This is a genomic window from Clostridium polyendosporum, assembly GCF_018332455.1.
GTDB classification, from domain to species: domain Bacteria; phylum Bacillota; class Clostridia; order Clostridiales; family Clostridiaceae; genus Clostridium_AY; species Clostridium_AY polyendosporum.
Map to the genome: position 1 here is coordinate 1 of NZ_BOPZ01000024.1, position 56232 is coordinate 56232.

Genomic DNA, 56232 nt, shown 5'->3' on the forward strand with positions numbered 1-56232 from the left:
AAGTTACCAGACGGAATGGAAATGGTTATGCCAGGAGACCACATTGATATGAATGTTGAATTAATCAATCCTGTAGCAATGGATGAAGGATTAAGATTCGCTATCAGAGAAGGTGGAAGAACTGTAGGTTCAGGAGTTGTTACTACAATAGTTGAATAATTCACTATTTAGGTAAAGCTTCAGTGCATAATTAAAACCTTAATAATAAAACGGGGAGGAGACGTCCTTACCCGTTTTTCTTTTTTGTTCAAAAAATAAAGTAATAGTTATAACAATAAAATATAATCTAATTTAATACTATATTAAGGTTACTTTTAGACTGTTTATTAAATGAATAAAAATAGAAAAAATATGCATTATATTTAGTAATGTGTAAAATATCAATATAATGTTAAAAATTATAAAGATAATATCATAACTAATGGAATATGATCGTTTAAGGATAGTTAAAAATGTAAAAAATGTAAAGATGAAAAAAGTATTGAAAGATTAAAAAAAAGTATTTATAATAATGAAGGAATGAAGCGAAGGCAAAAGGAAAAAACGGTGACGTAATAAAAAAACTCTTGAAAAAGCAATATATTCATAGTATAATGAAGAAGTTGTAAAGCAAACAGTGATGAATCAAGAGGTTGCCGGACTTCCGGGTAATTCTTGATGAGCATGTCTGGATCTTGAATCCGACGACGGGGATTTTGTAATGGTGTTTTTTTTAAACATGAAACACCCGGAGCAGTTTACAGAACGTCCGCTGTTGTGCGTAAGAAGTAATGCGTACATGAAAAGGAGGGAAACCAAATGTCAAAACAAAAAATAAGAATCAGATTAAAAGCTTTTGATCACACTATACTAGATCAATCAGCTGAGAAAATCGTTGAAACTGCAAAGTCTACAGGAGCTAAGGTTGCTGGTCCAGTACCACTACCAACTGAGAAGGATGTTATAACAGTCCTAAGAGCAGTTCATAAGTATAAGGATTCAAGAGAGCAGTTCGAAATCAGAACTCACAAGAGATTGATCGATATAGTTAACCCATCACCAAAAACTGTTGATGCGTTAATGAGATTAAATCTTCCAGCAGGTGTAGATATCGAAATAAAGCTTTAATTTAGATTAGTAGATTGTTAGATTAGTAGATTGTTAGATTGAACTGTTATGATTGCCGTGTGCAATCCGCTAATAAGTTTGGGAGGTGTAACCACATGAAAAAAGCTATAATCGGTAAGAAAATAGGTATGACTCAAATTTTCGATGAAAATGGTAAGGTTGTTCCTGTAACTGTAGTTGAAGCTGGTCCATGTGTTGTAGTTCAAAAGAAAAGTGTTGAAAAGGATGGCTACAATGCTATACAAGTAGGATTCGGTGATATAAGAGAAAAATTAGTTAATAAGCCAATGAAGGGTCACTTTGCAAAGGCTGGAGTAGCTATAAAGAGACATCTTAAGGAATTCAGACTAGAAGATGTAAGTGCTTATGAAGTAGGTCAAGAAATAAAAGCTGATCTATTCCAAGCTGGAGATAAAGTTGATGTATCAGGAGTTTCTAAAGGTAAGGGATTCCAAGGTACAATTAAGAGATGGAATGGTCACAGAGGACCAATGACACACGGTTCTAAGTTCCATAGATCAGTAGGTTCAATGGGAGCATCATCAGATCCATCAAGAACATTCAAAAATAAGAAGATGCCAGGACATATGGGAGCAGAAAATACAACTGTTCTTAACCTTCAAGTTGTTAAGATTATGCCAGAAAAGAATTTAATCTTAATAAAAGGTGGTATCCCAGGTCCAAATAAAGGAACTGTTGTTATAAGAAACGCAGTTAAGGCTTAATCTGATTAGAAAGGAGGAAGAAGGATGCCTGTAGTAGGATTATTTAATAAAGAAGGAAAAAAAGTTGGAGATATCCAATTAAACGACAATGTGTTCGGAGTAGAGGTTAACCAATATGCTATGCATCAAGTAGTTGTTGCATTATTAGCTAACAAAAGACAAGGAACGCAATCAGCTAAAACAAGAGCTGAGGTTTCAGGTGGTGGAATAAAGCCATGGAGACAAAAAGGAACTGGTAGAGCTAGACAGGGTTCAACTAGATCACCACAATGGATTCACGGTGGTATAGTATTTGCACCAAAGCCAAGAGAGTACAGAGTTTCTGTGCCAAAGACTATGAGAAGATTAGCTATGAAATCAGCTTTAACTACGAAGGTTGTAGATAACAGCATAGTAGTATTAGAAAGCTTAGATTTTGAAGCTCCAAAGACTAAAGAAATGGTTAGTGTGTTAAAGGCATTCGAAGCTAAGAAGACTTTAATAGTAACTGCTGAAGCTAACGAGAATGTATTCAAGTCAGCTAGAAACATTGAGGGAGTAACAGTACTTCCAGTAAACAATATAAATGTTTACGACTTATTAAAGTTTGAAAAGCTAATTATCACTAAGGATGCTGTAACAAAGATTGAGGAGGTGTACGCATAATGAACTTAACAAGCCATGATATAATAAGAAAACCTGTTATAACTGAAAAAAGTATGGCAGCAATGGCAGAAAAGACATACACCTTCATAGTTCATATGTCAGCAAACAAGGTTCAAATAAAGAAAGCTGTTGAAGAAGTATTCGGCGTAAAAGTTGAAGACGTAAAGACTATGAGAGTAATTGGAAAGACTAAGAGAGTTGGCGTTCACGTAGGAAAGAGAGCTGACTTTAAGAAAGCTGTAGTTAAATTAGCTGCTGATAGCAAGAACATAGAGTTCTTTGAAGGTATGCAATAATAATAGAGCCGGTATTGGTCGGTAAGACCAGATAAGCGTAAAGAAGGAGGGACTTTCGATGGCAGTTAAAAAGTTTAACCCAACTACCCCATCAAGAAGACACATGAGTGTATCAACATTTGAAGAAATAACTACAAATGTTCCAGAAAAATCACTTCTTGTAAGTTTAAAGAAAAGTGGCGGTAGAAATGCACAGGGTAAAATAACTGTAAGACACCACGGTGGTGGAGCAAAGCAAAAGTATAGATTAATTGATTTTAAGAGAAACAAGGATGGAATACCAGCAAAGGTTGCTACTATAGAGTACGATCCAAACAGATCAGCATATATAGCACTTGTTGTATATGTTGATGGAGAAAAGAGATACATAATAGCTCCAGTTGGATTAAAAGTTGGAGACGTTATTGTATCAGGACCTGAAGCTGATATTAAGCCAGGTAACGCACTTCAATTTAAGAATATACCAGTAGGTACATTTGTTCATAACATAGAACTACAAGCTGGTAAGGGTGGTCAGTTAGTTAGATCAGCTGGAACAGCTGCTCAGTTAATGGCTAAAGAAGGTGGCTATGCTACTTTAAGATTACCATCAGGCGAAATGAGATATGTTAGAATTGAGTGTAAAGCTACAATAGGAACTGTATCAAACTTAACTCATGAAATAGTTAAGATAGGTAAAGCTGGTAGAAAGAGACATATGGGTTGGAGACCAACTGTTAGAGGTTCTGTAATGAACCCTTGCGATCACCCTCACGGTGGTGGTGAAGGTAGATCACCTGTAGGTAGACCTAGTCCAGTGACTCCATGGGGTAAACCAGCTCTTGGATACAAGACTAGAAAGCATAAGAAGTATTCAGATAGATTCATAATTAAGAAAAGAAATGCTAAGTAATATGAAGAGAATTTAAAATTCTCTTCATAGCTTGATTGCATATAAGGAAATGAAGGGAGGCAATTCTAGTGAGTAGATCAACAAAAAAAGGACCTTTTGTTCATGCTGGTCTTATGAAAAAAGTAGAAGAAATGAATCAAAACGGTGAGAAGAAAGTTGTTAAGACTTGGTCAAGAAGCTCAACTATATTCCCAGAAATGATTGGTCATACAATCGCAGTACATGATGGAAGAAAGCATGTACCAGTATATGTAAGTGAGGATATGGTTGGACACAAACTTGGTGAGTTCGCTTTAACAAGAACTTTCAAAGGACACATTACCGAAAAGACTTCAAAGAGAAAGTAATAGCTCGGAAAGGAGGATCATAAATGGAAGCTAAAGCTATAGCTAAATATGTGAGAATGTCTCCTTCAAAAGTAGGAGTAGTTCTTGATTTAATAAGAGATAAAAACGTTAATGAGGCTTTCGCTGTATTACAATACACTCCAAAAGATGCAGCTGAGGTAATAAACAAGGTGTTAAAGTCAGCAGTTGCTAATGCTGAAAATAATATGAACCTTGATGTAAATAGATTATTCGTTGCAGAGGCTTATGTAGGTCAAGGACCAACATTGAAGAGATTCAGACCACATGCTCAAGGTAGAGCATTCAGAATCAACAAGAGAACAAGCCACATAACATTAGTTGTTAAAGAAAGAGCTTAATAGAAGGAGGGAAACAGAGTGGGTCAAAAAGTACATCCTCATGGATTAAGAGTTGGTGTTATAAAAGGTTGGGACGCAAAGTGGTACGCTGATAAGAAGAACTTTGCTGACAATCTAGTAGAAGACTATAAGATCAGAGAATTCGTAAAGAAAGATCTTTACTCAGCAGGAATTTCAAAGATTGAAATCGAAAGATCTGCTAAAAGAGTTAAGCTTAATATATTCACTGCTAAGCCAGGTGTAATCATAGGAAGAGGCGGATCTGGAATAGAAAGCTTAAAGAAGAAATTACAAGTTTTCATTAAAGAAAAGAATATATTAATAAATATCGTTGAAGTTAAGAATACAGAAGCAGATGCTCAATTAATGGCAGAAAATATAGCTTCTCAATTAGAAAAGAGAATATCATTCAGAAGAGCTATGAAGCAAACAATCCAAAGAGCTATGAAATCAGGTGTTAAAGGTGTTAAGACAGCTTGTTCAGGAAGACTTGGTGGAGCTGAAATAGCTAGAGCTGAATATTACCATGAAGGAACAATTCCACTACAAACATTAAGAGCTAATATAGATTACGGTTTTGCTGAAGCTGATACAACTTATGGTAAAATCGGAGTTAAGGTTTGGGTTTACAACGGAGAGGTTCTTCCAACTAAGAAGATAGAAAAAGTAGAGAAAGCAGAAGTTAACGCATAGGAAAGGAGGAATAGATCATGTTAATGCCTAAAAGAGTAAAACATCGTAAGGTACAACGTGGTAGAATGAAAGGTAAAGCAACAAGAGGAAATTTCCTAGCATACGGAGATTTCGGTATTCAAGCTACGACTTGTGGATGGATAACAAGTAATCAAATAGAATCTGCGAGAATTGCGATAAATAGACACATAAGAAGAGGCGGTAAGCTTTGGATAAAGATATTCCCTCATAAGCCAGTTACTGAGAAGCCTGCTGAAACAAGAATGGGTTCTGGTAAAGGTTCACCAGAGTACTGGGTAGCAGTAATTAAACCTGGTAGAGTGTTATTCGAATTATCAGGAGTTCAAGAAGAAGTAGCAAGAGAAGCCATGAGACTAGCTTCACACAAGCTTCCTGTAAAGACTAAGTTCGTTACAAGAAGAGATTTTGAGGAAATGGGTGGTGAAGAATAATGAAGGCTAGAGAGTTAAAGGAATTAAGATCAAATCCTCAAGATTTAAAAGTTAAGTTAAATGACCTAAAAGCTGAATTATTCAATTTAAGATTCCAATTAGCTACAGGCCAATTAGAGAATCCAATGAGAATAAGAGAAGTTAAGAAATCAATCGCTCAAATAAAAACAATAATTAGAGAAGAAGAATTAAAGGCATTCCAACAATAGTCTGAAAGGAGGTTGTCCTGTGGAAAGAGGATTAAGAAAGAAAAGAATAGGAAGAGTTGTTTCAGATAAGATGGATAAGACTGTAGTAGTTGCTGTAGAAACTAAGGTAAGACACCCATTATACGGTAAGACAGTAAATGTAACTACTAAGTTTAAGGCTCATGATGAAAATAATGAAGCAAAAGTTAATGATAGAGTATTAATAATGGAAACAAGACCGCTATCAAAAGATAAGAGATGGAGACTTGTTCAGATCATTGAAAAGGCTAAATAGTTAGCGTAACAACTGAAAGGAGGGTAATTCAATGATACAACAACAAACCTTACTAAAAGTTGCAGATAATTCTGGTGCTAAGGAAATAATGTGTATCAGAGTATTAGGCGGGTCAAAAAGAAAATACGGTAACATCGGAGATATAATCGTTGCTAGCGTTAAAAGTGCAACACCAGGCGGAGTTGTTAAAAAAGGTGATGTTGTAAAAGCTGTTATCGTAAGATCAGTCAGAGGATTAAGAAGAGCAGACGGATCATACATCAAGTTTGACGAAAATGCTGCAGTTATAATAAAAGAAGATAAGCAACCAAGAGGAACTCGTATCTTCGGACCAGTTGCTAGGGAGCTAAGAGATAAGGAATTCAACAAGATATTATCATTAGCACCTGAAGTTCTATAATAGATTAGGAGGTGGCTAAGGTGAAGGTACATGTTAAAAAGAACGACACTGTAGTTGTTATATCAGGAAAAGACCAAGGTAAAATCGGTGAAGTTTTAAGAGTAATACCTAAGGCAGGAAAAGTTCTTGTTAAAGGAGTTAACATAGTAAGCAAACACCAAAAACCAAGCAGACAAAACATGCAAGGCGGAATAGTGAAGGTTGAAGCTCCAATATTCAGCTCAAAGGTTATGTTATACTGTGATAAATGTAAAAGCGCAACAAGAATAAGCCATAAGGTTTTAGAAGACGGAACTAAAGTAAGAGTATGTAAAAAGTGTGGAGAAACATTCTAGAATCTGAAAGGAGGTACTTTAGATGGTAACAAGACTTCAAGAGAAGTATGAAAAAGAAGTAGTTCAAGCTATGATGGAGAAATTCGGATATAAGAACATAATGGAAGTTCCAAAGCTTGAAAAAATTGTTATAAACATGGGCGTAGGAGAGGCTAAAGACAACGCTAAGTTTTTAGAAACAGCAGTTAGTGATTTAACATTGATTTCAGGTCAAAAGCCAGTAATCACTAGAGCAAAGAAATCAGTTGCTAACTTTAAGATAAGAGAAAATATGCCATTAGGATGTAAAGTAACTTTAAGAAAAGCAAAGATGTATGAATTTGCTGATAAGTTAGTGTCAATAGCTCTACCAAGAGTTAGAGACTTCAGAGGGGTTTCAAGCAAATCTTTTGATGGAAGAGGAAACTACTCATTAGGAATTAAAGAACAATTAATATTCCCAGAAATAGAGTACGACAAGATTGACAAAGTAAGAGGAATGGATATCATCTTCGTTACAACTGCAAATACTGACGAAGAAGCTAGAGAATTATTAAGATTCTTAGGAATGCCATTCGCTCAATAATAAGGAGGGGATACAATGGCACGTAAGGCAATGATTGAAAAATGGAAAAAAGAACCTAAGTTTGAAACTAGAGCATATACAAGATGTAGATTATGTGGAAGACCACATTCTGTACTAAGAAAATTCGGGATATGCCGTATCTGTTTCAGAGAGCTTGCTTACAAAGGACAAATTCCTGGTTGTAAGAAAGCAAGCTGGTAATATATTTGATCAAATGAAAGGAGGCACAAAATAATGGTTATGACAGATCCTATCGCAGATTTGCTAACACGTATTAGAAACGCGAACGCTGTGAGACACGAAGTAGTAGAGATTCCTTCATCAAATATAAAGAAGGCTCTTGCAAATATATTATTACAAGAAGGTTACGTTAAGAACGTAGATGAGTACAATGATGGTGTTGTACCAATGTTAAGAGTATCTCTTAAGTACGGTGCTAACAAAGAAAGAGTTATCACTGGATTAAAGAGAATATCAAAGCCTGGTTTAAGAGTTTACTGCAAAAAGGATGAAGTTCCTAGAGTATTAAACGGACTTGGTGTTGCAGTAATATCAACATCAAAGGGAATAATAGTAGATAGAGAAGCTAGAAACTTAGGTCTTGGTGGAGAAGTTATCTGCTACGTTTGGTAATTTTAAGTTCTAAGATTGAAAGAAATAGCTAAGATTATAGATTAAATATATAAATAGATCGTTTATGCCAAAATACAGGAGGTGCAATTATGTCAAGAGTTGGTAGATTGCCAGTTGCTATCCCTGCTGGCGTAACTCTTACTGTAACACCAGACAACGTTGTTACAGTAAAGGGACCAAAGGGAGAGCTTGTAAAAGCTATGCACAAGGACATAAAAATCGCAGTTGAAAACAATGAAGTTGTTGTTACTAGACCAAGCGATGTTAAGGAACATAGAGCTCTACACGGATTAACAAGAGCTTTAATAAATAACATGGTTACAGGTGTTACACAAGGATACCAAAAGACACTAGAATTAGTTGGTGTTGGTTACAGAGCAGCATTACAAGGAAAGAAGCTTGTATTAAACCTTGGATACTCACATCCAGTTGAAGTTGAAGCTGTTGAAGGAGTAACTTTTACTTTAGAAGGAACAACAAAAGTTCTTGTTCAAGGTATCGATAAAGAAAAGGTTGGAGCAGTAGCTGCTGACATCAGATCATGGAGAGAACCAGAACCATACAAAGGTAAGGGAATCAAGTACGCTAATGAAATAATTAGACGTAAAGAAGGTAAGACTGGTAAGAAGTAATAGAAAGGAGTGAAACTTATGTTCAAGAAGGTAGACAGAAAAGAGTCAAGAGAAAGACGTCACCTTAGAGTACGTAAGAAAGTTTCCGGTACTCAAGCTAGACCAAGACTTTCAGTTTACAGAAGTGAAAAGAATATATATGCTCAAATTATTGACGACGTTAATGCTGTTACAATAGTAGCTGCTTCAAGCTTAGAAAAAGAATTCGAAGGAAAACTTGGAAGCAACAAAGAAGCTGCTAAATTTGTAGGAGAATTAGTTGCTAAGAGAGCTATAGATAAGGGTATCACTGAAGTTGTATTCGATAGAGGTGGATACATATATCACGGAAGAGTTCAAGAATTAGCTGAAGGTGCAAGAGAAGCAGGCTTAAAATTCTAATAAGGAGGGAAATAAATGAGAATCGATCCTAGCACACTAGACCTTAAAGAAAAGGTTGTTTTCATAAACAGAGTTACTAAGGTTGTTAAGGGTGGTAGAAACTTCAGATTCAGCGCTCTAGTTGTAGTTGGAGACGGAAATGGTCACGTTGGCGTTGGAATGGGTAAGTCAATAGAAATCCCTGAAGCAATCAGAAAAGGAATTGAAGATGCTAAGAAGAACTTAGTTGAAGTTTCAATAGTTGGAACAACAGTTCCACATGAAATCTATGGTAAGTTTGGTACTGGTAAAGTTCTTATAATGCCAGCTACAGAAGGTACAGGAGTTATCGCTGGAGGTCCTGCAAGATCAGTACTTGAATTAGCTGGATTAAAAGATGTTAGAGCTAAGTCATTAGGTTCTAACAACCCAAGAAACATGGTTAATGCTACAATAAACGGATTAGCTAACTTAAGAACGGCTGAAGATATAGCTAAATTAAGAGGCAAATCAGTTGAAGAGATTTTAGGTTAGGAGGGATTGCAATGGCTAAGGTGAAACTTACTCTATTAAAAAGCTTAATTGGAAGAAAGAAAGAACATATCGCTACTGCAAATGCCCTTGGACTTAAAAAGATTGGTAAAACAGTAGAACATGAGGATACTCCTCAAATCAGAGGTATGATAAACAAAGTAAATTATTTACTAAAGATTGAAGAAGTTTAAGAAAAATTTAAAAATGAGGAGGTGTCGTAGAGATGAAACTTCATGAATTAAAACCAGCTGTAGGAAGCAAAAAGGCTCCTAAGAGAATTGGTAGAGGTACAGGTTCAGGTTTAGGAAGAAATGCTGGTAAGGGTGAGAAGGGTCAAAACGCTAGATCAGGTGGCGGAGTTAGACCAGGATTTGAAGGGGGTCAGATGCCATTATACAGAAGACTTCCTAAGAGAGGATTCACTAACCCATTTGCTAAGCACTATGTTACTATAAATGTAGATAGATTAAACATATTTGAAGATGGAACAGAAATTACACCAGAATTATTACTTGAAACAAGAGTAGTAAGTAAACTAATGGATGGCGTTAAGATCTTAGGTAACGGAAACGTTGAAAAGAATTTAACAGTTAAAGGTTGCAAGTTCTCAAAGTCAGCAGCTGAAAAAATAGTTGCAGCTGGAGGAAAAGTTGAGGTGATCTAAAATGCTATCAACCCTACGTAATGCCTGGAAGGTTCCGGAGTTAAGAAATAGATTAATATGGACAGTTTTCTTAGTTGCAATTTTCAGGATAGGAAGTCACATTCCTGTTCCTGGAATTGACACTAGTGCATTAGAAAACCTTACTAAATCCGGGAGTTTAATTGCTTTTTATGATTTAATTTCTGGTGGTGCCTTTAAGAACTTTAGCATATTTGCACTTGGTGTGGTTCCTTATATAAATGCATCTATCATAATGTCACTACTTACTATCTCAATTCCTCAGCTTGAACAACTTTCAAAAGAGGGAGAAGATGGTAGGAAGAAGATACAAAAGATTACAAGGGTTGCTTCAGTATTTTTAGGTTTCATAACTGCTTATGGAACTTATGTCTTGATATATAATCAAGGAGCTTTAAAAAATACTTCAGGCTTGGTGACATTTATAATAATGGTTACACTTGTGGTTGGTTCAACTTTTAGTATGTGGTTAGGGGACCAAATAACTGCAAAAGGTATAGGTAATGGTGTTTCATTATTGATTTTTATAAATATTATATCGAGATTACCATTTACTTTGTACCAAATCATTGTGTTAAAGAATGCTGAACAAGTAAATATTGTTGAAATATTCTTGTTTCTAGTATTTGCATTAGCACTTTTAGCAGCTGTTATTTTCTTATCACTTGCTGAAAGAAGAATACATGTACAATATGCTGGAAAATCTGTTGCAGGAAAGGTGTATAAGGGTCAATCAACTCATATTCCTTTAAGCATCATTGGATCAACTGTTATAGCAATCATTTTTTCAATGTCAGTTATGCAGTTTCCAGATGTTTTAGCACAGTTCTTTCCAAATGCTCAATGGTCTAGATGGATAATATCAGGTACATGGAGCCCATTTAATAGAGGTACATGGTTATATATTGCGATTTATGCAATACTAACTATTTTCTTTACTTGGTTCTACACTCAAGTAACCTTTAAACCAGAGGAAATGGCTGAAAATATGCATAAGTCAGCAGGTTTTATTCCAGGAATAAGACCAGGGCAACCGACAGCAGATTATTTAACTAGAGTTTTAGATAGAATTTCAATTTTTGGAGGCGTTTTTGCAGCAGTAATTGCTGTTATACCACTAATAATTGAAAACTATAGTGGATTCAAAGGAATATCTTTTGGAGGAACAGCGCTTCTAATAATGGTAAGCGTAGCTTTAGAAGTGATGAGACAGTTACAATCACAGTTGGTTATGCGACATTATCAAGGATTCCTTAAATAAGAATTAGTAATGGAGATGATGCCCGTGAAAATAGTATTATTAGGACCTCCTGGTGCAGGTAAGGGAACACAGGCAAAATCAATTAGTAATAGATACTCCATTCCCCATATATCAACAGGTGATATCTTTAGAAAGAATATTTCTGAAAATACACCTCTAGGAATAGAAGCTAGAAAGTATATGGATAATGGTCAGTTGGTGCCAGATGAAGTTACTATCAACATGGTTAAAGATAGACTTCAGCAAGAAGATTGCAAGAACGGATATCTATTAGATGGTTTTCCTAGAACTGTTCACCAAGCAGAGGCATTACAGGCATTTTTAGAGTCAAGAGACGAACAGTTAGATACAGCTCTTTTAATAGAAGTGCCTATGAATTTTATATTAGAAAGAATGACGGGTAGAAGAGTTTGTCCTTCATGTGGAGCTAGCTATCATATTAAGTTCAACCCAACAAAAAATGATGGTAAGTGTGATGTTTGCGGTAGCGACATCATACAAAGAAAAGACGATACAGAGGAAACTGTAAAGGAAAGATTAGACGTCTACGAAAGACAAACACAACCACTGATTGATTTCTATAAAGAAAGAAATATGCTATCAGTTGTTGATGGTACAAAAGCAATCAATGAGGTCTTTGAAAGTATTTGTAAAATATTAGGGAGCGGTAGATAATGATAATTCTAAAGAATGATTTAGAAATCGACCTAATGAGGAAAGCAGGAAAACTTTGCGGAGAAACGCTGCTTTTACTAGAAGAAAAGATAAGACCAGGTATTACTACAGCAGAACTAGATAAGATTGCAGAAGAATTTATAACTAAGCATGGAGCTAAGCCATCCTTTAAAGGATTATATGGCTTTCCAGGTTCATTATGCATATCTGTTAATGAAGCAGTGGTACATGGAATTCCAGGAAAACATAAGTTAAAGGAAGGCGACATAGTCAGTGTTGATTGTGGAGTTTTTCTTGGTGGATTTCATGGTGATGCAGCTAGAACTTTTGCCGTAGGCAAGGTATCTGATAAAGCACAACAGCTGATTGATGTAACTAGGGACTGTTTTTTTAAAGGTCTTGAAAAAGCATATGTAGGTAACAAATTAACAGATATATCTCATGAGATTCAGCAATACGTTGAATCTGCAGGATTTTCAGTAGTTCGAGATTATGTAGGACACGGTATAGGACGAGACGTTCATGAAGATCCTGAAGTTCCTAATTTCGGTAGATCAGGTAGAGGTCCAAAACTTACAGCAGGAATGGTATTAGCTATTGAACCTATGGTTAACATAGGAACATATAATGTTAAAACACTTTCTGATGATTGGACTGTTGTTACAGCAGATGGAAGTTTATCAGCTCATTATGAAAATACTGTTGCAATTTTACCTAATGGTCCTGAAGTGTTAACACTTATAAAATAATATGTGTTGCTTAGTTATAAATTCACATCATGCCCTCATATTTGGCTATGTTGATTTATGGCTAAGGTAATCATCGAGGTGAAAACTTTGCATAATGACAAATTAATTGGCAGAATGGTGCTTTCAAAAGCTGGTAGAGATGAAGGTAACTTCTATATAGTGATTAGTCAAATTGATGAAAATTATGTATTACTTGCTAACGGAAGAACAAAGACTATGGAAATGCCAAAAAAGAAAAAACTAAAGCATTTAGTTTTAACTAATGTGATGAATGAAGAGTTAAGAAATTCTATTCTTTCACACGATAAAAATACCGATTTAAAAATAAAAAAAAATCTAAAACTTAATGGCATTATCGAGGAGGTTTGATTACCTTATGTCAAAGGATGATGTAATAGAAATGCAGGGAGTGGTACTAGAATCACTACCAAATGCAATGTTTCAAGTAGAACTTGAAAGTGGTCATAAAATATTAGCACATATCTCAGGAAAATTAAGAATGAACTTCATAAGAATTCTACCAGGAGATAAAGTTACAGTTGAGCTTTCTCCGTATGATTTAACTAGAGGTAGAATTACATGGAGAGCTAAATAAGGAACCTAATTATTACGTACTTTAACTAGTACAATAAGCACAATAATTATTAAATTTGAGTGCTTGCAAGGAATACAAGGAGGGTTAGCGATGAAAGTAAGACCATCAGTTAAGCCTATTTGCGAAAAGTGCAAAGTTATTAGAAGAAAAGGAAGAGTAATGGTAATCTGTGAAAATCCTAAGCACAAGCAAAAGCAAGGCTAATAGATTATTCAGATTAAAGATAAAAAATAGATGATTTGGATATAAGTATTTATTGACTTTTTTCCAAAACTCAAATAAGATTATATAGGTATTTTCATTAAAGTAAATAAATTTTAGGAGCGGCTGACTATAGAGGCGTCTCTATAGACCTAAAGTTTTATTATAAACCAAACTCTAAAAACAATTTACTTAGCAGAACACATTTCAATTACCAGGAGGTGTAACTTTTAATGGCAAGAATAGCAGGTGTTGACCTACCAAGAGAAAAAAGAGTAGAAATAGGTCTAACTTATATATATGGAATAGGACTACCTACTTCACACGAAATTCTTGAAGCAACAGGAATAAATGCTGATACAAGAGTTAAGGATCTTACAGAAGAAGAAGTTAACGCAATAAGAGATTACATCAACAAGAACAAAATTGTTGAAGGTGATTTAAGAAGAGAGATTGCATTAAATATAAAGAGATTAGTAGAAGTTGGATGCTACAGAGGTATTAGACATAGAAGAGGTCTTCCAGTAAGAGGACAAAAGACTAAGACTAATGCTAGAACAAGAAAAGGTCCTAAGAAGACTATAGCAAACAAGAAGAAGTAGTGAGGAGGTAAGACAATGGCAGCTCAAAAAGTTAAGAAGACAAGAAGAAGAAAAGAGAGAAAGAACGTTGAGCATGGTGCTGCACACATCAAGTCAACTTTCAATAACTCAATAGTAACTCTAACTGATGTTGTAGGTAATGCATTATCATGGGCAAGTGCTGGTGGCTTAGGTTTTAGAGGCTCAAGAAAGAGTACTCCATTCGCAGCTCAAATGGCTGCTGAAACTGCAGCAAAAGCAGCTATGGAACATGGTTTAAAGAGTGTAGAAGTTTACGTAAAAGGTCCAGGAGCTGGTAGAGAAGCTGCTATCAGATCATTACAAGCAGCTGGACTTGAAGTTACATTAATAAAAGACGTAACTCCAATACCACACAACGGATGTAGACCACCAAAAAGAAGAAGAGTATAGTTCGATCATCATAGGAGGTGTAATTAATGGCAAGATATACTGGAGCTTCATGTAGATTATGTAGAAGAGAAGGTATGAAACTATTCCTTAAAGGGGATAGATGCTATACAGATAAGTGCGCGTTTGTAAGAAGAAGCTATGCACCAGGACAACATGGAGCTAGCAAGAAGAAACTTTCAAACTATGGCGTTCAATTAAGAGAAAAGCAAAAGGCTAAGAGAATATACGGAGTTCTAGAAGGTCAATTCAGAACGTACTATGAAAAGGCTGAAAGAATGAGAGGCATAACAGGTGAAAACTTATTAAAGCTTCTTGAAATGAGATTAGATAACGTAATGTTCAGATTAGGATACGGTGCTTCAAGAACTGAAGCTAGACAATTAGTAACTCACGGACATTTCCTAGTAAATGGGAAAAAGGTTGATATCCCATCATATAAGGTATCAGTTAACGATGTATTAGCAGTATGCGAAAGCAGCAAAGCTACTGAGAAGTTTAAGACATTTGCTGAAAATCCAAAACCATTACCAAAATGGATAAGTGCAAATCCTGAAAACTTTGAAGGAAAAATAGTTGCTGAGCCAGCTAGAGAGGACATCGAAGTACCAGTTAACGAAACATTAATCGTTGAGTTATACAGCAAATAATAGGTGATGTTTGCAAGAGGAAAAGCCACTTTTCCTTTGCAGATATAGGATCAGTTGCCCTCAAAATAAAGGTTGCCATTTTATATATAAGGAGGGTTTGTTCATGTTAGAAATCGAAAAGCCAATAATCGAGTGTGTTGAGGCTAGTGAGGACGGCACATATGGAAAATTTGTTGTTGAACCACTAGAAAGAGGATACGGCACTACTCTTGGAAATGCTCTAAGAAGGATATTACTTTCTTCATTACCAGGAGTTGCTGCATCATCAGTTAAGATAGATGGAGTAGTTCATGAGTTTTCAACAGTTTCAGGTGTTAAGGAAGATGTTACTGAATTAATTCTTAACATAAAATCTTTAGCTCTTAGAATGACAGGTGAAGGCCCAAAGACTATCTACATCGATGCTAAGGGACCAGGAGTTATAACTGGTGAAGATATTAAGACTGATGGTGATGTTGAAGTTGTTAGTAAGGATTTACATATAGCAACTTTAGATGATGATAGTAAGTTGTATATGGAGATTACTGTTAACAGAGGCAGAGGATATGTTTCTCAAAACAAGAATAAAACAGATAATCTCCCAATAGGTTCAATTGCAGTGGATTCAATATATACTCCTGTTAAGAGAGTAAACTTCACTGTTGAGAACACAAGAGTTGGTCAAATAACTGACTATGATAAATTAACTCTTGAAGTTTGGACTAATGGAACAATTAAGATTGAAGAAGCAATTAGCTTATCAGCTAAAATCCTTATAGAACACTTCAAACTATTTATGACTCTTACAGACAACACTAACGATGTTGAGATAATGATTGAAAAAGAAGAAGATAATAAAGAAAAAGTGCTTGAAATGACAATAGAAGAGCTTGATTTATCAGTTAGATCATATAACTGTTTGAAGAGAGCTGGTATTAATACAGTTCAAGAGCTTGCACAGAAATCAATGGATGATATGATGAAGGTTAGAAACCTTGGTAAGAAATCTCTTGAAGAAGTAGAAAGAAAACTTAAGGAACTCGGATTAAGCTTAAGATTAAGTGACGAGTAAGTAAGGAGGTAAAGCTATGGCAGGATATCGTAAGTTAGGTCGTCCTACTGACCAGAGAAAAGCTATGCTAAGAAACCTTGTTACAAGCTTCTTAAAGCATGGTAAGATAGAAACAACTGAAACAAGAGCTAAGGAAACAAGAAGCCTTGCTGAAAAAATGATAACTCTTGCTAAAAGAGGGGATCTTCACGCAAGAAGACAAGTTTTAGCTTTTGTAACAGAAGAAGAAGTAGTTAAGAATTTATTTGAGAACGTAGCTCCAAAGTACGCTGAAAGAAATGGTGGATACACTAGAATGTTCAAAGTAGGTCCAAGAAGAGGGGACGGAGCAGAAGTAGTTATACTTGAATTAGTATAATTAGTTGGGGATTAAGTTAAGGCTTAGTCCCCATTTTAACATATTCTTTTTTATTATTTATAATAGATAATATTCTATATAATTAGAACCTCATAGTAAATTTTTTTATGTTAAAGTATAATAGACATTGTTTATTATCCACATTATAAAGATTATTATAGAAATCAGACTAAAAATCAGTAGTTATTTGTGATGATTTAAGAAAATTTTAATCTTTTTATAGTAATTTTTATAATGTGAAGTTTGCATATATGGAGGAGTTCTAATGAGTGATAAAATGATTAAATGCACTGATTTGACTTATAAATATATCAGTGGCGAAGAGGGAAAAGAAAAATACGCTGTAAATGGTGTAGATTTAGAAGTCAATAAAGGTGAATTTTTAGTTATACTTGGACATAATGGTTCGGGTAAGTCTACTATTGCAAAGCATATGAATGCACTACTTTTACCTAGTGGTGGAAAGATTTTTGTAGACGGATTAGATACTTGTGAAGATGATAATGTTTGGGAAATTAGAAAAAGTGCTGGTATGGTATTTCAAAATCCTGATAATCAACTGGTGGCAACTATTGTTGAAGAGGATGTGGCTTTTGGACCTGAAAATATCGGTATTGAACCATCAGAGATAAGAAACAGAGTTGATGAAAGTTTAAAAAAAGTAGGAATGTATGAATATAGAAAACATGCTCCTCACTTATTGTCAGGGGGACAAAAACAGAGAATAGCTATTGCAGGAATATTAGCAATGAGACCAAAATGTATTATATTAGATGAACCAACTGCAATGCTTGATCCATCCGGTAGAAAAGAGGTTATTAGTACTATTAAAGATATAAATAAGAATTATGGCATTACTATTATATTAATAACTCACTATATGGATGAAGCTGCTCAAGCAGATAGAATTGTAGTAATGGATAGTGGTAAGATTGTATTAAGTGGAAATCCAAGAGAAGTATTTTCAAAAGTAGAGACTATGAAAAAAATTGGACTTGATGTTCCACAAGTTACAGAGTTAGCTTATGAACTTAAGGAAAAAGGTATAAAGATAAGTACAGAAATTTTAAATATAGATGAGATGGTGAATGTATTATGTCAATTAAAATAGAGAATTTAACACACATATATATGCCTAGATCTCCTTTTGAAAAGGTCGCATTAGATAATGTTGATATTGAATTCGAAAGCGGACAATTTATAGCATTAATTGGACATACGGGATCGGGAAAATCTACATTGATTCAGCATTTAAACGGTCTATTAAAACCATCATCAGGAAAAATACTTATTGATGATGTTGATATAACAGAAAAAGGTGTCAAACTTTCTGACATAAGAAAAAAGGTAGGATTAGTATTTCAATATCCTGAGTATCAGCTATTTGAAGAAACTATAGAAAAAGATATTCAATTTGGTCCTAGAAATTTAGGTCTTAATGAACAAGAGATAGATAAAAGAGTAAAAAGAGCTATGGCAATGGTAGGATTAGATTATGAAACCTACAAAGATAAGTCACCGTTTGAATTAAGTGGAGGACAAAAGAGAAGAGTTGCTATTGCTGGTGTTGTAGCAATGGAACCTAGAATATTAATACTTGATGAGCCAACAGCAGGGCTAGATCCAAAAGGTAGAGATGAGATATTGGCTCAAATTAAGAGTCTTCATCAAGAATATAATATGACTATAATATTAGTAAGTCACAGCATGGAAGATGTAGCAAAGTTAGCTGAAAGAGTAGTAGTTATGAATAGAGGAAAAGCAATATTAGATGGAACTCCTTCGGAAGTATTTAAAGAGGTAGAAACACTTGAAGAGGTTGGATTAGCAGTTCCCCAGGTAACATATTTAGCAAGAGCTTTAAAGAAAAGAGGTTTTGCTATAAGTGATGAGATATTTACTGTAGAACAAGCAAGAGAAGCTATTCTAAAGGTTCTAAAAAACAATTAAAAGGTTAAGGAAGGAAGATAACATGATAAAAGATATCACCATAGGGCAATACATACCAGGAGATTCCTTTGTTCATAAGCTTGATCCAAGAACTAAAATTCTTATTTCAATGTTATTTATTGTTGCACTTTTTATTGTAAATAAATATGTAGGATATATATTTATTGTAGGATTCTTAGGTCTTTCAGTAGTATTATCAAAGGTATCTCCAAGATATTTATATAAGGGGTTAAAGCCTGTATTTGCTTTAATTATTATTACTGCAGTATTAAATATGTTTATGATTCAAGGAAAACCTGAGACATTAGTATTCCAGTGGAGTTTCTTTAAAATATATAGAGAAGGAATAGATATTGCAGTATTCATGACTTTAAGATTAATATTCCTAATTTTAGGTACATCCCTACTTACATTAACTACTTCTCCCATAGAGCTTACTGATGGGATAGAGAAGCTTCTTAATCCATTTAAAAAGGCCGGTTTACCTGCTCATGAACTTGCTATGATGATGACAATTGCTTTAAGATTTATACCAACACTTATGGATGAAACTGATAAAATCATGAAAGCACAGCAAGCGAGAGGTGCGGATTTTGAATCAGGAAATGTAGTTCAGAAGGCAAAAAGTTTAATTCCTCTGTTAGTTCCCCTATTCATAAGTTCTTTTAGAAGAGCAGATGAACTTGCAATGGCAATGGAATCTAGGTGTTATAGAGGGGGAGATGGTCGTACAAGAATGAAACAGCTCAGATATCAAGGTAGAGATTTTATGGCTTATAGTGTTATAGCTGCTCTTTTAGTTGCAAGTTTTTATGTGAGATTTGGAATAAGATAGCTGAAGGTGATGATCATGAAAAATATAAAGATTACTGTTGAATACGATGGCACCAATTATTTTGGATGGCAGAAGCAAAAGAATGGAGTAACTATTCAGCAAAAAATAGAAGAAGCCATAAAGAAAACAACAGGGGAAATTGTTGATGTTATTGGAAGCTCAAGGACAGATTCAGGAGTCCATGCCAAAGGCTTTATAGCTAATTTTAAAACTAATAGTACTATACCATCAGATCGGTTTAGGGAAGCTTTAAATTCAAAACTTCCTGGTGACATAGTAATCTTAAAATCAGAAGAAGTACCAGATAATTTTCATGCTAGGTACTCCTCAAAGGGAAAGACGTACTGTTATACAATTTTAAATAAATATGAACCAGCTGCTATTGGAAGAAACTATGTTTATCATGTAAAGGGACGTCTTGATACAGAAGATATGAAGAAAGCTTGTAGATATTTTATAGGTACTCATGACTTTAAGGCTTTTAAGAGTACAGGAAGTTCAGTTAAAACTTCTGTGAGAACTATAACAAATCTGCATATAGAGATAGAAGGAAATTTAATAAAGATTTATATTTCAGCTGATGGGTTTTTATATAATATGGTTAGGATAATAGTTGGAACATTGCTTTTAGTAGGAATAAGTAAGCTTAAGCCTGAGGATATTAAGAAAATAATATCTGAAGGACAGCGTGAAAAAGCTGGTAAATGCGTACCTCCCACGGGTCTTTGCCTTGAAAAAGTTTTTTATTAAAATAATACAAAATTGTTGACACGCCCGTGTCCGTGTATTATAATAAGTTTGTTTGTTAGAGAAGTTTGTATTTAAGATCCATAGCCTGGGATCTTGACATAATAAGCAGACTTGAAATAGAAGTAAACCTAATGAAGTTCAGGGAGGGAAAAAGATGAAATCATACATTGCAAAAGCTCAAGAAGTTGAACAAAAATGGTATGTTGTTGATGCTGCTGGAAAGCCACTAGGAAGAGTAGCTAGCCAAATTGCTTCAATATTAAGAGGTAAAAATAAGCCAACATTTACTCCAAACGTTGATTGTGGAGATTTCGTAATAGTTATAAATGCTGAAAAAGTAGTTTTAACTGGAAAGAAATTAGATCAAAAGTTTATGAGAAAGCATAGTTTATATCCAGGTGGATTAAAAGAAACTCCATATAGAGAAGTTTTAGATAAGAAGCCAGAATTTGCTTTTGAAGAAGCAGTAAGAAGAATGCTTCCAAAAGGAGTTCTTGGAAGAAAAATGTTAAAGAAACTTAAGGTTTACAGAGGTGCTGAACATAATCATGCAGCTCAAAATCCAGAAGTACTTGAGTTAAAGTACTAATTTGCGCTCGGGAGGAGGATTAGAAATGGCAAAAGTTCAATATATGGCAACTGGAAGAAGAAAGAAATCTGTTGCAAGAGTAAGACTTGTTCCAGGTGAAGGTAAGGTAGTAGTTAATAACAGAGAAATAGAAACATATTTTGGGTTAGAAACTCTAAGAGTAGTAGTTAATCAACCATTAGTATTAACAGGAACAAAGGAAAAGTTTGATGTTCTAATAAATGTTCACGGTGGTGGATTAACAGGTCAAGCAGGAGCTATAAGACACGGTGTTGCTAGAGCTCTTATAAAATCAGACGAAGCTCTAAGACCAGAACTTAAAAAAGCTGGATTCTTAACTAGAGACCCAAGAATGAAGGAAAGAAAGAAATACGGTCTTAAGAAGGCAAGAAGAGCTCCACAATTCTCAAAGAGATAGTATTGTGTTGCAAAAGAGGGGATTTTATTCCCTCTTTTTTTGCTTTTATAAGCAGAATATTAAAATGAATATGATAGAGAAATGACTTCATAACTGAACTTATAATTCAGCTACATATAAATTCCAGTAAATCAGAATTACATAAGTTAACGCATAAAACACTATATAGCTTCAAATAATATTTAATATATTATCACTTTGGAGGTTTCCACATGAAAGGAAAAGCTAAATTTGCGTTAGTATGTTGTTTAATTTTAATGATTAATTCTTTAAAAGTTTTAGCTGATGTAAAACATAGGACTGATGAAAAAGAAAAGAAAATAATACTTATAGATCCTGGGCATGGAGGAATAGATGGAGGAGCAAAATCAAAAAGTGGAATAATAGAAAAGGATATTAATTTATCTATAAGTAAGAAGTTGAAGGAAGCCTTAATTAAAGAGGGTTATATAGTTTATATGACAAGAGAAGATGATATAGGACTTTACGATAAGGGTAAAACTCTTAAGGAGAAGAAAGTTCAGGACTTATCTAAAAGAGTAAAGATGAAGGAAGATACAAAGTGTCATATATTTATCAGTATTCATCAAAACATGTTTCCTCAAACTAAATGTCATGGAGCTCAGGTATGGCATGCAGCTGGTGAAGAAAGTAAACTGCTTGCAGATATTATACAAGGCAGTTTAAGAGAAAATGTAGATAATGAAAATAAAAGACTTACAAAACCAGCAGGGGACCAGTATAGAATTTTAAGAGAGGGGTCTCCATGCGCAAGTGTACTCGTAGAATGTGGATTTTTATCTAACCAAAATGAGGGGAATATGCTTAAAGATGAACAATATCAACAGAAAATTGCAGAGGCAATAACTAAGGGAGTAGTAGAGTATTGTAAACAGAAGAAGGCTGGAGAAAATTAATATTTTTTAGGAAATAAAGATAAGTAGATTAATTATTAACAATTAAATATAAAAGATACAATTTTATTTAACTGAGGATTGGCAGGAAGTAACAATTAGCTAGAAGAATTCAGTACATAAAAATCTTCTAATTACCTGCCAATTCTCAGTGTTTTTTATTTATTCTAATTTCAGAAAGTAAAATCCAGCAATAGTGAAATAGCTTCATGCCATTCTACTTATTATTTAAAGATTTAATTTTTATCTGTACTCACTAGACATTTCGATGTTATAACCTCAGTATTATTAGTAGCTATTATCCAATAAGTATTTCCTCTCATAAGAGTAATAGGGGTTGTCTTATCTGAAAGAAAAAAATTATTATTATTCCAGTATATTGGTTGAACTTTACCACCGGAGAAAAGGAAGCCTTCTCCACTTCCACTATGGGAAAAAGTATCTTTTGAAGATTCTTCATTTGAATTTACAAATTGAACAATTACATTTGAAAATATAAGTGGCTGATTAGTTATAAAATGTTTATCAATAATGGTATCACTATAATGTAAATAGCCTTCTCCGTTATAAGTAAAACTTGAATTTCGGTTTAAGGAAAATTTAATGAATATTGTATCGCAATCTGATAAAAAGTTATACTTTGGAAGTTCTACTATGTCCATAAAATTAAATTTAGGGAAATTTGATAAATCTATAGTTTTGATAACTTCCATGGAATCATGTATTTTAAATTCTTTATTATAGAAAACTGCAGAATACCTAAGAACATCTTTTTCTTTGTTATATGTTTCGTATATAATATCTGCATCATTTATATTCATTAAGTTTTTTAGTTTTAAGTTAGAATACTTAACCTCAAGTAGTGCGTTAGAAGTAGTAACAGGTTGTATACGTCGACCAGTAATAGGAGAAACATTTATACTATTGTGATAAATTTTATTAGAATTGTATCTATTTGCAAGTTGGTAAAGATCATAAAATATAAGTATTACTAAAATAACTATTAAAACATATATTATTATATTCCAAAGCTTACCTACGTTAACTTTATTCATATAACCCCTTCTTAATAATTAGTATTTCTTTAAATTATAATTGAATAACTAGTACTTTATGCAGATATCTTTAATGATATTAATTAGAACTTATTATAATAAAAAATACAAGTAACATTACTCTTGTAAATAGAAGAAAAAAGCAATAAACTAAAGTTGATTCATAATTCTTAATAAATATAATTCTATTAGCGAGAAAAGTAATAATTAATGCAAATTATGATTTTAAGGGAGGTAATCATGAAAGAAGTACATATTTCAGAAATTATAAGGGCAGTTAAAGACTTATGTATATCCTCAAACTACTATTTAAGTAGCGATATTAAAAATAGGTTAACTGAAGCTAGAGATGATGAATCATGGTCAATAGCTAAGGATATCTTAGAAAAAATAATTCAAAATGCAGATATTGCAAAGAATGAAAATGTTCCTATGTGTCAGGACACAGGGATGGCTTGTGTATTTGTAGATTTAGGACAGGATGTACATATAGTAGGTGGAAGTCTTGAAGATGCTATAAATGAGGGAGTAAGACTTGGTTATGAAGATGGATATTTAAGAAAGTCGGTAGTTAAAGACCCTATCCATAGAGTAAATACTAAGGATAATACTCCAGCAGTGATAACTTATAATATAGTTCAGGGAGACAAGTTGAAGATAACAGTAGCTCCTAAGGGGTTCGGGTCAGAGAATATGAGTGCATTAAAGATGCTAAAACCTTCTGATGGAATAGAGGGAGTAAAAGAGTTTATAATAGAGACTGTTAAAAAAGCTGGACCAAACCCATGTCCACCAATAGTTGTGGGTATAGGAATAGGAGGAACCTTTGATAAAGTTGCAAGTCTTGCGAAAAGAGCTTTACTTAGAAATGTAGATAAAAGAAATACAGATCCTTATTATGCAGAACTTGAGAAAGAACTATTACAAAAGATAAATAATCTTGGTATAGGACCACAGGGGTTTGGAGGAAAGACCACCGGTTTAGCTGTTAACATAGAAGTATATCCAACTCATATTGCAGGTCTTCCTGTGGCAGTGAACATAAACTGTCATGCTACAAGACATGCGGAAATAGAACTATAGGAGGTGTATTATGGAAAGAAGAATTACAACTCCTTTAACAGAGGAAAAGGTTAAGGATTTAAAAGCTGGAGATACTGTGCTTATCACAGGAATCATATATACAGCTAGAGATGCAGCTCACAAAAGGCTTACGGAACTTTTACATAAGGAAGAGGAACTTCCGATAGATGTAAAAGATCAAGTTATATACTATGTGGGCCCAACACCTCCAAAACCAGGAATGGAAATAGGATCGGCTGGTCCAACTACAAGTTATAGAATGGATTCTTATGCACCTGACCTTATGGATATAGGACTTAGAGGAATGATAGGGAAGGGATCAAGAAGCAAAGAAGTATTAGATGCTATAATTAGAAATAAAGCAGTATACTTTGGAGCCATAGGGGGAGCTGGAGCTCTTATAGCAAAGAGTGTCAAAAAGAGTGAATTAGTAGCTTATGAAGATTTAGGCGCAGAAGCTATAAGAAAACTTTATGTAGAAGATTTGCCAGTGGTAGTTATTATAGATAGCGAAGGAAATAATCTTTATGAAATAGGGCAGAAGAACTATCTTCAAAGCTTAGGTGATAAATAAAAATATTTAAATAAAATTTTGTGAAGTGGGAACAAGTAAAAGCCAATAGATATTTAATCTATTTACTTTTATTATATTTCGCTTCGTGAAATGATAGTAAATAAAAAAAGATGGCATAAAATAATGCTATCTTTTTTATATGTTTTTAAAGCCTTTTCCTCTAACCTCTGAAACATCTACTACAGTAACGAATGCTCTAGGATCAATAAGATGTATGGTATTTTTAAGTTCTATCATCTGACGAGTAGTAACTATGCAGTAAAGCATTTTCTTTTTATCATGAGTATATTCACCCTCAGCAAAAAGAGAGGTTACTCCTCTATGAAGATTGTTTATTATATACTGTATAACTTGTTGCTCTTTTCCTGTTATTATAAGAAGAAGAGTTTTTCTATTCAAACCCTTTAGCATATTATCAAGCATAATACTTTGGGTGAACATAGAAATAAGGGTATATAAGGCTTTTGGTAATCCTAAGAACACTGCACCAACACAAACGATTAGTATGTTTAAGAAAAAGCCAACTTTACCTATGTTAAAGCTTGAGTATTTCTTTCTAATAAGCATTGTAATGATGTCTGTACCTCCAGTAGAACCATTTCTTGAGAAAACAAGGCCATAACCAATTCCACATAAAACTCCACCATAAATACAGTAAAGAAGTATATCATTAAGTACTATTATTTGTGAAACAGAAGAAGTAAGTATCAATGATATAGAAAGAGAAACCATACCTATAGTAGAATATAGAGTAAATTTTTTATCAAGTTTAAGATAGCTTAAGATGAATAATGGAATGTTTATGATAAATACTGAGAAACCAGCTTTAAATCCAGTAAGATATTGAATAATAAGTGCTATACCTGTTGCTCCTCCACTTAAAAGTTTGGCATGAATTAAAAATAGGTTTACTCCTAGGGAAGCTATGAAGCACCCTAAAATTATTAAAATAATATCAAAAATGAAATCTTTCTTGCCTCTTATATAGTCCATTATTTCTTCTCCTTAAGAAATATTAATTAAGTATTTGGATATCAGCAATATTATATAGAATAATTTTTTTTATGTAAAAAGATAGACATGTTAATATTCAGTATTACAAGTTTTTATTCCTAACTACATACAAAATTCTTGTTTATTCATTATTATTCGTTATTGTAGATAATTAAATAAATACTATTATTTTTTAAGACTGCGTTATAGACATAAATATATATTTAACTTAAAATTATTAGAAATAGGATTGATGATAAGAGGGGTTTACTACATGCGAATAAATTTACCAGGCAGCACAAAAACAAAAATAATAGTTCTATTAATATTAACTATTATTAGTTTTGGAGTTCTTATTAATGAAGGAATAAAAAATAGAGCAAGGATTGAAAAAGAAAAGAGGTTGCAAGAACAACTTATAAAGGAAAAAGAAAAATCTGAAGAGGAACAGAAGATAAGAGAAGAGTTAGAGAAAAAAAGAGTAGAAGAGTTTAATAAGGAATATGAACAAGCCTATATAGCATTTTTTTCTAGAAAGTATGAAGATGCCATAACTATTGCAGATAGTATAATTAAAAAGGATTCAAGATTTTACAAAGCTTATAATATAAGAGGAATAGCTAAGGCTTATAAGGGAAACTTTGAGCAAGGGATGAATGATATAGATAAGTCCTTAGAGTTAAAAAAAGATTTTGGGTATGGAAGATTTAATAAGGCTTTAACATATGAACTCTTTGGTCATTATGATGAAGCTATTAAGTGGTATAATAAAGCACTTGAGATAGAGGAATATGAATGGAGTTACTATGGTATAGCAAGTATATATGGCAGAAGAGGCGATGTAGATAATACAATTAACTATTTAAAAAAAGCTATAGAGATTGAACCAAAGGTTAAAGAAGAAGCAAAAATTGAAGCTGATTTTAACCCAGTGAGAAATTCAAAAAAGTTTATTGAACTTGTAGAGAAATAAGATGACGACGGGGAGTGCAGTACTTCCCGTCTTTGTACCTCTATAGAAAATTATTAAATTAATAATAACCAAAAGGTAACAAAATTTATCTTATATTAGTTTTCAATAGAAATTTCATATTTCTTACACTTAAGTGATACAGTTCTGTGAGTTAATCCTAAAGCTTTACCAGCCTTATTAAAACTCTTATACTTTTCCATCGCAAGTTGAATTATTTGTTTTTCATACTCCTCAAAAGGAAGAATCTCGTTTCCAACTAAGTTAATAAGACTTTTTGAAGATGAAGAAATCTTATTAAGATAGGAAGGTAGATCATTGGAAGTAATAAAATCTCCATCACAAAGATTCATTGCTCTTTCTATAATGTTTTCTAATTCTCTTATATTGCCAGGCCATGAGTATTCTTGAAGAAGAATTAAGCATTGATTGTCCATACCTTTTATATCTTTTCCAAGTTTTGAATTGAGTTTAGAAATAAAGTGTTCTACAAGAAGACCGATATCTTCTTTTCTTTTTCTTAATGCTGGAAGGCTTAGCGATAATACATTAAGTCTATAATATAAATCTTCTCTAAAGGTTCCATCCTTAATCATTTCCTCAAGATTTTTATTAGTAGCAGCTATAACTCTAACATCTATTTTCTGAGGTTGAAGCCCTCCAAGACTTTCAATTTCTCTTTCCTGAAGTACTCTTAATAGTTTTACTTGCATGGAAACAGGCATATCACCAATTTCGTCCAAGAAAATAGTTCCTTTATCAGCAATAGCAAATTTACCAGGTTTACTTTTTATAGCTCCTGTAAAAGCACCCTTTTCGTAACCAAAAAGTTCACTTTCTAAAAGATTTTCAGGAATAGCAGCGCAGTTAACTCTTACAAAAGCATTGTTTTTTCTATCACTATTACTATGTATTGCTTTTGCTATAAGTTCTTTACCTGTACCACTTTCACCTCTTATCAATACGGTAGAGGTACTATTCGATGCTTTATCGCACATATATAAAATATCTTTTAAGCTTCTTGAGGCACCTATGATATCTTTAAAAGAAGATTTTAAAGTAGTATGTCTTATGAGTTCTTCTTTATAATAGTTAAGTTCTTCTTCTGATTTTCTTAGTTGATTTAGTATTTCTCTTATCTCGTTAACTGGTTTGGATGTTGAAATTACTCCCTTAAATTCACCATCAATAAAAAGAGGGTCGATAGTAGTTATAATGTCTATTCCTTCCTTAGTATGAAGAACATTCTCAATTTTTTTTCTATTCTTATATGCTTTAACTCTATAACCCTGTGGAGAAATAGTGAATATACTTTTACCCAATATATTTTCGGAAGCGTTAGCAAAGTGCTTTCTGTAAGCTGGATTTACATAACTTATTTTTCCGTATTCGTCCACAAAGCATATAATATCACTAGAAGTCTCAAGTATTTTATTTAACTTTTCATTGAGTTCTTTCATTCCAACAAGTTCAGATACATCCTGAAAAACTGAAACAGCTCCTATTACTTTATTATTTGTAAATATAGGACTTCTGTTTGCCATAGTTATTTTGTTGTTTACATGTTGAATTTGGCCGAATTGTCTTACTTTGGATTCCATAATTTGAGGAAGTTCACTAGTTGGAATTATTTCATTTACATTTTTACCGATAACTTCATTATAACTTTTTTCAATTAGATTTAATGCATATTCGTTTATACTTATAATATTATTGTCTAGATCAATAACAAGTACTCCTATAGGTACATTTTCTAAGATTTGATCATTAGCAATCTTACTTTCCTCTATAAAGGCATCAATCTGATTCATAAGAGGAGAACTTTCATTTATATATTTTTCAATATAATTAATAAGTTCTTGAGTTGCCTGTCTACCATTTTCATTATTTTCTTTGCAACCTATAAGAATGCTTTCGTTTACCTGTACTCTAAGAGATAGCAAAGCTAGCATGCTTATTCCTAACCAATCAGTATAGGGCTTTTTTTGTACATAGAGATTTACATTATATTTTGACTTTATTAAGGATGCTTTATTAACTAACATTGCAGAAACTCTTGTATGAAGACCATTAGAGTCTTTTATAAATATTTCTTTTGAATACATAATAACCACCTTCAATGCCTTGATAAAATTTATCAATATAGTAATTTTAGTTGATAAAAAGTAACAACCATTATTATATCACATAGAAACTAGGTTTTTAAAGACAATAAGTCTTTTTTATGTTATTGGACTTGATAAAAAATATCAACTCGATTATAAAAAATGGCATTAAGTATAGTAATTGGGTATTCTGTAACACTATATATTACTTAATTTAGTAATATGTGTTTGAGATAATAGGTGATTTAAGGACAAAATATATATATATTAATTATTTTTAATAATATTCTTAATATTATCTTAATGTTGGCATGGAAGTTGCTATAATTATTTTTGTGATTTAATATTAAGATAGTATAATTGTAAATGTTTAGTATAATTTTAGCATAATTTTAAGGAGGAATAACATAATGAAGAAAGGTATTGCTGCTTCAAAGGGATACGCGATTGGAAAGGTATTTATTCAAGAACATGAGGAAATAGTAATAAGCGATGCAAAGGTAACTGATATACAAGCAGAAAAAGAAAAGTTACAAAAAGCTTTAGTAGCATCAAGAGAACAACTTGAAAAAATAAAGGCTAAGGCAGTAGAATCAATGGGAGAAGAAAAAGCTCAAGTATTTGAAGCTCACATCACTTTATTAGATGACCCAGAATTTACTGGAGCTATGGAACTAGAAATAGATAATAATAGTTCAAATGCTATGAAGGCAGTTAGTGATGTAACAAATACATTTGTTATGATATTTGAATCCATGGAAGATGCTTATATGAGAGAAAGAGCTGCTGATATAAAGGACGTTTCAAAGAGAATTATAGCTAATGTTGCTGGTAAGGCAGAAGGTTTTGAAATAACTGAAGCAAACACAATAGTTGTAGCTCATGATTTAACTCCATCAGATACAGCACAACTTGATAGAAGTAAGGTTGTTGCATTCTTAACAAATATCGGAGGAAGAACTTCACACTCAGCTATTATGGCTAGAACATTAGAAATACCAGCAGTTGTAGGACTAAAGGATATCACAACAACTGTTAAAAATGGTGATGTTGTTATAGTTGATGGTATAGATGGTGATGTAATTATAAATCCAGATCAAGCTACTATAGATGAATATGTGGCAAAGAGAGAAAACTTCATAAAGGAACAAGAAGAGCTTAAGAAACTTATAGAAGTTAAGACAGTTACTAAGTCAGGTAAGAGAGTTGAAGTATGCGGTAATATAGGTAAGCCAGAAGATGTTCATCAAGTTTTAGCTAACGGTGGAGATGGCGTAGGACTATTCAGAACTGAGTTCTTATACATGGATAGAGATAGTGCTCCAACAGAAGAAGAACAATATGCATCATATAAGTATGTTCTTGAAAAGATGGAAGGAAAACAAGTTGTTATAAGAACATTAGATATCGGAGGAGATAAGACACTTCCATATCTACCATTACCAGAAGAAATGAATCCATTCTTAGGCTACAGAGCTATAAGATTATGTTTAGATAGAAAAGAAATATTCAAGGTTCAATTAAGAGCTTTATTAAGAGCTTCAATATACGGAAATCTTTGTGTAATGTTCCCAATGATTTCAGGATTAGAAGAATTCCTTCAAGCAAAGGAAGTAGTTGATGAATGTAAAGCTGAATTAAAGGCAGAAGGAAAAGAATACTCAGAAAAGATTCAATGGGGTATCATGGTTGAGATACCAGCAGCTGCAGTTTATGCTGACGAATTAGCTAAGCACGTTGATTTCTTCTCAATAGGAACAAACGATTTAATTCAATATACATTAGCTGCAGATAGAATGAGTGAAAAGGTATCATACCTATACAACCCAATGCATCCAGCAGTATTAAGACTTATAAAGATGACAATAGATGGAGCTCACAAGCATGGTAAGTGGGTTGGAATGTGTGGAGAAATGGCAGGAGATGAAACTGCAATCCCAACACTTGTTGAATATGGATTAGATGAATTTTCAATGAGTGCAAGTTCAATATTAAATGCTAAGAAAATAATAATGGAACAAGAATAATTTCTTTTCCATCAATAAGGATACACAACTTAAATCCTTAAATAATTTAATTATGAAGTTGTGTATTTATAACATTAATAAGCCCAAAAACTAATTTATTATAAATACTCTAATTTACCTAAAATATACTTATAAACTTAATCCAAACAAAGACCTTTGTTCAAATGAGCAAAGGTCTTTGTGTTTTAATAACATTGAAACAATGGTATAATTTACATAATGGTATCAGGTATACTTATTATTGAGAGTAAGAGGGATGATAAATGAATGATGTAAAAAAGAAATATGAGAAAGCCATAAAATATTATCAACAAGGATATATAGATAAGGCACTTCAAATATGTGAAGAATTAATTTCAGAGAATTCTAAAAACTCTCTGGCACTTAATTTAAAGGCGCTTATCCTATATATAAAAGGTGATTTGGAAGAAGCAGAGGCATTGTGGAGGAAAAGTAGTGATTTTAATGATGATTGTATTGCAAAAAGTCATCTAAAGGAATGTTTTAATTATACAGAAAAGCTTAAAATATATGAACGAGCTCGTAAGGAGTTAAGGAGACTTGAAATTGATGATGCACTTAAAAGTTTATTAATGTGCAGTGAAGATGATTTTAATGCTATTAATGTGCATAATACGTTAGCTTTTTGTTACATAAAAAAGGGAGCGTATGATAAAGCTAAAAATAGTGTAGATAAAGTACTTTCTTTTGATAGGTATAATATGATTGCATTAGAAAATCAAAAGACTCTTCTACAATTTGGAAGAGAAAAGGGTAAGTGTAAATTGCCAAAAGGTATCATTATAATTTTACTTTTATTAATAATAGGAGTAGGAGTGTATGTGGCATATTTCCCCCTGAAAGTATATATTAAAGATTTAACTTCTAAAAAGAATACGGCTAAGCAAGTAAATAATTATGGTGAGAGTAGCTTACCCAAGGTGAATAATGAAGAAAATAAGAATGAAAGTGAAGTAAAGTTTTCTTTAAAGGACTTTCAAGTTGCTTTAGAAAATAAAAATTATGATCAGTTAAATAAAATAATCACTTCTTATAATAAAGATAAATTGAATTTAGCTGAAAAAAGTATATATCAAAAAGGAGAAGAAATTTTAAAGACTGAAGGAATTAAATACTTTTATTTAGAGGGAACGAAGTATTTTAATTCTGGGGATTTTACAGATGCTAATAGTGAATTTTTAAAAGCACTTAAGTTTAGCGATACAAGTTATTTGCGTCCCCATATTATATATATATTAGGGACAAATGCTGAGAAGATGGAGGATTTAAGTAGTGCTTTAAAGTACTATGAATATTATTATAATGATTATTCTAATGGGGATTATATTGAAGAGGTGCTTTATAAACTTGCAATAATAAATTCTAAAGTAGATAAAAATAAAGCAAAGCGATATGCAGAGATAATTTCAAAAAAATATGGAAACTCTATGTATAACAATACCATAATAAAAAATATACTTAAATCAGATTAGGAAGTGAGAATGTGATTACAGTAATAAGAAATGTGGAGGTTTATACACCAGAGTACAAGGGTATAAAAAATGTGGTCATTGCAGCAGATAAAATTGAGGGAATATATGATGATTTAAGCATTCCAGAGAACTTTACTAAAATTAATGTATTAGATGGAACAGGAAAGGTACTTGTACCTGGTTTTATAGATTCCCATGTACATATAATAGGAGGAGGCGGTGAAGGGGGATTTAAGACTAGAACTCCAGAACTTCCACTAAGTGAACTCGTAAAGGCTGGCATAACTACAGTGGTAGGATGCATTGGAACAGATAATGTATGTCGAGATATGAGAGAATTATTAGCTAAGGCACATGCTCTTGATGAAGAAGGACTAACCACTTATTGTTATACTGGTTCTTATGATATACCTGTAAAGACACTGACAGAAAGTATAAAAGAGGATATTATGCTTATAGATAAAGTTATAGGTGTAGGAGAAATAGCTCTTTCCGATAATAGAAGTTCTCAGGCTACCTTTCAGCAATTTGTAAACATAGTAGCTCAGGCAAGAGTAGGAGGGTTACTTGCAGGTAAGGCAGGCGTAGTTCATGTACATCTTGGAGATGGTGCTAGAAAGCTGGAATATCTATTTGAAATGATAGAAAATACAGAAATTCCTCCAAGTCAAGTTTTTCCAACCCATATAAACAGAAGTGATAAGCTTTTTAAAGTTGGAATAGAATTCTGTAAGAAAGGTGGGTATGCAGATCTTACTACTAGTAGTGATCCAGATAACATGGAAGAAGGCGAATTAAGGGCGAGTGAAGGATTAAGATTAATGCTTGAAAATGAAGTGCCAGAAGGACATATAACATTTTCATCAGATGGAAATGGAAGTATGCCATTATTTAATAACAAAAGACAGCTAGTAGGTTTAGGAATATGCTCTGTATCATCACTTTTTAGTGAGGTTAAAGAAGCAGTTTTTAAAGAAAGAGTACCCTTTGAAAAGGCAATTAAGGTTATAACGTCAAATCCGGCGGATGTATTAAAGTTTAAAAGTAAAGGAAGAATTGAACCAGGTAAGGATGCAGATATAGTACTTTTAGAAAAGGAAACTCTTGAAATAACAGAAGTTATTTCAAGAGGAAGAACCCTTATGGAGAATAAGGAGTTATTAGTAAAGGGAACTTTTGAAAAATAATAATATTAAGGATATATAAGTTCAATCTTTAGCGAAGTTCAGTTTTATGCGTATATATTTTAAAATTGACCTTTTGTATAAACTATAATATAATAAAACAAAAATACCTATAAGGGGTATATTAGGAGGTACATTATGGTAGCACATGTTGAAGAAAAAGATTTTAGTGTTGAAGTTTTAAAGGAAAATGGAGTAGTTGTTGTAGACTTTTGGGCTACATGGTGTGGACCATGCAAAATGATTGCACCAGTTATAGAAGAACTTGCAAATGACATGAAGGATGTTAAATTTGTAAAAGTTGATGTTGATAAGAACCCTTCAGTGGCAAATGAATATAGAATTGCAAGCATACCAACAATTATGATGTTTAGGGATGGAAAGGTTGTTGACACAGTGATAGGCTTTAAGCCTAAGAGTGACATAGAAAATACTATAAAGAAGCACCTATAATTCTGTTCTAAAAGGAGAGAGAATATTGGAGAGATATGATATAGCCATAGTTGGTAGCGGCCCGGCTGGACTTTCTGCTGCAATAAACGCAAAGATAAGAAATAAAAAAATAATCCTTTTTGGTAATAGAGATTTAAGTAATAAGCTTTTGAAGGCTCCAAAAGTAAATAACTATTTAGGCTTTTTTGATGTTACAGGAAAACAGTTAAGTGAAAGATTTAAAGAGCATATAGAAAAAATGGATATAGGGGTAATAGAGGAAAGAATAAATAGTATTTATGCCATGGGAGAATATTTTGCACTTATGGTAAATGAAAAAACGTATGAAGCAAAAACTGTTATATTGGCTACAGGTATAGAGTACACTAAGCCTATAAAAGGAGAAGAAGAATTTCTTGGAAGAGGAGTAGGGTACTGTGCAACTTGTGATGCTCCTCTATATAAAAACAAGATTGTAACTATTATAGGTTATAATAAGGATGCGGAGGAAGAGGCTAATTATGTTAGTGAACTTGCTTCAAAACTTTATTACGTACCAGTTTATGAAGGAGTATATGACTTAAACTCTACAATACAAGTAGTTAAGAATAGACCAATGGAAATTCAAGGAGATACAAGGGTAAATAAAGTAATACTTCAAAATAGAGAAATCGAAACAGATGGAGTATTTGTTTTAAAGGATAGTATCTCCCCCTCACAGCTAGTGCCTGGGCTAAGTATGACAGAAGGTCATATTGAAGTGGATAGGCTTATGAAAACTAATATAAAAGGATGCTTTGCAGCTGGAGACTGTATTGGTAAACCATATCAATATATAAAGGCTGCAGGAGAAGGACAAATAGCTGCTTTAAGTGCAGTTTCATATCTTGATTCTCAAAAGTAAATTTGACCAGAATATTTATCCTGATTACATTCCACCTTGTGAAATGACAGTAAACAAAAATAAGAGATGCGTTGAGATGCATCTCTTATTTTGTTATCTGGAAGAATACATGTCTTCCTATAGGCTTAATATTTTTCTTTTGAACTTGCTTCATCCAACTACAGGTCGCAGTCTGAGGGTTATAAAAAAATAATGCGTTATCTGTAGGGTCTTTACCTCTTACCGCATCAATTACTGCAAGGTATGAGTCACTATCAGGTACCACACTAATATTTCCATTCTTTATACAGGAAAAAGCATTCTTTTGTTTGATTACTCCTTCAATGCTATTGGGAAAGGTTGCACTTACAACTCTATTTAAAATTACAGAAGCTACAGCAACTTTACCTTCGTAAGGTTCACCATGACTTTCTGCAAATACTACTTGAGACATTAAATATAAATCATCTTTAGTAATATAAACTCTTTTATTTGCATGGCTAAATACCTCAACCGCTGCTTCTTTTTCGTGATATAGTTCTTTAGCTTCGTTTGATAAGCCTCTTCCTGACAATTTAATATTATTTAATTGCAAGTCCTTATTTAAAATTATTTTTGGGTTTTCATTCATAGGTGAACTTAGTTTTATTTCAACTGCAAAGGCACCAACGCTGTCAATTAACAGAAAGGTTAATAAGAAAAATATATACCGTTTAATTTTACTCATAAAAAACCTCCTTTTGGTGTTACCCTCCCAACGTAGTGTAACCAAAAGAAGAAGTTTAATACATATTTTTAATCATTATTCCTATATTTACTATAACTAGCTTCAAATTTTTCAATGGTTAATTTAAGATCTTTGTATTTAGAAAAAGTATCATCAAAATCTTCAAGAGAGTTTGGATTATCTTTAACAATATTTATAAGAGAGGTGATATATAAGTTATAGATTTTCAAGGTATCTTCAAAATCACTAAAGCACTCTATAGCATCAGCAGGAACAGAAATAGCATAAAAAGATTTTTTTAAATCTTCAAATATTACACTTTTACTATTTACATCATCAATTATAGTAACAAAACTTCTTTTTTCATTAAGAGTTCTTTCAATAGCAGGAGATAAATCTTCAATTAAAGGTACGAACTTATTTATACATTCATCCAGTGCGATTAAAAAATCATTTTTTTGGTCATTCTTTATATCAGAATCCCTATTTAGTTTTATTATTTGATTTATATAAAAAGAAACATTAGAAAAGAACTTAGTAAAGTTTTGAGATTGAACTAAGGGGAGATTATCTTTTTTACATAGTGAATAATATTTCAAACAATCCTTTTCATACTTGTTTATATTTTCAAGTGAAGTTGCTATATCTTTAGATGTAGGAGATTTTATAATAGCCAATGTCTGCTCATAAAGTCTTAAGTTATTAGAGATACCAAGCATAAAGTTTTTGTAAGTAGATATATACCTTTTTGAAGGAGATATAGTATCTAACTTATTTTTTGCCTTTAGTAGTTTGTCTAAATTATCTGTAAGAAGGCTTATAGAAGTTTCTGTATCTATAGTATTTCCGTTAATAGAATCTTTTAAAGAATCATTTATTTTGGTAACTTCTTTGCTTAAAGCTTTCATTTGTTTATAGTCTGGAAATAACTGATCTTGAATAAAAAAGTACGATAGAACAAGTAATATAAATAAGGCAAATGCCAAGAAAACTTTAGGTTTCATAAATTTTTCAAGCTTTTCATACATAGCATGTCCCTCCTTTTTAATAGATTTATATTCAAAGTAGTATATGATAATTACACGATATTATAATATAATACGTAAATATACCTCGGGTACCAAAATAAAACTTAAATGGATTTATTTTAAAGATGGTTTCTGGATAAAATAACTGGGTTATATTTTTACTTAAAAAATAATAGTAAATTTATAATTTTATTTTATAAGTTTATATTAAGAGGTAAATAATTGGTGTATAATTTAAATATATAAATAAGGCTATTACTTAAAAGTTAATGTTATTTGCCTAGATATTCATAAATCTTAAATTTGCTTATTTTAGTAGGATATTAGAGGTGACTGAAGATGCAGGAATTTTTTAGAATGATAATAAATACAGTAAAAAATATATCAATATGGTCAGTTTTGGATATCCTAGTGGTTTCATACATCTTCTTTAAAGGATATATGCTCATAAAAGAAACAAGAGCAGAACAACTTCTAAAAGGAATAATACTTATCTTAGTTTTAATACCTATAAGCTATCTCTTAAGGTTAGATATGCTTTACTTTATATTAAGTAAAACTATCACAATAGGAGTTTTAACAATTATAATTATTTTTCAACCAGAAATAAGAAGAGCGTTAGAACACATAGGACGAACGGCTTTCGAAGATATACACATTATACAAGATGATGAAACCTTGGATAGAGTTGTAACTGAAATTGTTACAGCAGTAGATAATATGTCATATTTAAAAACAGGAGCTTTAATTGCTATAGAACAAAGTACAGGTCTTGGAGAAATTACATCAAATGGAACAGAATTAGATGCAAAGGTTTCTTCAGGTCTATTAGAAAATATATTTGTGGAAAATACACCTCTTCATGATGGTGCAACTATTATAAGAAACGATAGAATATCAGCTGCAGGATGTGTTCTTCCATTAACAAGTAATAATAATATAAATAAGAAACTTGGAACAAGACATAGAGCAGCTATTGGACTTTCAGAAAATTCTGATGCTATTATCATAGTGGTTTCTGAAGAAACAGGAACCGTCTCCCTTGCTGTAAATGGAAGATTAACGAGAAATTATGATAGAGATAAGCTTAAAAATATTCTTCTTAAGATAATGATAAATAGGAGAAGTAAGAGGGTTAAAACAATAGGGGAAAGGGTGAAAGCATGGATAGCAAAGCTAAAAATAAAGAAATAATAGTTAGAGTAGTATGCTTAATTCTTTCCTTTGGATTATGGCTTTATATGTCTAATGTTCAAAATCCTACAAGGGAATATAAACTTGACAGAGTTCCAGTAGAGATACTAAATGTAGACAATATTAAGGAACAAAAACTTGCTGTTTCTCCTCACCAAGAGTTTTATGTTACGTTAAACCTTGAAGGACCTGCCAATGAGATATATAAAATAACACCAGAACAGTTCAAAATAACAGCAGATTTAAGTGCTTATGCACTAAAAAAGGGTGAAAACTCTATTCCTGTTAATATAGTAAATTATCCTAAAAGCATAAATATAAAGAATACTAATTTTCTTAGAGTAAAAATAATACTAGATGACTACGTAGAAAAAAGTATCCCAATAAAATCTGAAATAAGGATAACTGCAAAACAGGGAACTCATACGGAGTTTCCTCAAATAAAACCTACTAATGCATTAATATCAGGTGCAGGTGAGTACGTAAACAGTGTAAAAACATTAGTAGTATCAGGAGATATAAAAAATGCTGAGAGTGATGTATCTATGTCTTTGCCTATCAAGGCTTTAGGAGAAAATAATAAAGAAATAGAGGGAGTTAATATAGATCCTAATAATGCGGAAGCTTTAATAATTGTAAAGAAGGGAAAGTTTGTACCTGTTAATGTATCTACTATAGGAAAACTACCAGAAGGGTTAGTTTTAAGAGAGTTAAGCTCATCTACGGAAAAGGTAGAGATTGTTGGTGATGATGCTGTTTTAGATAAGATAAGTGAAGTATATACCGAACCTATAGATTTAAGTATGATAACAGAGAGTAAGGAAATAATATCTAAGATTATGCTTCCGCAAAATGTACAATTATCGAATGAAACACAACAAGTAACAGTAAATATAATTATTAGTACACTAGTAACGAGACAATATCAAATACCTATTACAACAAAAGGACTGGCGGATGGCTTTCAGTCTAGTGTTAATCCACAGAATATCGTTGTGGTACTCAAGGGAATTGAGGAAAATATAGCAGATTTTAAGATTGAAGATATTAAAGCTGAAGTCGATTTAACTAATTTCAAGGAAGGAGAAAACATACTTCCGGTGGTATTAACAAATTCTAATAATAAGGTACAAGTAGTATCAGAAAAATCAGATAAGATTAAGGTAATTATATCAAAGAAATAGTAAAACAGATTTAAGGGTTTAAGTTATGATTTGAGGAGGAATTAATAGTATATCGAATTCCTATGTTGTTTAGTGTAATTTCACAAAGTGAATCTGGCTCAAGCAGATACACAACTTCATAACTGAATTGTTAACGAGTGAAGTTATGTATCTTTAATAGACTCGATCCTATTAAATTTTATTATTCATAAACAGCATATTATTTTAGTAATGGAAAAACATTGATGACGGGTTCTTCATAAGGATGAACCTCTTTTATTTTTTTATAAGTTTTTTCTATAAGATCTATTGAACAGCGAAATTCTATTTTATATTCATCTGCAGTGCAGAGTTTTCCTATTTCTCCTTCATAAGGATTTGATCCTTTAAGTGCTCGCCAGTTTCCTGTAACTTTTGAATAGGCCATGCAACTATCATAGTTACCAATAGTTAGTGTACCTATTTCATTTAGGGTATTTCTGAGTTTATCTACGTACTCCTGTGGAATGTAAGTTTCAAATTTAACATCATTAAACTCCATATTAATGCCTCCTTTTGAGTATATATTAGAACTAATATTGAGAAGATATTACAGTAATTTGATACAAAAATCAAGGGTTACATAATAAGTAAAAAAGGAGAGTGTTAGTGGATTAATCAGATTAATTGATAAGTCAGTGGTGTACATTGTTCACAAATTATATAAGCATATGTTAAAATAAAAATTCGATATTTATAAGTTTGGAGGAATTTTTATGACTATAAGAGTCAATAACATAATTTTAGATATAGATGAGGATATATCTCTTCTGGAAAAAAAGGTAGCAAAGAAGCTTAGATTACCTATTAATGAAATAAAAAATATGAAGATAATAAAAGAATCTATAGATGCTAGAAAAAGAAATATAATTAAATTTAACTATTGTATTGACATAGAGCATGATAATGAAACACAAATAGTAGCAAAGGCAAATGATAGAGATGTTAAGCTAGAAACAGTAATATATAATGACGAATTTCCTTTTGGGGAAAAGACTTTAGACCATAGACCAGTAGTTGTAGGTATGGGACCTGCCGGACTTTTTGCTGCACTACTTTTAGCTAAGAAAGGATACAGACCTTTGGTATTTGAAAGAGGCGAAGCTGTGGATGAAAGAACAGCTTCTGTGGAGAAATTTTGGACTACGGGCCAATTAAATACAGAGTCAAATGTACAATTTGGGGAAGGTGGAGCAGGAACATTTTCAGATGGTAAGCTTACAACAAGAATTAAGGATACTAGATGTGACTTTATTTTAGAAGCTCTTGTTAAATCAGGAGCACCAGAAGAAATAATATATATGGGTAAACCTCATGTTGGTACTGATATATTAAAGACTGTTGTAAAGAAAATAAGAGAAGAAATAAGGTCATTAGGAGGAGAAGTACATTTCTCATCAAAGTTAGAAAAGCTTATAGAAAGGGAGGGAAAACTTGCTGGAATTATAGTAAATGGCAATGAGATATCATGTAATACCTTAATTTTAGCTATTGGTCATAGTTCAAGGGATACTTATGAAATGCTACATAAATCAAATATACATATGGAACAAAAGCCTTTTGCCATAGGGGTTAGGATAGAGCACCCTCAAAGGATGATTGATCTTAATCAATATGGAAGATATGCAGGACACCCTAGACTAAGGGCTGCAGATTATAAATTAACTTATAATAGTAAAAGTTTTAACAGAGGAGTATATTCCTTTTGTATGTGTCCAGGTGGATTAGTAGTTGGTGCAGCATCTGAGGAGAATAGGTTAGTAGTAAATGGGATGAGTTACCACGCAAGAGATGAACAAAATGCAAACTCTGCAATAGTAGTTACTGTTGGACCTAAGGATTTCCAGGGAAGCTCACCTTTAGCAGGAATGGAATTTCAGAGACATTATGAGAGTCTTGCATACAAACTTGGAGGTGGAAATTATACGGCACCAATTCAGCTTGTAGGAGATTTTCTTAAGGATAGAGTGTCAGAGAAACTTGGAAGTGTTACTCCATCTTATAAACCAGGATATGAATTTAGAGATTTAAGACAGTGTCTTCCTTCTTACGTAATAGAATCTCTTAAAGAAGGTATGATTGATTTTGATAGAAGAATAAAAGGCTTTGCAGACAGTGATGCAGTTATGACAGGTATAGAAACTAGGACTTCTGCTCCAGTGAGAATAGAAAGAAATGAAAAACTTCAGAGTATTTCATTAGAAGGATTATATCCAGCAGGAGAAGGTGCAGGATTTGCTGGAGGGATAGTTTCAGCAGCAGTAGATGGATTAAAGGTTGCAGAAAGCATAATGAAGGAATATTCACCATTTAAAAATTACTAAGAGTTTTAAATAATCAATAATTTGTAAGTACAATATTATTAACAGCTGAAGGAGAGATTGTATGATAAAAGATCCTAAATATGCTGTTCTTCAAAAAGTAAGGGATAATAGAAGAACTTTTGGCATTACTCCACGTATTCCAGGAGGATTTGTAAAACCTGAAGAATTGATCAAACTAGCAGAAGTAGCACAAAAATATAATGGAACTATAAAAATAACATCTGGACAAAGAATTGCTATTTTAGGCTTAGAAGCAGATGATGTTGATAAAGTTTGGAGTGAATTGGGTATGGAGCCAGCAGTACTATCAACGTACTCTGTAAAGAATGTAGAGATGTGTCCAGCTGCATTTTGTAAGAGAGCGAAACAAAATTCTTTAAAGTTGGCAATGCATCTTGAAAAGAGATTTTATGGTGCGTCAACTCCAAATAGAACAAAAATTGGAGTAGCTGGATGTAGAAATTCTTGTACAAGTGCATATTCAAAGGATATTGCTGTTATTGGTGATATTAAAGGGTATATAGTAGCTGTAGGTGGAAGTGCTGGTTATCATCCAAAACTTCCTAATATAATAGCTGAAAATTTATCAGAAAAAGAAGCTTATGAAATGGTTGAGTCTGTATATGAGTATTATAATAAGGAGGCTCAGTTTGGGGAAAAATTAGGTGACTTTGTTGAAAGAGTATCAGTAGAAAGTTTTAAGAATAAGGTTATAGAGATATTTAAAGATAGAATGAATAGAATAGAAAAGTGAATAAATATTTATTTTTTGACATTTTGTGTTATCTGATTCTAGAATAAATGATTATTATATTTTTAGATGTTTTTAATATAATTATATGAAGAAGGATTGTCTCTATTTTGAGTGGAGACAATCCTTTGTTATTAGTAGAAAATTTATTTAGCAACTTTAAAAGTAATAGTAACATTTATAGAAGAACTCAGATGAAGTGGGGTACAAAAAGTATAAACTAGAAAGTATTAAGAATAGGTACGAATAATAAGATTTTAATAGTAAAACATTTAAATAAAGGTAGAGAACTTAAAGATAGTTATGATAAACTTATGGTAGTAGTGGGAAAATGTAACCAATTAGAGCTCTGTTTTTAATAAGAACTTAGGATGTGCTAAATTTAGCTGCAAATGTAGCTTAATAAACACTATATATAACAAAATATTTATTGTAAGAAAGGATGTTATTATGAACAAGAAGATTATAAGTACTGAAAAGGCTCCAGCTGCTATAGGACCATATTCACAAGGAATATTAATAGGTAATATGGTATATACCTCAGGACAAATTCCTCTAAACCCTCAAACAGGTGAAATGGTTGAAGGTATTGAAGCACAAACAAAACAATCTTTAGAAAATGTAAAGGCTATTCTTGAAGCAGCAGGTTTAGGTATGGATAAGGTTGTTAAAACTACAGTATTTCTAAGTGATATGAATAATTTTGCTAAGATGAATGAAGTATATAAAGAATTCTTTGTAACAAATTATCCGTCAAGAAGTGCTGTTGAGGTTGCAAGACTACCAAAAGATGCCCTTATTGAGATTGAGGCTATAGCTTTTGTTGAATAATAGTTAAAGGTAATATATTAAAACAGCTTAATTAAGATGTTTATTCCTTAATTAAGCTGTTTATTTTTACTCTATAGGAAATTATAAAATTGCTAAGGTGAGAATAACTTATAAAACAATCCACAGAGTGGACTTTTTTATTTGCTGCCATTTCACAAAGTAAAACGGGCTAAAAGTGAATAGGTTCCATACCTATTCACTTTTATTTTTACTATAGAAAGTACAAGATAAATTTAAATATTATAGAAAAGTATAAAGTTACCATCTAAAATTTTAAGGTTGTTACGTATATAGATAAATAGGTTAAATTTATTATTTATATTTTGATTAAAGAAAAGTTTTATATAAGAGGTGAACTATGCTTGATAAAGGATATGTTCTAGATGAAAAGTATGAAGTAATAGAAGTTCTGGGAAGAGGGGGGATGGGGACAGTTTATTTATGTAAAAATATAAGACTTGAGAATCTTTGGGCTGTAAAAGAAATAACAAAGGATTCACAAATAAATGTTGATTTTTTATCAGAACCAAACATATTAAAAAATTTAAATCATCCAGGTATACCAAGGATAGTTGATATATTTTATGAAAATAACAACTTGTATATGGTTCAGGACTATATTCGTGGACAAACACTTAAGGAGTGCGTAAAACAAAGCAAGATTATAGAAAAAGAAAGAATATATAATATTACTTCAAGTTTATGTGATATTATAGCTTATTTACATAGGTTGGCCCCTCCTATAATATACAGAGATTTAAAGCCAGCTAATATAATAATAACTCCAGATAAAAAAGTAGTTTTAATTGATTTTGGTATTTCAAGAGTATATAAAGAAGACAGGGATGATGATACAGTATATATGGGTTCAAATGGCTATGCTGCTCCAGAGCAGTACGGCTCTGGACAATCCTGTAAACAAACAGATATATATGGTATTGGTATGGTTATGTATCATATGGCTACGGGAAAGGTTGCATCAACCCATCTAGAGCCTTTGGTAGATGACAATTATAACAATGTGGATGATAATTTAAAGAAAGTTATACAAAAATGTGTACAACTTGATATTAAGGATAGATATACTTCAGCTGAAGAATTAAAAAATGAAATTATTCATTTGATGAAGGAAAGTATATACGAAAAGACTGTGTTTTTAAATAATCCTAGCCAAAATCTAAATGCAACCACCCAGTATAGTTCTACTAAATATATGGCTGCAGAACATATTGCTACTGAATATATGTCTACTGAACATGTTAATGTAAAAAAGAATAGTAAACTTAAATTAAAAAGAAGTGTTGTAGGTCTATTAGTACTTGCAATCATAATTTTAACAGTTGTTTATTTGTCTTATAGGAGTGGAGAAAATAAAAATTCAGATGTTACAAATAATCTACCTGTTAGTAATTCTAGTGAAAGTGTACCAGTATCAGAGCAAAAGTCTGTTGATAAAGATAAAGAGGATAAAACTGGAGAAGTAAGTAACTCTAGTAATAATGAATCTACTAAAAGTAATATTCCTGAGCAATCCAATATAAACAAGGATAGCTCTTCTAAGACTAGTGTTATACCGCAAAAAAATTCTAAAAATGATGAAAAAAAAGATGATCAATCTAAAGATAAAGGAAAGTCAGAAGGAAAGAAAAAATCGTCTAAAAATAAACATGATGATGATTAAAAAATTGTATATAAGAATTATTCAGCATAATAATGTAGCTAGCGACTTTTTTATGCAATAAATTCTTTTATAGGGTATAATTTATTTATACAATAAATTACAAATTATATAATTTATTAAAAAACAATATTTACGGGAGGACGGTAAAGGTGAATAAAAGGAAATTAACACAGCTGATAATAGTAGCTTCTACTATCATTGGCAGTATGATTGTTACAAGTAAAAACGTTCATGCACTGGAAGTAATGAAAGGACAAGTTGTTAATGTAAGTACTCATTTAAGAATAAGACAAGGTACAGGAATGAATACCCCGATTATTGGATACTTAAATAATGGACAAGTATTTAATATAAAAGATAAAAATGGAGATTGGTATAACATAGAGTGCAATGGCAAAGCTGGATATGTACATAAGGATTATGTACAACAAGTTGGAAATGACACTGTAAAAGTATCAACTAATAATAATAATCAACAAATAAAATTAACAAAAGGAAAAGTTATAAATGTAAGTACTAGTTTAAGAATAAGACAAGGTGCAGGAATTAATACTGCAGTTGTAGGATACTTAAATGATGGACAATCATTTGATATAAAAGGTATAAGTGAAGATTGGTATAAAATAAAATGTAATGATGGCACCACTGGATATATACACAAAGATTATGTGAAAGTAATTGATGAAGTATATATCTCACAAGAATCTTTAGAGCACATAGAACCACAACTGGCAATGGTTTATAATGTTAGTACCAATTTAAGACTTAGAAGTAATGCTAGTACAGATTCTAATAGCATGGTTGTAGCATACTTATTACCAGGTGAGACTTTCAAGATTATAGGTGTATTAGGAGATTGGTATAAAATAAACTATAATGGAAAAGTGGGCTATGTGAATAAAGTTTATGTAAAGAAAATTGATAATACAAATCCAGCAGATAACTCAAAAGGTTTTACAACTGTGTTGAATGCACTAAAAGCACAGATTGGTACTCCATATGTTTTTGGTGGTTCAGGAGAAATAATAACATCTTCTTTATTAAGTAGCTTAAAAGGAAGATTTCCGTATGCAACATATAATGTATCTGCACAATTTCTAAATAAGGGGTATAGAGCTTTTGATTGTTCAGGACTTATGCAATGGGGATTTAAACAAGCTGGTATTAGTCTTGGTAGAACAACTTGGGATCAAGTAAGTAATGGTATAGAGGTATCAAAAGGTAATGCTAAACCTGGGGATTTACTATTTTATGATGATCTTCAACATGTAGGAATGTATGTAGGAGATGGTAAGTGGATAGAATCACCAAACTCAAGATCTTATATTAGAATTACAGAGGTGCCTTGGAGCAAAATAGGTAGAGCAAGAAGAGTAATAAACTAAATACCTAGATTAAAAGAGTGTACCACTTATTCATTAAGTGGTCGCTTTTTTTACTCTATAGTAAAGTATAAAATCATCAAGTTATGGATAACCTATAACACAATCCACGGAGTGGACTTTTTCACATGGCGTAAAGTGTATCGATACATTTGAAATTTATTTTTTATGCTCTATAATTAATTTAAAAGTAACAAAAACAATAGATAATTGGGGGTAATTTATATGCCAAAATATGAATTAAACAAAAACTTAGCACAAATGCTTAAAGGCGGAGTAATTATGGACGTAGTAAACGCTGAGCAAGCAATCATTGCTGAAAAGGCAGGAGCTTGTGCAGTTATGGCACTTGAAAAAGTTCCAGCGGACATAAGAAAAGAAGGCGGAGTTGCAAGAATGTCTGATCCTAAGATGATAAAAGAAATTCAAGCAGCTGTATCTATTCCAGTAATGGCAAAGGTTAGAATAGGACATTTTGTTGAAGCAGAAATATTAGAAGCAATAGGTATTGATTTTATAGATGAAAGTGAAGTTTTAACACATGCAGATGATAAGTATCATATAGACAAGGCAAGCTTTAAAGTTCCATTTGTTTGTGGTGCAAGAAACTTAGGTGAAGCTTTAAGAAGAATTGGTGAAGGTGCAGCTATGATAAGAACTAAAGGAGAAGCAGGAACAGGAGACGTAGTTCAAGCTGTTAAACATATGAGATGCATAATGGATGATATGAGAAGAGTTAAAAATTCACCAAAGGATGAATTAATGACTTTAGCAAAAGAATTTGGTGCTCCTTATCATCTTATAGAATATGTTTGGGAAAATGGTAAGTTGCCAGTAGTTAACTTTGCAGCAGGTGGAGTAGCTACACCAGCAGATGCAGCTCTTATGATGAAACTTGGAGCAGAGGGAGTATTCGTAGGTTCAGGAATATTCAAATCAGGAGATCCAGAAAAGAGAGCAAGAGCTATAGTTATGGCAACAACATACTATAATGATCCAAAGATTCTAGCTGAAATATCAGAAGATCTTGGAGAACCAATGGTTGGTATAAACTGTAGTGAATTAACTACTAAGTTTGAAGAAAGAGGCTGGTAAAAGTGAGAATAGGTGTACTAGCGCTTCAAGGCGGAGTAATAGAACATATAAATCACCTAAAAGCCCTTAATTGTGAAGCAGTTGAAATAAGAAAAGTTGAAGAATTAGATAATTTAGATGGACTTATTCTTCCAGGTGGAGAAAGTACAACTATTGGTAAATTACTAATAAAGACAGGTATCTTTGATAAGCTTAGAGAAAAGATATCAGATGGTTTTCCAGTTTGGGGAACTTGTGCTGGAATGATATTACTTGCAAAAAGTATTGAAAATGATGAAGCTAGACATTTACAAACAATGGATATAACAGTTAAAAGAAATGCTTACGGTAGTCAAATTGATAGTTTCATAACTGAAGAAATAATAGAAGAGATTTGTGCTGATCCAATTCCCTTAGTATTTATAAGAGCACCTTATATAAAAAATGTGGAATCTAATGTACAAATACTATGCAAGGTAAATGATAAAATTGTAGCAGCAAAACAAGAGAATATGTTAGCAACATCATTTCACCCTGAGCTAACTGATAATTTAGAATTACATAGATACTTTGTAAATATGTGTATAAAAAAATAATCGCATAATATAAAAAAGGATTGTAGCAATTAGCTGCAATCTTTTTTTCTTAAGTTTTTAGAAAAATTTGGAAAATTAACTTTTTTTTGTTAGAATATTAATTGTAGTGAAATGTGAGATATAAAGTTAACTTTAACTTGGTAGATGGAATTCTATTATCCCCTAAGATGGAGGATGAATAGACCTTGGCATTAGTGTAAAAAGTTTTGTTATTAAATTAACAAATAAATAAACTACTAAAAATATATTATAAAGTATTTCTCCTGTAAAATTGAATAATACGATGTTGTTATTAACACAAGCAAGTGTCAAAAATTATAAAAGAAGATTAATAGTAAATATAATAAATAAGAGGTGTGGAGTAATGAGTAAGAATTTTGATGAATTATTTTCCAGACTAAGAGAAGTTACCAAGAAAAAGGTTTCAGTTGCAGTTGCTCAAGATGAACAAGTATTAGAGGCAATAAAAGTCGCAAAAGATAGAGGGATTATTGATGCGATACTTGTTGGTGATAAAGAACAAATAAAGGTTTTAGCTGATAAGATAGGTATGGACTTAACTCAATTTGAAATAGTACATGAATTGGATGTGAGAAAAGCGGCTCTTTTTTCAGTAGAACTCGCTTCTACTGGTAAAGCTGATATGGTTATGAAGGGGTTAGTGGATACGGCTACATTTTTAAGATGTGTACTTAATAAAGAAGTGGGATTAAGGAAAGGAAAACTTATGTCACATGTTGCAGTTTTTGAAATAGAAAATTTTGACAGACTATTATTCTTAACGGATGCTGCATTTAACACATATCCAGATTTAAAGGCAAAAGTTGATATATTAAATAATGCAGTTAAAGTTGCACATGCTTGTGGTTTAGAAAAACCAAAGGTTGCTTCAATTTGTGCTGTTGAAGTTGTTAATCAAGATATGCCTGCAACAATAGATGCTTCACTTCTTGCTAAAATGAATGACAGGGGACAAATAAAAGGTTGCATAGTTGATGGACCATTAGCATTAGATAATGCCCTTTCGGAAGAAGCTGCACGTCACAAGAATATAGCAGGACCTGTAGCAGGAAAGGCAGATATATTTTTACTTCCTAATATAGAATCAGCTAACGTTATGTATAAGTGTTTAACTTATGCATCAAGATCAAAAAATGGAGGTCTTTTAGTTGGAACATCGGCACCTGTTATATTAACTTCTAGGGCAGATAATTTTGAAACTAAGATTAATTCAATCGCATTAGCTGCTTTAGTAGCAGATGTAACAGAATAGGCCAATATAATTAAACTGAATGTGGTAAGGTGTTTTGTAAACGTAAAGGTCAAGAAATATTTTTGGGGGGAAAGAAAAATGACCTATAAATTATTAATAATAAATCCTGGTTCAACATCAACAAAGATTGGCGTTTATGAAGATGAAACTCAAGTTTTAGAGACAACTCTTAAACATTCAGCAGAAGAAATAGAAAAGTACGAAACCATATATGACCAACTCGGATTTAGAAAAAATCTAATCTTAAATGTGCTAAAAGAAAAAAAAATTAATCTAAATACTTTAGATGCTATCGTTGGTAGAGGTGGAATGCTTAAGCCAATGGTTGGTGGAACCTATGTAGTTAATGAAGTGATGATTGAGGATTTAACAGTGGCAGCTCAAGGACAACATGCTTCAAACCTTGGAGGAATAATAGCTGAAGAAATTGCAAAAAAAATTGGAGTTCCAGCATTTATTGTGGATCCTGTGGTAGTTGATGAACTTGAAGATGTAGCAAGATTATCAGGAGTTCCAGAACTTCCAAGAAAGAGTACATTCCATGCACTAAATCAAAAAGCTGTAGCTAAAAGATATGCTAAAGAATACGATAAAGAATATAAAGATGTAAATCTTGTTGTTGTTCACATGGGTGGCGGAGTTTCAGTTGGAGCTCATAAAAAAGGGCAAGTGGTGGATGTAAATAATGCATTAGATGGAGATGGTCCTTTCTCACCTGAAAGAGCTGGAGGAGTTCCTGTAGGTGACTTAATAAGAATATGCTTTAGTGGAAAGTATAGTCAAGAAGAAATCTATAATAAGATAGTTGGTAAGGGTGGGTTTGTAGCATATCTTAATACAAATGATACAAGAGATGTGTTAAGACTTGCTTCAGAAGGCAATAAAGAAGCTAAACTTGTATTTGATGCTTTCATTTATCAGGTTTCAAAGGCTATTGGAGAATTTTCAGTAGTCTTGGAAGGAAAAATCGATGCAATAATTTTAACTGGTGGAATAGCTTACGGAAACACTATTACAGAATCTATAGAAAAGAAGGTTAGCTGGATAGCGCCAGTAATTGTTTATCCAGGGGAAGATGAATTATTAGCACTTGCACAGGGAGCGATAAGGGTATTAAGTGGTGAAGAGCAACCTAAGGAATATAAATAACATAAATATGCAAGAATATAATTAGTGCCTGCCTTCAAGAATAAGAACAAGGTATTTTCTGGTTTGCTGTCATTTCACAAAGTGAATAGGTTTGATACCTATTCATTTTTGTTTGCTGCCATTTTTTATAAAACAAAATCTGACTAAAGTTTAATAGGCCAATACCTATTAATTTTTATTATGTAATTTAGAAAAGGGTGGAGTTGACTACATTTCTGCTAATTTCACTAAATACAATGTAAGAATTTTTGATAAATATTATTAATAAATAGTTTAACCTTTTTATTTTTTATAATATAATAGTACCATAGTTAAACTTTTAATAAAGTGTTACGTTTTCAATGGCGATAATTAAAATGTGTCAATAATATGTTAAATTTATTACTATATTATTAAAAAGAATGGAGGGGCATTATGAAAGAAGTAACTACTAAATATGGCGTGTTAAAAGGAATATATTTTATAGATCAATATCCAGATGGAGAAATTAGAGATTGTACCTTAAATGAACTAAATGAATTAAAAACACTCTATGGTAATTTGATACCTCAATTTACGGATGATAGTGAAAGACGTAAACGTAGCGTATCACTTTCTTTTTATAGTAATGGTAACTTAAAAAGTATATCTTTGCAAAACCAAATTGAATTACATACCTCGATAGGAACTTTGCCAGCAGAATTTATTTCCTTTTATGAAGATGGCAGCATTAAACGAATACTCCCTTTAAATGGTAACTTAAGTGGTTATTGGACTGAAGAAGATGAATATAATTTAGCAAAAGATTTTGAATTAAACTTTTCTTTTGGCAAGTTTACTAAAAAGATAATAGGAATTCAATTTTATGAAAATGGCGAACCTAAAAATATTACATTATGGCCTCAAGAAAGAGTTATACTACAGTCGCCAATAGGTACAGCAGTAGGTCGTATAGGTATATCACTTTATCCTGATGGTAAACTTAAATCTTTTGAACCGTATAAACCAATATCCGTAGATACTTCTATTGGTAAAGTAATAGCATATGATATTAATGCAATTGGCGTTAACGGTGATATTAATTCTTTAAAATTTTATAATGATGGAGAAGTAAAAGCTTTAGTTACTTCAAATAATAAAATTGAGGTTACAGATAAGAATAACAATAAAAGAGTATATAAACCAGATTTAAAGCCAAGTTTACTTGATGAAGAGAGTATGGATATTATTCCTTTAACTATAGAATTTTATCAAAACAAAGTTAGGTTTAATAACAGTACTGAACATGAATATGATATTGACCAGTGTAAGTTTTCTATAGAAACGCTGCCGTTACAAATCGGGGGTGCATGCTCAGGGTGTTCCACTTGTTCAGGGTGTGGTATTTAAACTTAAATTATCTGCTACAATTTGACGAGGTGAAGTCTGGCTGAAGCTAGCTACACAACTTCACAACTGAATTATCTAAGGATTGAAGTTGTGTAGCCTTAATAGGTTCGATGCCTATTAAATTTTATTTATAAATCAAATAACGATATCTTTCTTTTTTAAATGCTTCTAATTCTGAAGAATAACTTTCTATAATTTCCTCAGGATTTTCCATTTTATTCAATGCTTGCCCTATCATATCTGTTCCCATAATTTTATCAAACATAACTATAGATTCATCACTTGTAGGAACTTTAAAGTCGGTGAGTTTTTTAATATAACTTAATATATAAATTCCAGTTTTATATGGATTGAAAGAACTATAATCAGTTATGATTAATCTCACACCATCACGATAGTTTCTCTCTTCCCTTTGAAATTTAACTCCATCTAGTTTTGAAATATTTAAAAGATTAGTGAGAGTTTCTCCATCTACATTTTTTCCTCCAACCCACTTGAAATTATCATCCATAGAAGCTTCAGTTATACCCTCTCCAAGCCCGGTGGCACTATAAAGGAAACAGCTTTCTATATCAGGGATTTTTGGAGAGGTTTGAATCCAATTAAGTCCTGTATCTTGCCACAACATATCTCGTCTATAACCCTCCATAGGTACAATCTCTAGAGTACAGTTTATTTTTCTATTGAAAAATTTAGCCATTTCACCAATAGTCATACCATGTATTGTTGGGATGTTATCTATTCCAACGAAAGATTTAAATTTATCCTCAAGCATAGGACCTTCTATTAAAAGTCCTCCTAAAGGATTAGGTCTATCAAGTACAATAAGTTTCTTGTTATTTTCCTCAGCTGATATAAGACAGTAATTAAGAGTTGAAATATAGGTATAAAACCTTACCCCTACATCTTGAATATCAAAGATTAGCACATCAATATTCTTAAGCATATCTGGAGTTGGCTTTCTTGTTTTATTATATAAACTATATACTGGTATATCGTATTTTGGATGAATATAAGATTTTACATATTCTCCTGCAGGTGTTTTTCCGTATAATCCATGTTCTGGAGTATAAATAGCAGTAACTATTGAGTTAGGGTAACTTCTTAGAGTATCTATAATATGTTCTCCATTACTATTAACGCCAGTTTGATTTGTTACAATTCCAAGTTTTTTCCCTTCTATAAGTTTTGAATATTTAGCTAGAATTAAGTCATCTCCAAGTTTAAGCGGTAGACTATCTTGTTTGTCGGTTATTGTAGTAGCATCTTCCGCAATAGTTTCTTCTTGTACAGTGCTAGGTGTTACAGATAAACTGATATATCTATTGTATAAATTAATTGTATATCCTGTTAAAAAAGCTATTATCATGATAAGAAGTAGAATAATAACATACAAATATTTCTTTTTCATATTACCTCCTTATTTAAGTTATAAGAGAATAACTTATAGTAACTCAATATCTATAATGTATTAACAAAAAAGTAACTACTAGTGTATTTCAATGATAATATATAAAGAATATGTACTGTTTAATACAAAAAAGTGATTAAATTAAGGGAAAAAATGCTTATTTTTAATGTCGAAAGGTGGAGTAAAGCAGTTCCAATAACAATATTTGGATACTATAATTATACTAGGTAGATATTATAGTTATCCATAATACTTTGCAAATACTTAAGGAAGGAGGAAAAATGAGCAGAATTAGTATTTTTGTGGGTCACTTCGGTAGTGGTAAAACAGAGGTTGCAATAAATTATGCCTTAAAGTTAAAAGAACAGAAAAAAAAGACTGCTTTGATAGATCTCGATATTGTAAATCCATATTTTTGTTCCAGGCAACTTAAGTCTTTTCTCGAAGACAAGGGAATAAGAGTTATTTGTTCACCACCAGATTTACTGAATGGAGAGTTAATGGTAGTTCCACCTGGGGTTATTTCAGCTTTTAATGATAAGTCCTCTGAGATTGTTTTTGATATAGGTGGGGATGGTTTAGGAGCCATAGCATTAGGACAATATAATAAATATTTCAGAGAAGAAGTATATAATATGTACTTTGTTGTAAATAACAATAGGCCTCTCACTGCTGGAGTAGAGGATACTAAGGAGTATATACAAACTATAGAACAATCATCTAGGCTTAAGGTTACAGATATAATTTCAAATACTAACCTTTCTTATGAAACCACGGAAGAAGATATTTTAGTGGGGGACAGAGAGATCTTAAAGCTTTCACAAATCTTAAAAATTCCATACACTTATTTAACTTGTAGAAAAGATTTAATATCTGCAATAGAAGGAAAAGTAGGAGCAGAAGTTTTTCCTATTGATATTTATATGAAGCCACCTTGGATAGGGTAATGTTAGTTAATAGGTTTATTACTCAGATTTATAAGGGAGGATTAATGATGCCTAAAGTAACTTTTAGGGAAGAAAGATGTAAGGGCTGTGGTCAATGTATTATTGCTTGTCCTAAAAAAGTAATAACTTTTTCCGATAAGCTAAATGAAAGAGGTTATTATCCAGCAACTATTGAAGAGGATAAGAAAACTCAATGTATAGGGTGCGCATGCTGTGGGAAAATGTGTCCTGACCTTGTCATAACTGTAGAAAAATAAAGGAGGATAGTTATGGGTAAGAAGGTTTTGATAAAAGGTAATGAAGCTATAGCAGAAGCAGCCATAAGAGCTGATTGTCAATGTTTTTTTGGATATCCCATAACTCCACAAACTGAAGTAGTTGCATATATGGCAAAAAAAATGCCTAAGATTGGAAGGGTTTTTCTTCAGGCAGAAAGCGAAATCGCTGCTATAAACATGGTGTATGGTGCTGCAGGAACAGGAGTAAGGTGTATGACCTCATCCTCCGGTCCAGGAATAAGCTTAAAGAGCGAAGGAATCTCATTTATAGCAGGAGCTGAGTTGCCTTGTGTAATAGTAAACGTTGTTAGAGCGGGACCTGGACTTGGAGGTATTCAGCCTGCACAGTCAGATTATTTTCAAGCTACTAGGGGTGGAGGTCATGGTGATTACTATATGCCAGTATATGTGCCTAACTCAATTCAAGAAATAGTAGATATAACGCAAGATGCTTTTGATGTGGCAGATTTATATAGAACACCTGTGATGGTAATGGTAGATGGTATGATTGGTCAGATGATGGAACCAGTAGAATTCAAGGAAAGGACTTCTAAGCAGCTACCAGTAAAGAACTGGGCTGCTAATGGTTTAGGAAAAAGAAAGGCTCATAATATAATAAACTCATTATATCTCGATCCAGAAATTCTTGAAAAACACAACCTTAATCTTCAAATTAAGTATGAAGAAATTAAAAAAAATGAGACAAGATATGAACTTTATAATTGTAGTGAACGCTGTGATTTAATATTAGTAGCTTATGGTACAGTCTCGAGGATATGTAATAATGTAATAAAAATGGCGAAAATCCATGGGGTAAATATAGGTCTAATAAGACCTATAACTGTATGGCCATTTCCTAAAGAAGCTTTTGAGAAGACTATAAATTTGACAGATAAGGGGTATTTGGCTGTAGAAATGAGTTTAGGTCAGATGGTTGAGGATATAAGGCTTAGTGTTAGTGGAAGAAAGGAAGTATATTTTTATGGAAGAGTAGGTGGGATGGTTCCTACACCAAATGAAATACTGCTAAATATTAAAAGCTTCTTGGGAGGTGAAAAACAATGTCAATAGTATTCAAACCAACTAAGGCATTAATAGATGTTCCTACCCACTATTGTCCAGGTTGTACTCATGGTATAATTCACAGACTTATAGGAGAATGCATAGAGGAGCTAGGAGTTTTAGAGAAAACAATAGGTGTAGCTCCAGTAGGATGTTCAGTATTAGCTTATAATTACTTTGCTTGTGATATGTTCGAGGCTGCTCATGGTAGAGCACCAGCGGTAGCAACAGGTATAAAGAGAGCAAATCCGGATAAAGTTGTTTTCACTTATCAAGGAGATGGGGATCTTGCAGCTATAGGAACTGGTGAAATTGTCCATGTTGCAGCAAGAGGAGAAAATATAGTTTCTATTTTTGTGAATAATTGTATATATGGTATGACTGGTGGGCAGATGGCTCCAACCACACTGCCAGGGCAGGTAACAGAAACATCACCTTATGGGAGAGATGTGAGAACTCAAGGATACCCAATAAGAGTAGCAGAAATGATTGCTACTATAGATGGAGCATATTATGTTGACAGAGTTTCTGTAGATAATGTAGCTAATGTTATTAAGGCAAAAAATGCAATAAAGAAGGCATTTAAGAACTCTATAGATGGTAAAGGTTTTTCTATGGTAGAGGTACTTTCCATATGTCCAACTAATTGGGGACTTTCAGTAGTTGAAGCACTACAGTGGCTTAGAGATAATATGATACCATACTATCCTCTTGGTGTTAAAAAGGATAATGATCGAGAGGTGAAATAGTATGTTATCGCAGGAAATAATCTTTGCGGGTTTTGGAGGACAAGGAATACTTTCAGCAGGAAAGTATTTAGTTTATGCAGGTATGAATGCAGGGCTTAACGTTTCTTGGCTACCTTCCTATGGACCAGAAATGAGAGGAGGAACAGCCAATTGCTCAGTTGTACTAAGTGATGGTGATATAGGGTCACCTATAGTTATTTCACCAGACACCTTAGTAGTTATGAATAGACCTTCTTTAGATAAATTTGAAAAAAACTTAA

At 32.4% G+C, this 56232-nt stretch carries 72 protein-coding genes (1 of these 72 only partly in view); 65 read left to right on the forward strand and 7 right to left on the reverse strand.

Annotated elements, in window-relative coordinates; translation table 11 throughout:
• The 40 genes from CPJCM30710_RS12850 to cwlD form a co-directional block, all read left to right on the forward strand.
• Window positions 1-159, forward strand: a 159-nt coding sequence (locus CPJCM30710_RS12850; RefSeq protein ID WP_456064422.1) for an EF-Tu C-terminal domain-related protein, incomplete at its 5' end; no start/stop codon positions are given.
• A gap of 639 nt (window positions 160-798) precedes the next feature.
• A complete protein-coding gene (gene rpsJ / locus CPJCM30710_RS12855; RefSeq protein WP_212904577.1) occupies window positions 799-1107 on the forward strand; it encodes a 30S ribosomal protein S10 in 309 nt (102 codons plus the stop codon).
• 95 nt (window positions 1108-1202) lie between these two features.
• Complete coding sequence (gene rplC, locus CPJCM30710_RS12860) at window positions 1203-1832, forward strand: 50S ribosomal protein L3 (protein ID WP_212904578.1); 630 nt, start codon at window positions 1203-1205, stop codon at window positions 1830-1832.
• A gap of 24 nt (window positions 1833-1856) precedes the next feature.
• Entirely contained in the window at window positions 1857-2477 is a 621-nt protein-coding gene (rplD, locus tag CPJCM30710_RS12865; protein ID WP_212904579.1) for a 50S ribosomal protein L4, read from the forward strand.
• The gene (gene rplW / locus CPJCM30710_RS12870) at window positions 2477-2773 is read left to right on the forward strand and encodes a 50S ribosomal protein L23 (RefSeq protein ID WP_212904580.1); all 297 of its coding nucleotides are present in this window, start codon (window positions 2477-2479) and stop codon (window positions 2771-2773) included. The genes rplD and rplW overlap by 1 nt, the downstream gene beginning before the upstream one ends.
• A gap of 58 nt (window positions 2774-2831) precedes the next feature.
• Entirely contained in the window at window positions 2832-3665 is an 834-nt protein-coding gene (rplB, locus tag CPJCM30710_RS12875) for a 50S ribosomal protein L2 (protein WP_212904581.1), read from the forward strand.
• Window positions 3666-3733: 68 nt separating this feature from the next.
• The gene (rpsS, locus tag CPJCM30710_RS12880; RefSeq protein ID WP_212904582.1) at window positions 3734-4012 is read left to right on the forward strand and encodes a 30S ribosomal protein S19; all 279 of its coding nucleotides are present in this window, start codon (window positions 3734-3736) and stop codon (window positions 4010-4012) included.
• Between the two features lie 23 nt (window positions 4013-4035).
• A complete protein-coding gene (gene rplV / locus CPJCM30710_RS12885) occupies window positions 4036-4371 on the forward strand; it encodes a 50S ribosomal protein L22 (RefSeq protein ID WP_212904583.1) in 336 nt (111 codons plus the stop codon).
• 18 nt (window positions 4372-4389) lie between these two features.
• Window positions 4390-5064, forward strand: coding sequence for a 30S ribosomal protein S3 (gene rpsC, locus CPJCM30710_RS12890; RefSeq protein ID WP_212904584.1), 675 nt, complete (start codon window positions 4390-4392; stop codon window positions 5062-5064).
• A 17-nt stretch (window positions 5065-5081) separates the two neighbouring features.
• A complete protein-coding gene (gene rplP / locus CPJCM30710_RS12895) occupies window positions 5082-5516 on the forward strand; it encodes a 50S ribosomal protein L16 (protein ID WP_212904585.1) in 435 nt (144 codons plus the stop codon).
• Entirely contained in the window at window positions 5516-5725 is a 210-nt protein-coding gene (gene rpmC / locus CPJCM30710_RS12900) for a 50S ribosomal protein L29 (RefSeq protein WP_212904586.1), read from the forward strand. Before rplP ends, rpmC begins: the two co-directional genes overlap by 1 nt.
• A gap of 19 nt (window positions 5726-5744) precedes the next feature.
• Window positions 5745-5999 (forward strand): 30S ribosomal protein S17, encoded by a 255-nt coding sequence (rpsQ, locus tag CPJCM30710_RS12905; RefSeq protein ID WP_212904587.1) that lies wholly within the window; start codon window positions 5745-5747, stop codon window positions 5997-5999.
• A gap of 31 nt (window positions 6000-6030) precedes the next feature.
• The gene (rplN, locus tag CPJCM30710_RS12910) at window positions 6031-6399 is read left to right on the forward strand and encodes a 50S ribosomal protein L14 (RefSeq protein WP_128211282.1); all 369 of its coding nucleotides are present in this window, start codon (window positions 6031-6033) and stop codon (window positions 6397-6399) included.
• A gap of 20 nt (window positions 6400-6419) precedes the next feature.
• Entirely contained in the window at window positions 6420-6734 is a 315-nt protein-coding gene (gene rplX / locus CPJCM30710_RS12915; RefSeq protein ID WP_212904588.1) for a 50S ribosomal protein L24, read from the forward strand.
• Between the two features lie 22 nt (window positions 6735-6756).
• Window positions 6757-7299, forward strand: a complete 543-nt coding sequence (rplE, locus tag CPJCM30710_RS12920; protein WP_212904589.1) for a 50S ribosomal protein L5 — start codon at window positions 6757-6759, stop codon at window positions 7297-7299.
• Window positions 7300-7314: 15 nt separating this feature from the next.
• Window positions 7315-7500 carry a type Z 30S ribosomal protein S14 gene (locus tag CPJCM30710_RS12925; protein WP_212904590.1) on the forward strand — a complete coding sequence of 62 codons (186 nt, stop codon included), beginning with the start codon at window positions 7315-7317 and terminating at the stop codon, window positions 7498-7500.
• Window positions 7501-7533: 33 nt separating this feature from the next.
• Window positions 7534-7932, forward strand: coding sequence for a 30S ribosomal protein S8 (rpsH, locus tag CPJCM30710_RS12930; RefSeq protein WP_212904591.1), 399 nt, complete (start codon window positions 7534-7536; stop codon window positions 7930-7932).
• Between the two features lie 89 nt (window positions 7933-8021).
• Complete coding sequence (gene rplF / locus CPJCM30710_RS12935) at window positions 8022-8564, forward strand: 50S ribosomal protein L6 (RefSeq protein WP_212904592.1); 543 nt, start codon at window positions 8022-8024, stop codon at window positions 8562-8564.
• Window positions 8565-8582: 18 nt separating this feature from the next.
• Window positions 8583-8945: a 50S ribosomal protein L18 gene (gene rplR, locus CPJCM30710_RS12940; protein ID WP_212904593.1), complete on the forward strand. Its 363-nt coding sequence runs from the start codon at window positions 8583-8585 to the stop codon at window positions 8943-8945.
• A gap of 15 nt (window positions 8946-8960) precedes the next feature.
• Window positions 8961-9458, forward strand: coding sequence for a 30S ribosomal protein S5 (gene rpsE, locus CPJCM30710_RS12945; protein ID WP_212904594.1), 498 nt, complete (start codon window positions 8961-8963; stop codon window positions 9456-9458).
• Window positions 9459-9469: 11 nt separating this feature from the next.
• Window positions 9470-9649, forward strand: coding sequence for a 50S ribosomal protein L30 (gene rpmD / locus CPJCM30710_RS12950; RefSeq protein WP_212904595.1), 180 nt, complete (start codon window positions 9470-9472; stop codon window positions 9647-9649).
• Between the two features lie 32 nt (window positions 9650-9681).
• Entirely contained in the window at window positions 9682-10122 is a 441-nt protein-coding gene (gene rplO / locus CPJCM30710_RS12955; RefSeq protein ID WP_212904596.1) for a 50S ribosomal protein L15, read from the forward strand.
• A gap of 1 nt (window position 10123) precedes the next feature.
• Window positions 10124-11401, forward strand: a complete 1278-nt coding sequence (gene secY / locus CPJCM30710_RS12960) for a preprotein translocase subunit SecY (RefSeq protein WP_212904597.1) — start codon at window positions 10124-10126, stop codon at window positions 11399-11401.
• Between the two features lie 24 nt (window positions 11402-11425).
• Window positions 11426-12076, forward strand: coding sequence for an adenylate kinase (locus tag CPJCM30710_RS12965; RefSeq protein ID WP_212904598.1), 651 nt, complete (start codon window positions 11426-11428; stop codon window positions 12074-12076).
• The gene (map, locus tag CPJCM30710_RS12970; RefSeq protein ID WP_212904599.1) at window positions 12076-12825 is read left to right on the forward strand and encodes a type I methionyl aminopeptidase; all 750 of its coding nucleotides are present in this window, start codon (window positions 12076-12078) and stop codon (window positions 12823-12825) included. Before CPJCM30710_RS12965 ends, map begins: the two co-directional genes overlap by 1 nt.
• A 78-nt stretch (window positions 12826-12903) precedes the next feature.
• On the forward strand, window positions 12904-13194 hold the full coding sequence (locus tag CPJCM30710_RS12975; RefSeq protein ID WP_407644994.1) for a hypothetical protein: 291 nt from the start codon (window positions 12904-12906) through the stop codon (window positions 13192-13194).
• A gap of 7 nt (window positions 13195-13201) precedes the next feature.
• A complete protein-coding gene (gene infA / locus CPJCM30710_RS12980; RefSeq protein WP_212904601.1) occupies window positions 13202-13420 on the forward strand; it encodes a translation initiation factor IF-1 in 219 nt (72 codons plus the stop codon).
• A gap of 90 nt (window positions 13421-13510) precedes the next feature.
• Complete coding sequence (gene rpmJ, locus CPJCM30710_RS12985) at window positions 13511-13624, forward strand: 50S ribosomal protein L36 (RefSeq protein ID WP_039312872.1); 114 nt, start codon at window positions 13511-13513, stop codon at window positions 13622-13624.
• Window positions 13625-13854: 230 nt separating this feature from the next.
• A complete protein-coding gene (rpsM, locus tag CPJCM30710_RS12990; RefSeq protein ID WP_212904602.1) occupies window positions 13855-14223 on the forward strand; it encodes a 30S ribosomal protein S13 in 369 nt (122 codons plus the stop codon).
• Window positions 14224-14238: 15 nt separating this feature from the next.
• The gene (gene rpsK, locus CPJCM30710_RS12995) at window positions 14239-14634 is read left to right on the forward strand and encodes a 30S ribosomal protein S11 (RefSeq protein WP_212904603.1); all 396 of its coding nucleotides are present in this window, start codon (window positions 14239-14241) and stop codon (window positions 14632-14634) included.
• A gap of 26 nt (window positions 14635-14660) precedes the next feature.
• Complete coding sequence (gene rpsD, locus CPJCM30710_RS13000) at window positions 14661-15281, forward strand: 30S ribosomal protein S4 (protein WP_212904604.1); 621 nt, start codon at window positions 14661-14663, stop codon at window positions 15279-15281.
• Window positions 15282-15384: 103 nt separating this feature from the next.
• A complete protein-coding gene (locus CPJCM30710_RS13005; protein WP_212904605.1) occupies window positions 15385-16332 on the forward strand; it encodes a DNA-directed RNA polymerase subunit alpha in 948 nt (315 codons plus the stop codon).
• 16 nt (window positions 16333-16348) lie between these two features.
• Window positions 16349-16690, forward strand: a complete 342-nt coding sequence (gene rplQ / locus CPJCM30710_RS13010; RefSeq protein ID WP_212904606.1) for a 50S ribosomal protein L17 — start codon at window positions 16349-16351, stop codon at window positions 16688-16690.
• Between the two features lie 265 nt (window positions 16691-16955).
• Window positions 16956-17801: an energy-coupling factor transporter ATPase gene (locus CPJCM30710_RS13015; protein ID WP_212904607.1), complete on the forward strand. Its 846-nt coding sequence runs from the start codon at window positions 16956-16958 to the stop codon at window positions 17799-17801.
• A complete protein-coding gene (locus CPJCM30710_RS13020) occupies window positions 17786-18640 on the forward strand; it encodes an energy-coupling factor transporter ATPase (protein WP_212904608.1) in 855 nt (284 codons plus the stop codon). The genes CPJCM30710_RS13015 and CPJCM30710_RS13020 overlap by 16 nt, the downstream gene beginning before the upstream one ends.
• Window positions 18641-18662: 22 nt before the next feature.
• A complete protein-coding gene (locus CPJCM30710_RS13025) occupies window positions 18663-19475 on the forward strand; it encodes an energy-coupling factor transporter transmembrane component T family protein (RefSeq protein ID WP_212904609.1) in 813 nt (270 codons plus the stop codon).
• A 15-nt stretch (window positions 19476-19490) separates the two neighbouring features.
• The gene (gene truA, locus CPJCM30710_RS13030; protein ID WP_212904610.1) at window positions 19491-20225 is read left to right on the forward strand and encodes a tRNA pseudouridine(38-40) synthase TruA; all 735 of its coding nucleotides are present in this window, start codon (window positions 19491-19493) and stop codon (window positions 20223-20225) included.
• 154 nt (window positions 20226-20379) lie between these two features.
• Window positions 20380-20814, forward strand: coding sequence for a 50S ribosomal protein L13 (gene rplM / locus CPJCM30710_RS13035; protein WP_212904611.1), 435 nt, complete (start codon window positions 20380-20382; stop codon window positions 20812-20814).
• 25 nt (window positions 20815-20839) lie between these two features.
• Entirely contained in the window at window positions 20840-21232 is a 393-nt protein-coding gene (gene rpsI, locus CPJCM30710_RS13040; protein WP_212904612.1) for a 30S ribosomal protein S9, read from the forward strand.
• Window positions 21233-21444: 212 nt separating this feature from the next.
• Entirely contained in the window at window positions 21445-22149 is a 705-nt protein-coding gene (gene cwlD, locus CPJCM30710_RS13045; protein WP_212904613.1) for an N-acetylmuramoyl-L-alanine amidase CwlD, read from the forward strand.
• Between the two features lie 233 nt (window positions 22150-22382).
• On the opposite strand, the gene CPJCM30710_RS13050 is transcribed toward cwlD, so the two are convergent.
• Window positions 22383-23201 carry a DUF3048 C-terminal domain-containing protein gene (locus CPJCM30710_RS13050; protein WP_212904614.1) on the reverse strand — a complete coding sequence of 273 codons (819 nt, stop codon included), beginning with the start codon at window positions 23199-23201 and terminating at the stop codon, window positions 22383-22385.
• A 240-nt stretch (window positions 23202-23441) separates the two neighbouring features.
• Between CPJCM30710_RS13050 and CPJCM30710_RS13055 the strand changes: the two genes are divergently transcribed.
• Together CPJCM30710_RS13055 and CPJCM30710_RS13060 are read left to right on the forward strand one after the other, a co-directional pair.
• Complete coding sequence (locus CPJCM30710_RS13055) at window positions 23442-24284, forward strand: fumarate hydratase (RefSeq protein ID WP_212904615.1); 843 nt, start codon at window positions 23442-23444, stop codon at window positions 24282-24284.
• A 10-nt stretch (window positions 24285-24294) separates the two neighbouring features.
• The gene (locus tag CPJCM30710_RS13060) at window positions 24295-24858 is read left to right on the forward strand and encodes a Fe-S-containing hydro-lyase (RefSeq protein WP_212904616.1); all 564 of its coding nucleotides are present in this window, start codon (window positions 24295-24297) and stop codon (window positions 24856-24858) included.
• Between the two features lie 135 nt (window positions 24859-24993).
• On the opposite strand, the gene CPJCM30710_RS13065 is transcribed toward CPJCM30710_RS13060, so the two are convergent.
• Window positions 24994-25851 carry a YitT family protein gene (locus tag CPJCM30710_RS13065; protein ID WP_212904617.1) on the reverse strand — a complete coding sequence of 286 codons (858 nt, stop codon included), beginning with the start codon at window positions 25849-25851 and terminating at the stop codon, window positions 24994-24996.
• Window positions 25852-26125: 274 nt separating this feature from the next.
• Between CPJCM30710_RS13065 and CPJCM30710_RS13070 the strand changes: the two genes are divergently transcribed.
• Complete coding sequence (locus CPJCM30710_RS13070) at window positions 26126-26824, forward strand: tetratricopeptide repeat protein (RefSeq protein ID WP_246503539.1); 699 nt, start codon at window positions 26126-26128, stop codon at window positions 26822-26824.
• Between the two features lie 95 nt (window positions 26825-26919).
• Here the strand turns inward: CPJCM30710_RS13070 and CPJCM30710_RS13075 are convergent, their stop codons facing one another.
• A complete protein-coding gene (locus CPJCM30710_RS13075) occupies window positions 26920-28926 on the reverse strand; it encodes a sigma 54-interacting transcriptional regulator (protein WP_212904619.1) in 2007 nt (668 codons plus the stop codon).
• Window positions 28927-29336: 410 nt separating this feature from the next.
• On the opposite strand from CPJCM30710_RS13075, the gene ptsP reads away from it, so the two are divergent.
• From ptsP to CPJCM30710_RS13100, 5 genes are all read left to right on the forward strand, one after another.
• A complete protein-coding gene (gene ptsP / locus CPJCM30710_RS13080; RefSeq protein ID WP_212904620.1) occupies window positions 29337-30953 on the forward strand; it encodes a phosphoenolpyruvate--protein phosphotransferase in 1617 nt (538 codons plus the stop codon).
• A gap of 263 nt (window positions 30954-31216) precedes the next feature.
• The gene (locus tag CPJCM30710_RS13085) at window positions 31217-32446 is read left to right on the forward strand and encodes a tetratricopeptide repeat protein (RefSeq protein ID WP_212904621.1); all 1230 of its coding nucleotides are present in this window, start codon (window positions 31217-31219) and stop codon (window positions 32444-32446) included.
• A gap of 11 nt (window positions 32447-32457) precedes the next feature.
• A complete protein-coding gene (gene iadA / locus CPJCM30710_RS13090) occupies window positions 32458-33633 on the forward strand; it encodes a beta-aspartyl-peptidase (protein ID WP_212904622.1) in 1176 nt (391 codons plus the stop codon).
• 120 nt (window positions 33634-33753) lie between these two features.
• The gene (gene trxA, locus CPJCM30710_RS13095) at window positions 33754-34083 is read left to right on the forward strand and encodes a thioredoxin (protein ID WP_407644995.1); all 330 of its coding nucleotides are present in this window, start codon (window positions 33754-33756) and stop codon (window positions 34081-34083) included.
• A 22-nt stretch (window positions 34084-34105) separates the two neighbouring features.
• Window positions 34106-34966, forward strand: a complete 861-nt coding sequence (locus CPJCM30710_RS13100; protein ID WP_212904645.1) for an NAD(P)/FAD-dependent oxidoreductase — start codon at window positions 34106-34108, stop codon at window positions 34964-34966.
• 85 nt (window positions 34967-35051) lie between these two features.
• Here the strand turns inward: CPJCM30710_RS13100 and CPJCM30710_RS13105 are convergent, their stop codons facing one another.
• Window positions 35052-35672, reverse strand: a complete 621-nt coding sequence (locus CPJCM30710_RS13105; RefSeq protein ID WP_246503540.1) for a cell wall hydrolase — start codon at window positions 35670-35672, stop codon at window positions 35052-35054.
• Window positions 35673-35740: 68 nt separating this feature from the next.
• Window positions 35741-36700: a hypothetical protein gene (locus CPJCM30710_RS13110; RefSeq protein ID WP_212904624.1), complete on the reverse strand. Its 960-nt coding sequence runs from the start codon at window positions 36698-36700 to the stop codon at window positions 35741-35743.
• Window positions 36701-37039: 339 nt separating this feature from the next.
• On the opposite strand from CPJCM30710_RS13110, the gene cdaA reads away from it, so the two are divergent.
• Both cdaA and CPJCM30710_RS13120 read left to right on the forward strand, forming a co-directional pair.
• Window positions 37040-37894, forward strand: a complete 855-nt coding sequence (gene cdaA / locus CPJCM30710_RS13115) for a diadenylate cyclase CdaA (protein ID WP_212904625.1) — start codon at window positions 37040-37042, stop codon at window positions 37892-37894.
• On the forward strand, window positions 37864-39078 hold the full coding sequence (locus CPJCM30710_RS13120; protein ID WP_212904626.1) for a CdaR family protein: 1215 nt from the start codon (window positions 37864-37866) through the stop codon (window positions 39076-39078). Before cdaA ends, CPJCM30710_RS13120 begins: the two co-directional genes overlap by 31 nt.
• Window positions 39079-39277: 199 nt before the next feature.
• Here the strand turns inward: CPJCM30710_RS13120 and CPJCM30710_RS13125 are convergent, their stop codons facing one another.
• Window positions 39278-39598 carry a divalent cation tolerance protein CutA gene (locus CPJCM30710_RS13125; RefSeq protein ID WP_212904627.1) on the reverse strand — a complete coding sequence of 107 codons (321 nt, stop codon included), beginning with the start codon at window positions 39596-39598 and terminating at the stop codon, window positions 39278-39280.
• Window positions 39599-39812: 214 nt separating this feature from the next.
• Here CPJCM30710_RS13125 and CPJCM30710_RS13130 point away from each other — a divergent pair, with 214 nt between their 5' ends.
• The 10 genes from CPJCM30710_RS13130 (at window position 39813) to CPJCM30710_RS13175 (ending at window position 51525) form a co-directional block, all read left to right on the forward strand.
• The gene (locus CPJCM30710_RS13130; RefSeq protein WP_212904628.1) at window positions 39813-41420 is read left to right on the forward strand and encodes an NAD(P)/FAD-dependent oxidoreductase; all 1608 of its coding nucleotides are present in this window, start codon (window positions 39813-39815) and stop codon (window positions 41418-41420) included.
• Between the two features lie 61 nt (window positions 41421-41481).
• Window positions 41482-42174, forward strand: coding sequence for an NAD(P)/FAD-dependent oxidoreductase (locus CPJCM30710_RS13135; protein WP_212904629.1), 693 nt, complete (start codon window positions 41482-41484; stop codon window positions 42172-42174).
• Between the two features lie 447 nt (window positions 42175-42621).
• Window positions 42622-43002 carry a RidA family protein gene (locus CPJCM30710_RS13140; RefSeq protein WP_212904630.1) on the forward strand — a complete coding sequence of 127 codons (381 nt, stop codon included), beginning with the start codon at window positions 42622-42624 and terminating at the stop codon, window positions 43000-43002.
• A 358-nt stretch (window positions 43003-43360) separates the two neighbouring features.
• Window positions 43361-44683, forward strand: coding sequence for a serine/threonine-protein kinase (locus tag CPJCM30710_RS13145; RefSeq protein ID WP_212904631.1), 1323 nt, complete (start codon window positions 43361-43363; stop codon window positions 44681-44683).
• 149 nt (window positions 44684-44832) lie between these two features.
• Window positions 44833-46068: a C40 family peptidase gene (locus CPJCM30710_RS13150; RefSeq protein ID WP_212904632.1), complete on the forward strand. Its 1236-nt coding sequence runs from the start codon at window positions 44833-44835 to the stop codon at window positions 46066-46068.
• 216 nt (window positions 46069-46284) lie between these two features.
• Entirely contained in the window at window positions 46285-47160 is an 876-nt protein-coding gene (gene pdxS / locus CPJCM30710_RS13155; protein WP_281413988.1) for a pyridoxal 5'-phosphate synthase lyase subunit PdxS, read from the forward strand.
• Window positions 47161-47162: 2 nt separating this feature from the next.
• On the forward strand, window positions 47163-47735 hold the full coding sequence (gene pdxT / locus CPJCM30710_RS13160) for a pyridoxal 5'-phosphate synthase glutaminase subunit PdxT (RefSeq protein ID WP_212904634.1): 573 nt from the start codon (window positions 47163-47165) through the stop codon (window positions 47733-47735).
• A gap of 364 nt (window positions 47736-48099) precedes the next feature.
• The gene (gene ptb, locus CPJCM30710_RS13165; protein ID WP_212904635.1) at window positions 48100-49008 is read left to right on the forward strand and encodes a phosphate butyryltransferase; all 909 of its coding nucleotides are present in this window, start codon (window positions 48100-48102) and stop codon (window positions 49006-49008) included.
• Between the two features lie 78 nt (window positions 49009-49086).
• Window positions 49087-50157, forward strand: a complete 1071-nt coding sequence (gene buk / locus CPJCM30710_RS13170) for a butyrate kinase (protein ID WP_212904636.1) — start codon at window positions 49087-49089, stop codon at window positions 50155-50157.
• 414 nt (window positions 50158-50571) lie between these two features.
• Window positions 50572-51525, forward strand: a complete 954-nt coding sequence (locus tag CPJCM30710_RS13175; RefSeq protein WP_212904637.1) for a hypothetical protein — start codon at window positions 50572-50574, stop codon at window positions 51523-51525.
• Between the two features lie 124 nt (window positions 51526-51649).
• On the opposite strand, the gene CPJCM30710_RS13180 is transcribed toward CPJCM30710_RS13175, so the two are convergent.
• Window positions 51650-52936 (reverse strand): DUF1343 domain-containing protein, encoded by a 1287-nt coding sequence (locus tag CPJCM30710_RS13180; protein WP_212904638.1) that lies wholly within the window; start codon window positions 52934-52936, stop codon window positions 51650-51652.
• Between the two features lie 281 nt (window positions 52937-53217).
• Between CPJCM30710_RS13180 and CPJCM30710_RS13185 the strand changes: the two genes are divergently transcribed.
• The 5 genes in view from CPJCM30710_RS13185 to CPJCM30710_RS13205 are tightly spaced (at most 47 nt apart) and all read left to right on the forward strand, a layout consistent with a single transcriptional unit that may run on beyond the window.
• Entirely contained in the window at window positions 53218-53883 is a 666-nt protein-coding gene (locus CPJCM30710_RS13185; RefSeq protein ID WP_212904639.1) for a nucleotide-binding protein, read from the forward strand.
• A 47-nt stretch (window positions 53884-53930) separates the two neighbouring features.
• Window positions 53931-54140 (forward strand): 4Fe-4S dicluster domain-containing protein, encoded by a 210-nt coding sequence (locus CPJCM30710_RS13190; protein WP_212904640.1) that lies wholly within the window; start codon window positions 53931-53933, stop codon window positions 54138-54140.
• A gap of 12 nt (window positions 54141-54152) precedes the next feature.
• Complete coding sequence (locus CPJCM30710_RS13195) at window positions 54153-55232, forward strand: 3-methyl-2-oxobutanoate dehydrogenase subunit VorB (protein WP_212904641.1); 1080 nt, start codon at window positions 54153-54155, stop codon at window positions 55230-55232.
• Window positions 55223-55972, forward strand: a complete 750-nt coding sequence (locus CPJCM30710_RS13200; protein ID WP_212904642.1) for a thiamine pyrophosphate-dependent enzyme — start codon at window positions 55223-55225, stop codon at window positions 55970-55972. Before CPJCM30710_RS13195 ends, CPJCM30710_RS13200 begins: the two co-directional genes overlap by 10 nt.
• 1 nt (window position 55973) lies before the next feature.
• On the forward strand, window positions 55974-56232 hold the start of the coding sequence (locus CPJCM30710_RS13205; protein WP_212904643.1) for a 2-oxoacid:acceptor oxidoreductase family protein. 278 nt of this gene lie beyond the right edge of the window; 259 of the gene's 537 nt are visible here — the first part of the coding sequence; the start codon lies at window positions 55974-55976; its stop codon lies beyond the right edge, outside the window.

Bases quoted from the DNA above. Each gene is read 5' to 3' on its own strand.
- CPJCM30710_RS13195 (WP_212904641.1), top strand. From the start codon at position 54,153: ATGGGTAAGAAGGTTTTGATAAAAGGTAATGAAGCTATAGCAGAAGCA.
- CPJCM30710_RS13055 (WP_212904615.1), top strand. From the start codon at position 23,442: ATGAAAGAAGTACATATTTCAGAAATTATAAGGGCAGTTAAAGACTTA.
- CPJCM30710_RS13015 (WP_212904607.1), top strand. From the start codon at position 16,956: ATGAGTGATAAAATGATTAAATGCACTGATTTGACTTATAAATATATC.
- CPJCM30710_RS13105 (WP_246503540.1), bottom strand. From the start codon at position 35,672: ATGAGTAAAATTAAACGGTATATATTTTTCTTATTAACCTTTCTGTTA.
- buk (WP_212904636.1), top strand. From the start codon at position 49,087: ATGACCTATAAATTATTAATAATAAATCCTGGTTCAACATCAACAAAG.
- rplO (WP_212904596.1), top strand. From the start codon at position 9,682: ATGAAACTTCATGAATTAAAACCAGCTGTAGGAAGCAAAAAGGCTCCT.
- infA (WP_212904601.1), top strand. From the start codon at position 13,202: ATGTCAAAGGATGATGTAATAGAAATGCAGGGAGTGGTACTAGAATCA.
- CPJCM30710_RS13070 (WP_246503539.1), top strand. From the start codon at position 26,126: ATGCGAATAAATTTACCAGGCAGCACAAAAACAAAAATAATAGTTCTA.
- ptsP (WP_212904620.1), top strand. From the start codon at position 29,337: ATGAAGAAAGGTATTGCTGCTTCAAAGGGATACGCGATTGGAAAGGTA.
- rplB (WP_212904581.1), top strand. From the start codon at position 2,832: ATGGCAGTTAAAAAGTTTAACCCAACTACCCCATCAAGAAGACACATG.
- CPJCM30710_RS13125 (WP_212904627.1), bottom strand. From the start codon at position 39,598: ATGGAGTTTAATGATGTTAAATTTGAAACTTACATTCCACAGGAGTAC.
- CPJCM30710_RS13060 (WP_212904616.1), top strand. From the start codon at position 24,295: ATGGAAAGAAGAATTACAACTCCTTTAACAGAGGAAAAGGTTAAGGAT.
- rplR (WP_212904593.1), top strand. From the start codon at position 8,583: ATGTTCAAGAAGGTAGACAGAAAAGAGTCAAGAGAAAGACGTCACCTT.
- CPJCM30710_RS12925 (WP_212904590.1), top strand. From the start codon at position 7,315: ATGGCACGTAAGGCAATGATTGAAAAATGGAAAAAAGAACCTAAGTTT.
- CPJCM30710_RS13020 (WP_212904608.1), top strand. From the start codon at position 17,786: ATGTCAATTAAAATAGAGAATTTAACACACATATATATGCCTAGATCT.
- CPJCM30710_RS13200 (WP_212904642.1), top strand. From the start codon at position 55,223: ATGTCAATAGTATTCAAACCAACTAAGGCATTAATAGATGTTCCTACC.
- ptb (WP_212904635.1), top strand. From the start codon at position 48,100: ATGAGTAAGAATTTTGATGAATTATTTTCCAGACTAAGAGAAGTTACC.
- truA (WP_212904610.1), top strand. From the start codon at position 19,491: ATGAAAAATATAAAGATTACTGTTGAATACGATGGCACCAATTATTTT.
- CPJCM30710_RS13050 (WP_212904614.1), bottom strand. From the start codon at position 23,201: ATGAATAAAGTTAACGTAGGTAAGCTTTGGAATATAATAATATATGTT.
- rplE (WP_212904589.1), top strand. From the start codon at position 6,757: ATGGTAACAAGACTTCAAGAGAAGTATGAAAAAGAAGTAGTTCAAGCT.
- secY (WP_212904597.1), top strand. From the start codon at position 10,124: ATGCTATCAACCCTACGTAATGCCTGGAAGGTTCCGGAGTTAAGAAAT.
- CPJCM30710_RS13190 (WP_212904640.1), top strand. From the start codon at position 53,931: ATGCCTAAAGTAACTTTTAGGGAAGAAAGATGTAAGGGCTGTGGTCAA.
- rplN (WP_128211282.1), top strand. From the start codon at position 6,031: ATGATACAACAACAAACCTTACTAAAAGTTGCAGATAATTCTGGTGCT.
- CPJCM30710_RS13135 (WP_212904629.1), top strand. From the start codon at position 41,482: ATGATAAAAGATCCTAAATATGCTGTTCTTCAAAAAGTAAGGGATAAT.
- rpsM (WP_212904602.1), top strand. From the start codon at position 13,855: ATGGCAAGAATAGCAGGTGTTGACCTACCAAGAGAAAAAAGAGTAGAA.
- rpsJ (WP_212904577.1), top strand. From the start codon at position 799: ATGTCAAAACAAAAAATAAGAATCAGATTAAAAGCTTTTGATCACACT.
- rpsK (WP_212904603.1), top strand. From the start codon at position 14,239: ATGGCAGCTCAAAAAGTTAAGAAGACAAGAAGAAGAAAAGAGAGAAAG.
- rpmC (WP_212904586.1), top strand. From the start codon at position 5,516: ATGAAGGCTAGAGAGTTAAAGGAATTAAGATCAAATCCTCAAGATTTA.
- CPJCM30710_RS13140 (WP_212904630.1), top strand. From the start codon at position 42,622: ATGAACAAGAAGATTATAAGTACTGAAAAGGCTCCAGCTGCTATAGGA.
- CPJCM30710_RS13110 (WP_212904624.1), bottom strand. From the start codon at position 36,700: ATGTATGAAAAGCTTGAAAAATTTATGAAACCTAAAGTTTTCTTGGCA.
- CPJCM30710_RS13005 (WP_212904605.1), top strand. From the start codon at position 15,385: ATGTTAGAAATCGAAAAGCCAATAATCGAGTGTGTTGAGGCTAGTGAG.
- CPJCM30710_RS13130 (WP_212904628.1), top strand. From the start codon at position 39,813: ATGACTATAAGAGTCAATAACATAATTTTAGATATAGATGAGGATATA.
- CPJCM30710_RS13145 (WP_212904631.1), top strand. From the start codon at position 43,361: ATGCTTGATAAAGGATATGTTCTAGATGAAAAGTATGAAGTAATAGAA.
- CPJCM30710_RS13185 (WP_212904639.1), top strand. From the start codon at position 53,218: ATGAGCAGAATTAGTATTTTTGTGGGTCACTTCGGTAGTGGTAAAACA.
- CPJCM30710_RS13085 (WP_212904621.1), top strand. From the start codon at position 31,217: ATGAATGATGTAAAAAAGAAATATGAGAAAGCCATAAAATATTATCAA.
- rplD (WP_212904579.1), top strand. From the start codon at position 1,857: ATGCCTGTAGTAGGATTATTTAATAAAGAAGGAAAAAAAGTTGGAGAT.
- cdaA (WP_212904625.1), top strand. From the start codon at position 37,040: ATGCAGGAATTTTTTAGAATGATAATAAATACAGTAAAAAATATATCA.
- rplM (WP_212904611.1), top strand. From the start codon at position 20,380: ATGAAATCATACATTGCAAAAGCTCAAGAAGTTGAACAAAAATGGTAT.
- CPJCM30710_RS13025 (WP_212904609.1), top strand. From the start codon at position 18,663: ATGATAAAAGATATCACCATAGGGCAATACATACCAGGAGATTCCTTT.
- rplW (WP_212904580.1), top strand. From the start codon at position 2,477: ATGAACTTAACAAGCCATGATATAATAAGAAAACCTGTTATAACTGAA.
- CPJCM30710_RS13180 (WP_212904638.1), bottom strand. From the start codon at position 52,936: ATGAAAAAGAAATATTTGTATGTTATTATTCTACTTCTTATCATGATA.
- CPJCM30710_RS13075 (WP_212904619.1), bottom strand. From the start codon at position 28,926: ATGTATTCAAAAGAAATATTTATAAAAGACTCTAATGGTCTTCATACA.
- rplC (WP_212904578.1), top strand. From the start codon at position 1,203: ATGAAAAAAGCTATAATCGGTAAGAAAATAGGTATGACTCAAATTTTC.
- rplF (WP_212904592.1), top strand. From the start codon at position 8,022: ATGTCAAGAGTTGGTAGATTGCCAGTTGCTATCCCTGCTGGCGTAACT.
- rpsE (WP_212904594.1), top strand. From the start codon at position 8,961: ATGAGAATCGATCCTAGCACACTAGACCTTAAAGAAAAGGTTGTTTTC.
- CPJCM30710_RS13175 (WP_212904637.1), top strand. From the start codon at position 50,572: ATGAAAGAAGTAACTACTAAATATGGCGTGTTAAAAGGAATATATTTT.
- CPJCM30710_RS13065 (WP_212904617.1), bottom strand. From the start codon at position 25,851: ATGGACTATATAAGAGGCAAGAAAGATTTCATTTTTGATATTATTTTA.
- rpmD (WP_212904595.1), top strand. From the start codon at position 9,470: ATGGCTAAGGTGAAACTTACTCTATTAAAAAGCTTAATTGGAAGAAAG.
- rpsI (WP_212904612.1), top strand. From the start codon at position 20,840: ATGGCAAAAGTTCAATATATGGCAACTGGAAGAAGAAAGAAATCTGTT.
- rplV (WP_212904583.1), top strand. From the start codon at position 4,036: ATGGAAGCTAAAGCTATAGCTAAATATGTGAGAATGTCTCCTTCAAAA.
- rpsD (WP_212904604.1), top strand. From the start codon at position 14,661: ATGGCAAGATATACTGGAGCTTCATGTAGATTATGTAGAAGAGAAGGT.
- rplP (WP_212904585.1), top strand. From the start codon at position 5,082: ATGTTAATGCCTAAAAGAGTAAAACATCGTAAGGTACAACGTGGTAGA.
- CPJCM30710_RS13120 (WP_212904626.1), top strand. From the start codon at position 37,864: ATGGATAGCAAAGCTAAAAATAAAGAAATAATAGTTAGAGTAGTATGC.
- rplQ (WP_212904606.1), top strand. From the start codon at position 16,349: ATGGCAGGATATCGTAAGTTAGGTCGTCCTACTGACCAGAGAAAAGCT.
- rpsH (WP_212904591.1), top strand. From the start codon at position 7,534: ATGGTTATGACAGATCCTATCGCAGATTTGCTAACACGTATTAGAAAC.
- map (WP_212904599.1), top strand. From the start codon at position 12,076: ATGATAATTCTAAAGAATGATTTAGAAATCGACCTAATGAGGAAAGCA.
- rpmJ (WP_039312872.1), top strand. From the start codon at position 13,511: ATGAAAGTAAGACCATCAGTTAAGCCTATTTGCGAAAAGTGCAAAGTT.
- cwlD (WP_212904613.1), top strand. From the start codon at position 21,445: ATGAAAGGAAAAGCTAAATTTGCGTTAGTATGTTGTTTAATTTTAATG.